This is a genomic window from Nonomuraea recticatena, assembly GCF_039533245.1.
In the GTDB taxonomy this organism is placed as follows: domain Bacteria; phylum Actinomycetota; class Actinomycetes; order Streptosporangiales; family Streptosporangiaceae; genus Nonomuraea; species Nonomuraea roseola.
The window spans coordinates 1-42,969 of record NZ_BAAATE010000051.1; the positions used below are offsets into that span (position 1 = coordinate 1).

Here is a 42,969-nt window from a genome sequence, read left to right on the forward strand (position 1 = left end):
CATCTGTCACATCGAAGCGCGCCACATCCGAGTTCTACCAGCCATGGCCAGGCCACCACTGGGCCTCACCTAGATCCGAACCCCAAACAGCTCCTAGCGCATCTTCGGGCCGCGCGGCATGCGGGCGCCCTTGGGCATCGGGCCCTTGGGCATCGGCAGGTTCTTCGGCAGCGAGCGCAGCCGGTCCTTGACCTGGTTGACGGCCGGCTTCTTGAGGTTGCGCGGCAGCTTCATCAGGTGGCGCTGCAGCTTGCCGAGCGGCACCTGGCCCTCGCCGTCGCCGCACTGGATGTCGTAGACGGGCACGTCCATGACCACGCGCTGCAGCCGCTTCTTCTCGCCGACCAGCATCTTCTGCACGCGGTTGCCCGGCCCCTCGGAGACCAGCACGATGCCGGGGAAGCCCACCACCAGGTGCACGAGGTCCTGGTCGCGGTTGGCGGCGATCGCGGGGGTCACCTCCCAGTTGCCCCGCATGCCCTGCAGCACCGCGGCGGCAGCGCCGGTCTGGCCGTCGAGCATGGAGTACTGGGCGCGCTGGGCCAGCTGGCCGAACACGATCAGGCCCACGGTGAACGCGAGCATGATGCCGATGAAGATCGAATACCAGATCCAGCCCGTGACCAGGCCGATCACGATGACCACCGCCAGCGTGGCGACCGCCGAGAGAAAGACGATCGGCATCCCCTTGGGGTTGGCCTGCTGGATGATCTTCGCGATCATGCGGAGCTGCTTGATGCGCCCCGGCTTCTCTGGGTCTACGGGCTTAGCCATGTTGTGAAGGATACAAACACCACCCGCCGGAGATGAAAACGTGACCCGTCCTTGCGCGGCTCGTCGCGGGCGGCCCTCTCAGGGGATCGGCTTCACCTCGGGGAAGCGGCTGCTCAGGCCGTCGAACAGCGTGGTCTGCCTGCCCTTCAGATGCAGGTCGAAGAAGGCGCTGACGTAGGCGCGCTGGGCGGTCACGGCGCGGCGGGGATCCATCGTCCCGATGATGTCGCCGGCCGGCACGCCGAGCTCTCCCGCGAGCTGGGGCACCACCGCCTCGGCGTCGGAGAAGCTGTAGTGCGCCGTCCCCGTGAAGCGCAGCTCGCGCTTCCAGCCCGTGGACCTGTCCCAGAACGACCTCCACGACGGATCGCTCGCCCTGGTGTGGTTCTCCGCGGCGATCTGGAGGAACGGCTTGGCGACGCCGGTGGTCGCGACCGACCCGCGGAAGCCGCCGTCGAGGTTGACGCCCGCGTCGACGCGCCGGTCGCCGTGCGTGAGCTGAGCGGCCGTGGCCCCGCCCATGGAGTGGCCGAGCGCCCCGATCCTCGTCAGGTCCAGCCCGCCGCGCAGACCGGCAGGCAGCCTGCGCCGCTCGGCGTCGGGGTTGTCGCCGCGCCCGAGCCGCGCGAGCTGGTCGAGCACGAACCTCATGTCCTCCTCGCGGACCCGCTGCGCCTTGGCCATGTCCTCCTGCGTCGGCCGCTGGGGGAAGGCGCTGCGTTCGAGTCTGCCGCCGGGGAACTCGACCTGGGCCGCCTCGTAGGTGTGGTCGACCGTGACGACGGCGTAGCCCCTGGAGGCCAGCTCCTCGACGAGTGTGGCGCCGATCGTGCGCGGCGCGCCCGCGCCCGCGGAGAACAGCACGACGGGGACGCGCCCTGCCCGCCTGTCGACGGGGGCGTCCGCCCTGGCGTGCGTCGTCGTGGCGGCCCAGTCCACCGTGCCGGGCCTGGTGCCGAAGAGCGCGGGCGCGAGGGTGTCGTCGAAGTCCGCCGCCGCCAGCGGCGCCATCTGCGAGGCCAGAGGAAGGCGCGGCGAGCCGCCCGCCGGATACCAGACGCTCACCATGAGCTCCCTGTACGGCCTGGCCGCCACCCACGGGTCAGGACGCGACTTGTCCACCAGGTGCAGGTCGGTCACGCCGATCGGGCTCCCGCATGTCGGCGCGGGCAGTCTCAGCCTGACAGCCGAGGGCTCGGCGGCGGCGGGCGCGGCGGTCAGCGTCGCGACGGCGGCAAGGGCCAGCCCCATGGCCTTCATCCCGGTACGGCGCGCGCGAAGGCCCGGTGTGGAAGTCGGCATCGGTCATCTCCTCGTAGGCGGTTGACGTCCTGCAAGGAGCCTCGCAGCGGCCGGCGGCGTCGCTTTCCTCCTGCCGGACGAACTGATCGTCATACCGCGGGGGCACGGCGAGGAGCTCGTCATCCTGAGGATGACCAGGGGCTCACGACGAGCGCCCCCGCGAGCGGCCTGGCTCGAGGGGGGCGCTCGTGATGACGGCTCAGATCTTGGTGGTCGCGCCGAGTCTCCTGTCGGCGACGCTGCGGCCGGCCTCGACCGTGTACTCGCCTGGCACGGTCGTCCAGCCCTCGTCCGTCCAGATTTGGAAGGCGCGCTCGGGCAGGAACACCGTCGTCAGCACCGTCTCGCCCGGAGCGGCCTCCACGACGTCGAAGCCGGCCAGCCACCTGGCGGGCCTGCCGTCGGGCGTCGGGGCCGAGAGGTAGACCTGCACGACCTCCCGTCCCTCGCGCGGGCCCGTGTTCGTGACCGCGACCGTCACGGTCGAGCCCTCGGCGGCGATCGAGTCGTAGGACCAGCTCGTGTAGCCCAGGCCGTGCCCGAACCAGAAGGCGGGCGTGCGCTCCAGCTTCTCCCAGCCCCTGTAGCCGATGAAGACGCCCTCCTCGTAGGGGACCCGCCCCTCCACGGGCGTGACGTCGACGACGGGGCTGTCGGCCAGCCGTACCGGCCAGGTGGTGGGCAGGCGGCCGCCTGGCTCGGCGTCGCCGTACAGGACGTCGGCGAGGGCCGACCCCGCCTCCTGCCCAGGGAACCAGGTGAGCAGCACCGCGGCCACGTCGGCGATCCACGGCATCTCGACGGGAGAGCCCGCGTTGACGACCACGATCGTGCGGGGGTTGGCGGCGGCGACGGCGGCGATGAGCTCGTTCTGACGGCCGGGCAGGCGCAGGTTCTCGCGGTCGAAGCCCTCGCTCTCCACCTCGAGCGTCGTGGCGGCCACCACCACGGCCACCTCGCACGACCGTGCCGCCTCCACCGCCTGGGCGATGAGGACGTCGTCGCCGGGGGAGGGGTTGGCGTGGCCGAGGGTGTAGGCGACGAACGCCATGCCGCCGAAGGCGCCCGCCGGGTGGGTCACCTCCAGCTCGTAGGCCGTGCCCTCGGTCAGCTCGACGGCGACGCGCCGCTCGGGCGGCGACAGGAACGCCGCTGCGGGGTCGTCGCCCTCCAGCTCGATGGTCGCGTCGAAGACCGTCTCGCCGTCGACGCGCACGGTGAAGGGGCCCACGCCCGCGACGGACAGCTCGTGCGCGCCGGTGAGGTCGGGGGTGTAGGCGGCGCGCAGCCGTACCGCGCTGAGCCGCTCGCCGTCCACGTCGGGCGGCAGCTGGCCGACCCACCTGGCCTCCGTCGTCGCCAGCGGGTGCTCGGCGAGCACCTGCCCCTCGGCGTCGAGGAACTGCGCGGTCGTCGGTACGGCCAGCGGCGACAGCCGCACCCTCGGGTCGGTGCCGAGGGCGTAGCGCACCTCGCCGCGGGCGCGCAGCCCTTCCAGCGGGGAGACCGTGCGGTCGGGGAAGACCTGCGCGCTTCCCCCTCCCATGATCCGCGCCTCGTCGGCGGCCGAGCCGATGAGCGCCAGGCTCGTCACGCCTTCGAGAGGAAGCAGGTCGCCGTCGTTCTTGAGCAGCGTGAACGAGCGCGCCGCCACCTCCCGCGCGAGCGCCACCCCGTCGATCGCGGCGTGCTCGGCCCGCTCGGCCGGGGCGCCGGACGGCGGCCGCAGCGCGCCGACCCTGTGGGCCAGGCGGAGGATGCGGCGGACCTTGTCGTCGACGACCGACTCGGGTACCCGGCCCTCGCGCACGGCCTCCTCGAGCTTGTCGCCCCACGGCCCGAACGGCCCCGGCATCGCCACGTCCGTGCCGCCCAGCGCCGCCGCCTCGGTGGAGCGCACGGCGGTCCAGTCGGACACCACGTAGCCGTCGAAGCCCCACTCCTGCTTCAGCACGCCGTTGACCAGCTCGGAGTGCTCGGTCATCGTGGTGCCGTTGACGGAGTTGTAGGCGGTCATCAGGCCCCAGGCGCCCGCCCGCACCACCCGCTCGAACGGTGCCAGGTACGCCTCGCGCAGCACCTTGTCGCTCACCTTGACGTCCACGGTGAAGCGGTCGGTCTCGAAGTCGTTGGCCACGAAGTGCTTGGGCGTGGTGGCGACACCGCCCTCCTGCACGCCTTCGACGTAGGCGGCGCCCAGCTCGCCGGTGAGGTAGGGGTCCTCGGAGAAGCACTCGAAGTGCCGTCCGCCGAGGGGGGAGCGGTGCAGGTTGATCGTCGGCGCCAGCAGCACGTGCACGCCCTTGCGCCTGGCCTCCTGGGCCAGCAGGCGGCCCACCTGGCGGACCAGGCCGGTGTCCCAGGTGGCGGCCAGCGCCGTGGGGCTCGGCAGGGCGATCGAGGGGTCGGCGGAGGTCCACTGCTCGCCGCGCACGCCGATGGGGCCGTCGCTCATCACGAGCCGGTCGAGGCCGATCTCGGGGACGGCGGGCAGCGACCACATGTCCGTGCCGGTGAGGAGGCGGATCTTGGTGGAGAGGTCCAGCTGGTTGATCAGTTCGTCGAAGTCCACGCAGTCAGTGTTAACCAGAAAACCTACTGATCGATAGGTTTGTGACCATTGCGTTACATTGGGAATGCGAGAAGGACCGCGCCCCTGGTGGGACGCGGTCCTTTCACGTGATCGGTCAGACGATCTGGCGAGCCTCGATGGCCTGCTGGTAGAGGCGCCCCGCCCGGTAGGAGGAGCGGACCAGCGGCCCGGACAGCACCCCGGCGAAGCCGATCGCCTCGGCCTCGGCCTGCAGCTCGACGAACTCCTCCGGCTTCACCCACCGCTCCACCGGGTGGTGGCGCGGCGTGGGACGCAGGTACTGGGTGACCGTCAGCAGGTCGCAGCCCGCCTCGTGCAGGTCGCGCATGGCCTGGACGACCTCCTCGCGCTCCTCGCCCATGCCCAGGATCAGGTTGGACTTGGTGACCAGCCCCGCCTCGCGGGCCTTGGTGATCACACCGAGCGAGCGCTCGTAGCGGAAGGCGGGACGGATGCGCTTGAAGATCCGCGGCACGGTCTCGATGTTGTGCGCGAAGACCTCGGGCTTGCTGGAGAAGACCTCCTCCAGCTGGGCCTGGTCGCCGTTGAAGTCGGGGACAAGCAGCTCGACGCCGCAGCCCGGCAGCAGCGTGTGGATCTGGCGGGCGGTCTCGGCGTAGAGCCAGGCGCCGCCGTCGGGCAGGTCGTCACGGGCCACGCCGGTCACGGTGGCGTACCTCAGGCCCATCTGCTGCACGGACTCGGCGACCCTGCGCGGCTCGTCCTTGTCGTACTCCTTGGGCTTGCCCGTGTCGATCTGGCAGAAGTCGCAGCGGCGGGTGCACTGGTCGCCGCCGATGAGGAAGGTCGCCTCGCGGTCTTCCCAGCACTCGTAGATGTTCGGACAGCCGGCCTCTTCGCAGACCGTGTGCAGGCCCTCCCTGCGCACCAGCGATTTCAGCTCGGTGTACTCGGGACCGGTCTTGAGCTTGGTCTTGATCCACGGGGGCTTGCGCTCAATAGGGGTTTCGGCGTTTCGCACCTCCAGGCGGAGGAGCTTACGGCCTTCAGGAGCAACGGTCACCGTTCAAGCTTACGTCTCTCAGGTAATGAGGCCGAACCCGCGTGCCGCCCTGGTGTAGTGCCTGCTCAGCTCGGTGTCGATGACCGCCGAGGCGGCCGCGTCGAGCAGCGGGGAGCCGGGGGCCGAGGTGAGCACGCCGTCGGGGGCGAGCCTTGCCCTCGTCAGCGCCGACTCCCTGATCGCCTCGACGCTCTCGCCGCGCAGCACGGCCGCCTGCATCGGCGCCAGGTAGCTGCCGTGGGCGATCAGTTCCTCCAGGTCGGCGAGGTCCTCCTCCGTCGTCGCCCGCAGCGTGAGCGCCCGCCACCGCCCTGCCGCCTGCGCGCCGCCCGCCGCGGCCAGCCTGGTCAGGATGTGCTCGACGATCAGCACGGGCCAGCCGAAGGCCCTGCCGACGAGCCTGCCGAGCAGGCCGACGGCGTTGTAGGAGGAGCTCGGCGCCCAGGCGCCGAGCGACATCGCCATGGCGACGTCGGCCTCCCTGCGGGCGCTCAGCGGTTCGGCGCCCAGGAGCGAGTGCCGCCACTCGCCGAGCGTGGACAGCGCGCCCTCCACGAGGAAGCCGTCGTCGGTGACGGCCGTGGCGTAGGCGCCCGCCAGCAGCGCCACCCGCTGCCTCGGCGAGACGGCCAGCCACAGCGGAAGCCCCACCAGCAGGACGGGGACCCTGCGCACGCCGAGCCTCAGGTAGACCGCGGCGGTGGACAGGTCGAGCACGGCGACCTGCGCGGGGCGCGGCACGCCCACCTCGTCCGCCACGCGCGCGGCCAGGCCGTACAGCTCGGGGGCGGCGGAGGGGGCGAGCACCTCGGCGTCGTCGGGCAGTCGGCCGAGGCGCGGACGCAGCAGCACCCCGATCGCGACGAGGAGGGCGCCGAGCATCCAGGACAGGAACAGGGAGGGGGAGCCGACGACGATGAGCACACCGAGCACGACGAAGGCGAGTGTCAGCGCGTGGACGGCGAGGGACACGGCGAGCGCGGCGATCCTGCGCATGCCGCCGATCCTAAAGGCGGCTCAGCCCGATGTCAGCGCTGTCTGGCCACCGCCTGGAGAAGATCCTCCTCGTGCATCTCGTACGGCTCGGCCTCCAGCGCCTCGGCCAGCCGCTTCTCCGCGTACGGCATGACCTCGTCGACCACGATGCGCCGCCCCGCCTCCTGCGACAGCGAGGTGACGGCCGCGTCGGCAAGGCCGCAGGGCACGATCCTGTTGAACCACCTGAGGTCGTTGGCGCAGTTGAGCGCGAAGCCGTGCATCGTGACGCCGCCCGCGATCCTGATGCCGATCGCGCCCAGCGCCCGGTCGGGGCCGCCCTCGCCGGGCACCCAGACACCGCTGCGCCCCTCGATCCTGCGCACGGCCACGCCGAAGTCGGCGCAGATCTGGATCATGGCGTCCTCGAGCGCGTGGACGTAGGCTCCGATGTCGCCGACCCGCATGATCGGATAGCCGACGAGCTGGCCCGGCCCGTGCCAGGTGACGCGCCCGCCCCTGTCGACGTCGACGACGGGGGTGTCGTCAGCCGGCCGTTCGTGCGCCGCGGTGCGCTTGCCCGCGGTGTAGACCGGGGCGTGCTCCAGCAGCAGCGCGGTGTCGCCGAGCGATCCTGCGACCCTGTGGGAGTGAACGCGTCTTTGGAGAGCCCAGGCCTGCTCGTAGGGCACGTCCACGCCAAGACGGACAATCGTCAGCTTCGCCACAGAACAAGGTTACTCACAAGAAACGCGCCCGTGGGACTTCCTTTGCCCCAGCTCAGCCGTCATGCCGTAAGAAGCCTTGGCTCGATCCTGAACTCCTTGACGCCGCCTGCGCCGTCGTGCTCGACCTTGTAGGCGTAGCCCGCGGGGTCGACGGTGACCGCCTGGATGAACTCGGTGCCCACGTAGTGCAGGCCGACGCCCTCGTCGGCGGCGTAGCCGTCGGGCAGCTCACCCGAGGCGACCGACGCCTGCAGCAGTTGGCGGCGCTGGGGGTCGGAGTTGTAGTGGACGCCGCAGGAGTAGGGGAGCATGGCCAGGCCGTCGGCCCAGGTCCGCAGCGTGGGTCCGAAGGAGTCGGTGTTGCCGCCGACGTGCCAGCACAGCGCGCCCGCGCTCTGCCCCGCCAGCACCACGCCGGACTTCCAGGCCTCCTCGAAGGCCTCGTCGAGGCCGTGCAGCCGCCACAGCGCCGCCAGGTTGGCCACGCTGCCGCCGCTGACGTAGATCATGTCCTGTTCGAGCATCCACGCCCTGGGGTCCTCGACGTTGGGCATCGGGAAGACCGTCAGGTGGCTCACCTCGACGTCCCAGCCCGCGAAGGCGCCGTACATCTTCAGCAGCCAGTCGGAGTCGTCACCCGTCGCGGTGGCCAGCAGGCCGAGCTTCGGCCGGTCCTGGCCGGTGAGGTCAAGGGCGTAGCGCAGCAGGGGGCTGGCCTCGATGAAACCGTATCGGGCGGTCTGCCTGAAGGAGCCGCCGCCGATGGCGAGGATGTGCGACTGTCCTGACCTGCTCATTGTGTAACCCCCACGGGTGAGTCGGACGAATGGCTCACTAGAGTACGGCGGTCAGCGCGTCGTCGAGGGTCGGATGCAGGAACCTGAAGCCTGTGTCAAGCAGTTTCGCCGGGACGGCTCGCTGTCCGATCAGCAAGCCTTCGTCCGCGAAGCCGCCGAGCGCGGTGTGCAGCGCGAAGCCCGGCACGGCGACCGGCATCGTCGCTCTCTTCACCGCCCTGCCCAGGGCTTTCGTGAATTCCTTGTTGGTCACCGGCTCGGGGGAGGTCAGGTTGACCGGCCCCACCACATCACGATTTTTCAGGACATGGAGGGCTGCGCGGACCCAGTCGTCCAGCGAGATCCAGGCCCACCACTGCCGCCCCGACCCCAGCGGCGCTCCGAGTCCCATTTTGAACACCGGCAGCATCTGCTTGAGCGCCCCGCCCCTGCCGCTCAGCGTGATGGCCGTGCGCAGCCGTACGGTCCTGACGCCGGCCTGCTCGGCGGCGGCCGCCTCCTCCTCCCAGCACTCGCAGAGCTCGGCGAGGAAGCCTTCACCGCGCGGCCCGCTCTCGTCGGTCACCCGGTCGCCCGTATCGCCGTAGAAGCCCGCTCCAGAGGCCGACAGCAGCACCTCAGGCGGCCGCTCCAGCCCTCTCAGCGCGGTGACCAGTGTCCTGGTGCTCTCGACGCGGCTGGCGACGATCTCCCTCTTGTACGCCTCGCTCCAGCGGTGCTCACCGAGCCCCGCGCCCGCCAGGTGCACCACGGCGTGGGCGCCTTCGAGCGACGACCTGTCCACGAGGCCCCGCTCGGGGTCCCATCGCGACTCCTCGGTGCCGCGCGGCGCCCTGCGCACCAGCCGTACGACCTGGTGGCCCTCGGCCTTCAGCGCGGCGACCAGCGCGGTCCCCAGCAGCCCCGACGCGCCCGTCACGATGATCGCCATTCACCCACCCTACGCCCGGGGTCGCCGCGTCAGCCGTACGGGCGGTGGAAAGGGGCCGGGCGCCCGCGGAGAGCTCCGCGGGCGCCCGGTGTGATCACCTCGGGTGTTACGCCAGACCCAGCTGGGCCTCGAAGCGGCCCTCCTCCAGGCGGCGCTTGATCGTGGTGAGGAAGCGCGCCGCGTCGGCGCCGTCGACCAGGCGGTGGTCGTAGGTCAGCGCGAGGTAGACCATCGAGCGGACCGCGATGACCTCGCCCTCGGGGGTGTCGAGCACGACAGGGCGCTTGACGACCGCACCGGTGCCGAGCATGCCGACCTGCGGCTGGTTCAGGATCGGCGTGTCGAACAGCGCGCCGCGGCTGCCGGTGTTGGTCAGCGTGAACGTGCCGCCGGTGAGCTCGTCGGGCGTCACCTTGTTGTCGCGGGTGCGCTCGGCCACGTCGGTGATCTTCCTGGCCAGGCCGGCCAGGTTGAGGTCACCGGCGTTCTTGACGACCGCCGCGAGCAGGCCGCGCTCGGTGTCGACCGCGACGCCGAGGTTCTCGACGTCGAAGTAGGTCACCTCGTTGGTCTCGTTGTTGATCGTGGCGTTCAGCTTCGGGTGCTGCTTGAGCGCCTCGACGGCGGCCATCGCGAAGAACGGCGTGAAGGTCAGCTTGACGCCCTCACGGCGGAAGAACTCGTCCTTGGCGCTGTTGCGCAGCCGGGCGATCTTCGTGACGTCCACCTCGACGACCGAGGTGAGCTGGGCGGCGGTCTGCAGGGACTCGACCATGCGCTTGGCGATGGTCTGACGCAGCCGCGTCATCTTCTCGGTACGGCCACGCAGCGTGGTGTCGACCTGGACAGGCTCGGGCGCGGCCGCGGGAGCCTGGGCGGCTGCCGCGGGAGCGGCGGGCGCCTGGGCGGCGGGAGCGGCGGGCGCTGCGGCCGGAGCGGCGGCCTGAGCCGGAGCGGCCTGGTCGCGCTGGGACTTGGCGGCCTCGAGCACGTCCTGCTTGCGGATGCGGCCACCGACGCCGGTGCCGTTCAGCGAGTCGAGGTCGACGCCGTGCTCGTTGGCCAGCTTGCGCACCAGCGGCGTGACGTAGGGGCTGTCGCCACCCGACGGCAGCGGGGTGGCGGCCTGGGCCTGGGCGGGCGCCTGAGCCTGGGCCTGTGCCTGGGCGGGCTCGGGAGCGGGCGCCTGCGGGGCCTGGGCCTGCGGGGCCTGGGCCTGGGCGGGCTCGGGAGCAGGAGCGGGCGCGGGGGCCTGCTGGGCGGGCGCGGCCTGCGGCGCGGCGGGCGCGGGCTGCGGGATCGAGGAGGCGGGCGCGGGGGCCGGCTCGGGCTCAGGCTCGGGCGCGGCCTCAGGAGCCGGGGCGGCGGCGCCCTCGGTGCCGTTCTCGTCAATGATCGCAAGCTCGGCGCCGACCTCGACGGTCTCGTCCTCGGCGACGACAATCTTGGTAAGGACGCCCGCCGAAGGCGACGGGATCTCGGTGTCGACCTTGTCGGTCGACACCTCGAGGAGCGGCTCGTCGGCCTCGACGCGCTCGCCCTCCTTCTTCAGCCAACGGGTTACCGTGCCCTCGGTCACGCTCTCGCCGAGCTGGGGCATCTGTACGGAGACCGGCATGGGTATGACTTCCTCGAGTTCTTAGTTGTGGACGTGCAGGGGCTTGCCGGCCAGCGCCAGCATGGCCTCGCCCATGGCTTCGGACTGGGTCGGGTGAGCGTGGATCAGCTGGGCGACCTCCGTGGGGAGCGCCTCCCAGTTGTAGATCAGCTGGCCCTCGGTGACGAGCTCGCCGATGCGGCGGCCGACCATGTGGACGCCGACGACGGGACCGTCCTTCTGGGCGAGGACCTTGACGGCCCCCGAGGTGCCGAGAATCTGGCTCTTGGGGTTGCCGGCCAGGTCGTAGACCTGCTCGACGATCTCGATGCCCCGCTCGGCCGCCTGCTTGGAGGTGATGCCCACCGAGGCGACCTCAGGGTCGGAGTAGGTGATGCGCGGCACGCCGTCGTAGTCGATGGGCGGCGGGTTGAGGCCCGCGATGTGCTCGGCCACCATGATGCCCTCGGCGAAGCCGGCGTGCGCCAGCTGCAGGGTGGGGATCAGGTCGCCGATCGCGTAGACGCCTGGCACGCTGGTCTGGCAGTGCTCGTCGACGACCACGGCGCCACGCTCGATCGTGACGCCCTGCTCCTCGAAGCCCATGCCCGCGCTGACCGCGCCGCGGCCCACGGCCACCAGCAGCAGCTCGGCGTCGAGGGTCTTGCCGTTGGCCAGCGTGACGACCACACCGGTGTCGGTGGTCTTGACGCTGTCGAAGAAGACGCCCAGCTCGTACTTGATGCCCCTGCGGCGGAAGGCCCGCTCCAGCAGCTTGGAGCTCGACTCCTCCTCCAGCGGCAGCAGGTGGGGCAGCGCCTCGACGATCGTGACCTCGGCTCCGAAGGAGCGGTAGACGCTGGCCAGCTCCACGCCGATGACGCCGCCGCCCAGCACGATGACCGAGGTGGGGACGCGATCCATCTTCAGCGTGTGCTCGCTGGTGATGACGCGCTCGCCGTCGATCTCGAGGCCGGGCAGCGACTTGGGGGCGCTGCCGGTGGCCAGCACGATGCTGCCGCCCTCGTAGACCTCCGCGCCCACCTGGACGCGGTTGGGGCCGACGAGTCTGCCCTCGCCCTCGACGATCGTGACGCCCGCGGACTTCAGCAGGCCCTGAACGCCCTTCCACGCCCGAGTGACGATCTTGTCCTTGAAGGCGTGGACGCCGGGCACGTCGATGCCGTCGAAACGGGCCTTGACGCCGTAGGCCTCGCTCTCGCGGGTCTCGTCGGCGATCTCTGCCGAGTGCAGCAGGGCCTTGGTGGGGATGCAGCCGCGGTGCAGGCAGGTGCCGCCGATCTTGTCCTTCTCGATCAGCGCGACCGTCTTGCCCAGCTCTGCCGCCCGCAGTGCGCAGGCGTAGCCGCCGCTACCGCCACCTAGGACGACGATGTCGTAGGCCACAGGAAAGCTCCTTGTCGGATGGTGATGCCGTCATCTTTTCACTTGTTAAGGCCCGTTGCGGCCCTCTCGGCCAGTCCGATGAGGGTGCGGGTGATGGCGCCCGTGCCGCCCTTCGGGGTGTAGCCGTGCGGCTCGCCCTTGTTGAAGGCGGGACCGGCCATGTCGATGTGCGCCCAGCGCCTGCCCTCGGGGACGAACTCCTTCAGGAAGATGCCGGCGGCCAGCATGCTGCCCCAGCGCTCGGGCTGGAGGTTGGCGATGTCGGCGATGGGGGAGTCGAGGCCCTTGCGCAGCTCCTCGGGCAGCGGCATGCCCCACGCGCCCTCGCCCACGGAGTTGGCGACCTCGACGACGTGCTCGCGTACGGCGTCGTCGTTGGACATCACGCCCGCCGTACGCCAGCCGAGGGCGACGATCTGCGCGCCGGTCAGGGTGGCGACGTCGACGATCAGGTCGGGGTCGTCCTCCGCCGCGCGGGCGATGCCGTCCATGAGGACCAGGCGGCCCTCGGCGTCGGTGTCGAGCACCTCGACGGTCTTGCCGCTGTAACTGGTCAGCACGTCGGAGGGGCGCGTGGCGGTGCCGCTGGGCAGGTTCTCCGCCAGGCAGAGGTAGCCGACGGTGTTCACCTTGAGCCCGAGGCGGGCGATGGCGACCAGGGCGCCGAAGACCGCGCCGGCTCCGCCCATGTCGGACTTCATCCAGTCCATGGCGGAGGACGGCTTGAGCGAGAGGCCGCCCGAGTCGAAGGTGATGCCCTTGCCGACGAAGGCCAGCGTCTTGGCCGCCTCGGGGTGGGTGTAGGACAGGCGGACCAGGCGCGGCGGGTTGGCCGAGCCCTGGCCGACGCCGACGATGCCGCCGTAGCCGCCCTCCTTGAGCTGCTTCTCGTCGAGCACCTCGACGCTGAGACCGGCCTTGCCGCCCTCCTGCTCGGCGATCTCGGCGAACTTGGCGGGCCACAGGTCGGAGGGCGGGGTGTTGACCAGGTCGCGGACCAGTGCGACGGAGTCGGCGACGATCGAGGCGCGCTCGGCGGAGCCTCCGGCCGAGGTCAGCACGTCGAGTTCGGCGACGGGAGCCTTGCGCTCGCCGTTGGTGCGGTACCGGCTGTAGTCGTAGGCGCCGAGCAGGCCGCCCAGCGTGACCGCCTCGGCCTCCTCGGCCGAGGTCGCCGGCAGCGCCAGCGCGGCGCGCGCGGTGCCCGCCAGCGAGCGGACGGCAGCGCCCGCGGCGCGGCGCAGGCCCTCCTGGTCGGCGGAGTCGCCGAGACCGACGGCGACCAGCAGCGGCGCGGTGATGGCGCCGAACGTGGGGATCTTGGCCAGTTCACCGGCCTTGCCGGTGAAGGCGACGGTGGCGAGCGCCGTCTCGAAGGCGCTGTCGACCGCCTCGATCGAGGAGCGGGGCCCCTGCGGGCCTGACACGAATCCGACGACCAACGCGTCGGTGTCGAACGAGACGGGATCTGCTGAGTTCAGCCGCACAGTGGTCACGTAGACCGATGCTATCCACGGTTGGCGGCTTATTCATAAACAGGGGTTCATCCTACCAATACTGTGCCAAGAAATGGTGCTAGTGTTGATAGCACCATGTTGCTCACGCTCGATCTCAACGACCCCCGCCCCCTGCACGAGCAGGTCGCCGGGGCGATCAGGCGCGCCATCGGCGACGGCTCCTATGCGGCGGGGGATCGCCTCCCCCCTGCGAGGGACCTGGCCGACGCGCTCGGCATCAACGCCAACACCGTTCTCCGCGCCCTGCGCGAACTGCGCGACGAAGGGCTCCTGGAATTCAGGAGAGGGCGGGGGGTGAGCGTGGCCGGCGTCCCGACCGGACGCGCGCTCATCGTCCAGCGGGCGCGTGACCTGCTGGAAGAGGCGAAGAAGTACGGCTACAGCCGCGACGACCTCATCGACGTACTGAAGGAGCTGCCATGAACAGGGCATTGACAGCGGCGGGGATCTGGGGGCTGATCGTCACCGCCGTCCTCGTAGGCGTCCCCCTGGCCCTCCGTGACAGGCTTCCCGACCCTCTGGCCACTCACTGGAGCGGCGCGGGTCCCGACAACCACATGTCCTTCACCCAGAACCTGCTGTTCACCGTCGCCATGGCGCTCGTCGCACTCGCGATCATGGTCGGTGTCGCCCTGCACGGGAAGGCCTTCGAGCGGCGGCTGAGCCGCGCCTACTGGTGGGGCTTCCTGGTCGGCTGGGGCCTGTTCGTGATCGGCATGGAGCTGTCGATCCTCTACTCCAACCTCGACGTCTCCGACTGGACGCGGGCCAGGCCCCTCGGCTGGGGCGTCGCCGTCACCATGGCGGTGGCCGCCGCAGGCGGTGTCCTGGCGGGCTACCTCCTCAGGGGCGCTCCCGACCAGGCCCCCGAGCCGGGAGAGGCCCCGCCCAGGCTGCGGCTGAAGGCGGGACAGCGCTCGGTGTGGGTCAGCCGCGTCTCCAACGCCTGGCTGGCCGCGCTCGCGGTGGTCTCGGGCGTCGGGGCGCTGGCGCTGGGCGTGTCCACGGCGCTGGGGTTGATGGAGGGCGCGGCCTCCGGCCTGCTCGGTGTCTCGGTGATCCTGCTGGTGGCAGGGCTGCTCACCTCCTCCGCCACCGTGCGGATCACCCAGGACGGCGTGGCCATCGGCTTCGGCCCCCTCGGCTGGCCGGTGCGCAGGATCGGGCTCTCCAAGATCGAGAGCGCGTGGTCCGAGGTGCGCCACCCGAGCCAGGTGGGCGGCTGGGGGCTGCGCGGCGTGCCGGGCATGGCGGCGATCATGCTGCGCGGCGGCGACTGCCTGGTGCTGCGCTACCACTCGGGCGGCCAGCTGGTCGTCAGCATCGACGACGCCGCGCGCGGCGCCGCCCTGCTCAACGCCCTGCTCGCCGAGCGCGTCGGACGATGACCCGCCGCCACGAGCCCTTCCTGCCCGCCGACCCCCACCGCCCCCGGCAGTGAGCCTCCCCCCGTTCCCCTCTGCCAGGAGACGCTCGTGATCCTGCTCTTCCTGCTCGTGGCGTACGGCCTGGCCTGGCTGTCCGCGCTCCCGCTCTGGCTCGGCGGCGGCCTGGCCGACCCCTCCTTCGGCCCGCTCGTCGGTCTCATGATGTTCACCCCGGCGCTCGGCGTGCTGGCCGTGTGGGCGGTCAGGCGCACCCCGTTCCGCGTGTGGGCGCGCGAGACGGGCCTGACCCTCGGTGAACGAAGAGGCCGCACCATCGGGCTGTTCTTCGCGACCTGGGCGGCCGTCCCGCTGGTCGTGTACGGCACGCTCGCCATGACCGCGGCGCTCGGGCTCGTCTCGCTCGACCTCGGACGCCTCAGCCTGTTCACCGCCACGATGCGCGCCACGGGCGTGCCCCTGCCCGGCGACCCGCACGCCGCGCTGCTCGTCCAGCTGGCGGTCTCGACCCTGCTCCTGCCCGTGCTCAACCTCGTGCCCATGCTGGGCGAGGAGTGGGGCTGGCGCGGCTGGCTGCTGCCCAAGCTGGTGGCCTCACGAGGGGTGTTCGCGGGGCTGGTGCTGTCCGGGGTCATCTGGGGCCTGTGGCACGCTCCGGCCACCGCCCTCGGCTACAACTACCCGAGCCTCGGACCGTGGGCGGCGCTGCTGTTCGTCGGGTTCTGCGTGCCGGCCGGCATGCTGTTCGGCTGGCTGCGGCTGAGGACGGGCAGCGTGTGGCCCGCCGTGATCGGCCACGCGGCGCTCAACCCCGCCGCCTCGCTCGCGCTCATGCTCGGCGACGCGGCGGCCCCGCCGAACACCGTGGTCGCGGGCGTCACTGGCCTGGCCGGCTGGGCGGTGCTGGCCGTCCTCGCCGCGCTGCTGTTCAGGCGCTGGCCCGTACGGCAGGAGCAGCCGGCCGGCTGACCAGGCTGGGCCGACCGCATCGGCCGGCTGACCAGAGCTCGGCAGGCCAGAGCTCGGCCGATCAGGGCTCGGCCGATCAGGGCTCGGCCGATCAGGGCTCGGCCGATCAGGGCTCGGCTCATCACATCGGCTGACCGCATCGGCTGACCGCATCGGCCGGCTTGACGCGGCCGGTTGCGCATGGGGTCAGCCGATCACGGCGCACACCACGAGCACGGCGGTGGTCGCGGTCTCGACGAGCGCTCCGAGCACGTCACCCGTGACCCCGCCGAGCCTGCGCCTGGCGTGGTGGAGCAGCGCCATGGCGGCCCCCAGCCCCGCCACGACCGCGATAGGGAGCGCCACCCGGGACAGCACCACGCCCGCGACCCCCGCGACCGCCACCACGGCGAGGGTGACCAGCAGGGCGGTTCGGCGGCGTACGGTGCCCGCCACCATGTCGCCCAGACCACCCGGCCTGGCGGAGGGGACGCCGTCGGCGCAGGCCCAGGTGAGCGCCAGCCGTCCTGTCACGCACGCCGTCACCAGCGCCGCGGGGCCCGCCTGCGCGAGCGCCGCGCACTGCACGAGCAGCGTGAACACCAGCGTGATGACCCCGAACGGCCCGATGTCCGACTTTTTCATGATGTCGAGCGCCTGGGCGGCGGGCTTCCCGCTGCCCAGGCCGTCGGCGAGGTCGGCCAGGCCGTCCAGGTGCAGCCCCCTGGTCAGCACCGCGAGGAGTCCGAGCGCCAGCGCCGCTTCGAGCAGTCCCGAGCCAGGCAGCAGAAGCGGGAGGCAGCTCACCACCCCGAGCGCGAGGCCGACCACCGGCGCCAGGACCATCGCGTGACCGGCCACCTCGCGATCCACCCGGTCCACCCTGACGGGGAAGACGCTCAGCGTCCCCACCGCGAACCGCAGCCCCGCCGACCCGACCATGACCGCCGATCCTAAGCTCCCACCCACCCACCACCCGCCCCGCCCCTCGCACATCCCGCGCCTCCCCGCAACCCCCTCCTCGCGACCCCGTCCTCGGCCCCTCGAACACCTCGGCCCCTCGGGCTGCCTCGAACCCTTGGGCTGCTTCGAACACCCCAGGCTGCCCTCGGACACGGCCGGTTGTCTCGGATCCCCGGGCTGCCTCGGACCCCGGATATCTCTTGGAAGCGGTCCATGGATCCCGAACCCCGCGGGCCGATCGGCGGGGCGGTGGTGGCTAGGGTGTCCGGATGCATGCCGTGGAACTCGAAGGTGTCAGTGTTCAGGTGGTCGGCAGGGCGCTGCTGGCGGGGATCGACTGGCGGGTCGCCTACGGCCAGCACTGGGTGATCCTCGGTCCCAACGGTGCGGGGAAGACCACGCTGCTGTCGCTGGCGGCGGCCGTACGGCATCCGACCGAAGGGGTGGCCACCGTCCTCGGCCGCCGTCTGGGCAGGGTGGACCTCAGGGAGCTGCGCAGGGACATCGGTCTCGTCGCCGCCAGCCAGCGTCTGGTGGACGAGAGCCTGCTGGAGGAGGAGGGCGCCACCGCGCACACCGTCGTGCTCACCGGGCACACCGGCACCAGCGCCCCGCTCTGGGACCGCTACGGGCAGGCCGAGCACGACAGGGCGCACGCGCTGCTGGCCGACATGGGCTGCAAGGACCTGGCCGACCGGCTGTTCAGGGTGTGCTCGCAGGGGGAGAGGGCCAGGATCAGGGTGGCGAGGGCGCTCATGGCCGAGCCCGCGATCCTGCTGCTCGACGAGCCCTTCGCCGGCCTCGACTTTCCCGCGCGCGAGGACCTCATCACCGCCATCGAGGACCTGGCGGAGCGCGAAGGGCTGACCACGGTGACGGTGACGCACCACCTGGAGGAGGTGCCGGCCACGACCACGCACGCGCTGCTCATGCGCGACACCCGCATCCTGGCGGCCGGTCCCGTGGAGGAGACGCTGACCGCGCCGGCGCTTTCGGAGTGCTTCGGCCGCGAGCTGCGCGTGGACCGCCTGGAAGGGCGCTGGTCGGCCCGCGCGGTCCGCACCCCCCGCCCCTGAAGGGGCGCGCCCACCACGGCGGGAGGAACCCCGCACCGTCCGCCGCTCCGCGGGAAGCGGCGTGTCTACAAGGGCAGGAGACGGCCGGCGACGGCGAGTGCGACATCCTCGGACTCGGCCGCCATGCGCTGGTTGAGCCGGCCGAGCGCGTCGCGGAAGGCGCGCCCGCTGGAGGTGGAGGGGACGACGCCGAGTCCGACCTCGTCCGACACCGCCACGACGCGCTGAGGGGTCGAGCGCCACGCCTCGACGAGCTCGTCGCAGCGCCGTACGACCTCGTCGCGGCGGGAGGGCTCCTCCCATGCGCCCGCCTCGTCGAACATCGCCGCCAGCCACGTGCCGAGCCCGTCCACCAGCAGCGGGGTCGTGGCCCGCATGATCGCCTCGGCCAGCCCGGTCGTCTCCTCGTCGGCCCAGTGCGCGGGGCGCCTGGCCCGGTGGACGGCCACCCGCGCGGCCCATTCAGGATCGTCGTGACCCGAGGGGCCCGTGGCGAGGTAGGTGACGTGCGGCTCGCCGGCCAGCCGCAGCTCGGCCTCCGCGGACTTGCCCGAGCGCGAGCCGCCGAGCAGCAGCGTGCGCCGCGCGGGAGGCGGCATGGGAGAGGGAGCGTGGGAGGTGTCCAGGACGGCGCCGTCGGGTACGGCTCTCGCCCCCCACAGGGCCAGCCGCCTGGCCAGCTCCTCGGGCCTGACGCGGTGGTCGAGCCCGACGGCGACCACGTGGGTCGAGGGGGTGACGACGCCGCGCCCGCGCAGGTCGCCTAGGACGAAGGGGTCGCCGATCAGATCGAGCAGCACGACGTCGCAGGCCGCCTCCCGAGGGGAGGCCCAGGCGGATGGTGCGGGGAAGGGCGGGAAGAGGAGCCTGGAGCCGTCAGGGGCGACGAGGACGGGACCGTCGAGGCGGTAGCCGGGCGCCAGCCCCTCACCGGGCAGCCTGAGCGCCTCGTCGACCACCACCTCCAGCGGTGAGCGCGATCTCGGTGGGAGCGACGCGCACGAGACGCACGAGCAGCCGGGTGAGGGCCAGCCTTCGCGCCCCGCCGTACCGATGAACCTGACAAGCACGTCTCACAGCGTGGCACGCCCGCGGGAGCGTCGCGCCACGAGGACCCCTCCCGCCAGGAGGACGGCGGCGCCCGCGCCTCCCGCGATCCACAGGACGGGAAGGCCGCCCTCGGCAGGCTCCGAGGGCGCGGCGGCGACCTCGGAGCCGCCCTTCGCCCTCGCGGGGTAGTCGTTGACCGCGAGGACCGCGCCCGGGCCCTCGGCACGCACCCTGCCGGCCAGCGCGAGCAGGTCCACGCCCGTGGCCCCCTCGGCCCCGCTGACGCACCTGGTGAGCGCGGCGGGCGGCTGCTCGCCGGGGTAGGCGTCGGTCTCGGCGTCGCCGAAGTCGACCACGACCACGACCCGCTGGTGTCCTGAGGCGGCGGGCTCCTTGCCGCAGACCTGGTCGAAGGCGGGCAGGTCACCGCGGGGAGACTCGGCCGCCGAGCCGTCCGGTGTGGCCGCGAAGCGCCAGCCGATCACCGAGCCGTCGCGGGCGGCCGTGCCCGCCTGACCTGACAGCCACGCGGTGCCGTCGCTCTGCCAGTAGCTCCACATGCGGGCGGCGTCCGGATCGGGTCCCGTGGGAGCGGGCTCTGCGAGGGCGGGGGCGGCGAAGAAAAAGGCCGCCGCGCAGGCGAGCCCGAATGCGCGCAGCATCGGATCGACCTCCATGCTCCAGGGGTATGGTGCGGGGTGCCGATTAAAGCTCGGGCGATCCCGCGGAAAAGGAGCGTATGGCATGACATGGCGTTGGCGTTATGAAAACGCGAATGGTGGTGAGGTGACCGACCGCCCCTTGCCGCGCGAGGTTTTCCCGAGCCAGGCCGATGCCGAGTCGTGGCTCGGTGAAAACTACCGTGACCTGCTGGAATCGGGGGTCGAGCAGGTGGCTCTGCTCGACGAGGACCGGGTTGAATATTCGGGAATGTCGCTGCGGGCGGAGTGAAAAGAAAAACCCCTTGGGACCCAAGGGGTTTTTCTTTTATGCGTAATCGCTATGGCCGGGTGGCGGGGCTGACCGTCTTGGCGGGGTCGCGCTCGACGATCGGGCCGAGCACGTCGTCGATCTTCGACAGCACCTCGGCGTCGAGCTTGACGCCCGCCGCCTTGACGTTGTCGCGCACCTGCTCGGGCCTGGTGGCGCCGACGATGGCGCTGGCCACGTTCGGGTTCTGCAGCACCCAGGCGACCGCGAGCTGGGCCATGGTGAGGCCCAGGTCGGCGGCGATGGGCTTGAGGTTCTGGACGCGGGTCAGCACGTCGTCGTCCATGAACCTGTCGATCATCTTCGCGCCGGTGGCGTCGGTGGCGCGCGAACCGGCGGGGGCGGCCTGGCCGGGCAGGTACTTGCCGGTGAGCACGCCCTGCGCGATGGGCGACCAGACGATCTGGCTGATGCCCTCCTTCTCGCTCAGCGGCACGATCTCCGACTCGATGACGCGCCACAGGGCGGAGTACTGCGGCTGGTTCGACACGATGCGGTCGAAGCCCATCTCGTCGGCGATCTTCAGCGCCTGGGCGATCTGGTCGGCGGTCCACTCGCTGACGCCGACGTAGAGGACCTTGCCCTGCCGTACGAGGTCGTCGAAGGTCTTGAGCGTCTCCTCGAGAGGCGTCGCGTAGTCGAAGCGGTGGGCCTGGTAGAGGTCGACGTAGTCGGTCTGCAGGCGGCGCAGCGAGCCGTTGATCGACTCGGTGATGTGCTTGCGCGACAGGCCGCGGTCGTTGGGGCCGGGGCCCGTCGGCCAGTACACCTTGGTGAAGATCTCGAGCGATTCGCGCCTGACTCCGTGCAGCGCCCTGCCCAGGACCTCCTCTGCCCTGGTGCCCGCGTACACGTCCGCGGTGTCGAACGTCGTGATCCCCTCGTCGAGGGCCGCCTTCACGCACTCCTTGGCGGCGTCCTCCTCGACCTGGGAGCCGTGGGTGATCCAGTTGCCGTAGCTGATCTCGCTGACGAGGAGGCCGCTGCGGCCGAGGTGACGGAATTCCATGCACTCGACTGTATCGGTTCGGGATAGTGTGCCCCGCGTGGTGAAGCTTGTACGGCTCGCGCTGACCGCCGCCATCCTGGCCGCCATCGCGGTACGGCTGCGCCGCCGTCGCAACGGCGTCACGCGGGAGGGACAGGCCGGAGAGCTCCTCGGACGCAGGCGGTGGCCTCGTGGACGGCCGTCGGCCGCGGGTGATCTCCGGTGAGCTGGTCTGGGAGTACGTCGGGTAGGGTGCCGCGGGTGCTCAAGCTCCTGCGGATGGCGCTGACCGCCGCCGTCCTCGCCGCGATCGCGATCAGGATCGACAGAAGGGCTCCTCAGGACGAGGAGGAGGTCCTGGAGCCGGTGCTGGGCCGCCCCGCCCCTGAGGACCTCGAACGCTACCGTCCCCGCGAGAAGAACAGGTTCTTCAGGGGGCTGCTGGCCGGAGTGGTCGCGGGCGTGCTCGTCGGCGCCCTGGGCCTGGTCGTGGCCACGAACATCACCGGCGAGCCCAGCGCCGCGGCCGAGGACGACCGGCTCGTCCCACAGTCGGAGGCGACTGTGGCGCTCGTGCCCGAGCCGACGCCCACCCCGGCGCCGACGCGTGATCCCGCCTGCTCCCCGCAGAAGCGCCGGGCGGTGATCCGCCCCCTCGACCCCGCGGTGAAGCGCGAGGTGGACGCGGAGTGGCTGCGCGTCGAGCGATGGCTCAGGGAGCACGCGCCCGTCACCCACGCCGCGCTGCGCGGCCCCGCGAGAGCGCGGACCATCGCGGTGGCCGAAGCGCAGACTGGCCTGCGCTTCCCCGACGACCTGCGCGCCTCACTGCTGCGCCACGACGGCTCGATGACCTTCGGACCGGGGAACGCCTCGGGCCTCGGTGTCAGGGGGATTCGCGATACGTGGCGGTTCCTGTGTCACCACTTCCCCACCGTGGAGGGCCCCGAACCGCGCCTGGAGCACTGGAACGGCCGCATGATCCCCTTCCTGCACTTCCCCGACAGGGACGGCGAGCATCAGGAGTACGCCCTGATCGACTCCCAGGAGGGCGACGTCGGCTGGGACGACACGATCGGAGGGGTCGGCTTCGGCCGCGCGCCGTCCTATCTGGCCCTGCTGCGTGCCCACGCCGACGCGCTGCGCGACGGAGGTGAGGTCCACGGCTGGCGGCCACGGGTGGTCCGCGGAGCTCTCCACTGGGAGCTCGCCGACGGTTGACGCGCTGACACGCGTACGGCCCGCGTCCACGACAGGACGCGGGCCGTACCCGAGAAGAGGCCTCAGGCCTTCGGCGGCGCGGGCTTGCCGCCGGGAAGGAACTGAGGCGGAGGGAAGCGGAGCCTGCGGATCTGCAGCGCCCGCATGGAGGCGTAGAAGCCGATGCCCTTGAGGTTCTCGCCGGGGAACTTCTCCGCGGCGAGCTTCTTCACCTTCCACGACACCCACACGGAGGTGGCGAGCACGCCGACCATCATGATCGGCCAGCCGATCGTGATGACTCCGAAGTAGACCCAGTTGCGGATCTCGGGAGGGAAGGGGATCCACGTCAGCAGCAGGATCACCAGGGAGAAGGGCAGGAAGTACTGGCTGATCACCCGGCGCGAGTCGACCCAGTCACGGGCGAACTTGCGCACGGGGCCCTTGTCGCGGGCGGGGAGGTACCGCTCCTCGCCGCGCATCATGCCCTGACGGGCCTTGTCCCTGTCGGCCGCCTGCCTGGCCCGCATCTGCTTGTAGGCGTCTTTGCGGTTGGCTGGAGCGGTCACAGGCTGGCGCCGACGCCCCTCGGCGTCACGGCGCTTCGGGGTGGGACGTCCTTTGCCCTGGGGCTTAGGATCGTCAGTGGGGACGGGGGACTCGTCCACTGAGGTCTGGGAACGGCGACGCAACACAGCGTCAACCCTACCTGGCGTGCAACTTAGTGACGCCCCCGTGCGTTATGCGTAGGGTAATCCCAAGGCGGCTGCGCTGCACTGGGTGACCACAGCACGACCTAAGAAGGGGACGGCCGACGCGCATGAGCGTGATGAAGAGACTTTCGATGATCTTCAAGTCCAAGGCCAACAAGGCCCTGGACAAAATGGAGGATCCGCGCGAGACCCTTGACTACTCATACCAGCGGCAACTCGAGCTGCTGCAGAAGGTGCGCAGGGGAGTGGCGGACGTCGCCACGTCGCGCAAGCGGGTGGAGCTGCAGATCAACCAGATCGAGCAGCAGGCCACCCGCCTTGAGGACCAGGGCCGCAAGGCGCTGTCTGTCGGTCGTGAGGACCTGGCGCGTGAGGCGTTGAGCCGTCGTTCCAGCCTGCAGACCCAGATCGCCGACCTGCGCGTCCAGCACGACAACCTGCAGGCCGAGGAGGAGAAGCTCACCACGGCCTCCCAGCGGCTCCAGGCCAAGGTCGACTCCTTCCGCCACAAGAAGGAGACCATCAAGGCCACCTACACCGCCGCCGAGGCGCAGACCCGCATCAACGAGGCCTTCTCCGGCATCTCCGAGGAGATGGGCGACGTCGGTCTGGCCATCCAGCGGGCCGAGGACAAGACCGCGCAGATGCAGGCCCGCGCCGGAGCCATCGACGAGCTGCTGGCCAGCGGCGCGCTCGACGACTTCAGCGGCAGCCGCAACGACGACATCCAGGCCGAGCTCGACCGCATGGGCGGCGGCAGGGACGTCGAGCTCGAGCTCGCCAGGATGAAGGCCGAGCTCGGTCAGGGCTCCGCTCCCCAGCCCTCCATCGAGCAGGGGCAGCCGCAGGCCCAGCCCCAGCCGCAGTCGCAGACCCAGCAGCTGCGCCAGCCAGGGGAGCCCGCATGATCGTCAGAATCATGGGTGAGGGGCAGGTCCAGATCGCCGACGGCGATCTCGGCGTGCTCAACGAGCTCGACAGCGAGCTCGAGGCGGCCATCGAGGCCGACAACGAACCCGAGTTCCGTGACAAGCTTCACGCTCTGCTCGACAAGGTGCGCCACGTGGGCAAGGCGCTGCCCGACGACAGCCTGGAGCCGTCCGAGCTGATCCTTCCCCCCGCGGACGCCTCGATCGAGGAAGTCCGGGAGATGCTGGGCGACTCGGGGCTCATCCCGGGTTAGCCCGTGAGCACCCGGTTCGCGTCGGACCGCGGCCTCACCAGCCGCATGGTCGTGACGATGTTCCTGCTCGGGTTGCTCTACGTCGTCTTCGTCGGCGCCCTCATCGCCCTGGGCGTGCGGGCGCTGAGCGTGCTGCTGATCGCCGGTGTCATGCTTCTGGCGCAGTACTTCCTGTCCGACCGCATCGCCCTGTTCGCGATGGGCGGGCGGGAGGTCTCGCCCCAGGAGGCTCCCGAACTGCACGGCCTGATCGACAGGCTCTGCGCGATGGCCGACATGCCCAAGCCGAGAGTGGCCGTCGCCGACTCGGACGTGCCCAACGCCTTCGCCACGGGACGCAACCAGAAGAAGGCCGTCGTCTGCGTGACGACAGGCATCCTGCGACGGCTGGAGCCGGAGGAGCTGGAAGGCGTCCTGGCCCACGAGCTGTCCCATGTGGCGCACCGCGACGTCGCGGTCATGACGATCGCCTCCTTCCTCGGCATCGTGGCCGGGCTCATGACGCGGTTCGCTCTCTACTCAGGGCTCGGCAGCCGCCGCGACGGCAACCAGGGCGGGCTGCCCATCGGCCTGATCGTCATGCTGGCCTCGATCCTGGTCTACGCCGTCAGCTTCCTGCTGACGCGCGCTCTGTCGCGCTACAGGGAGCTGGCCGCCGACAGGGCGGGGGCGCTGCTGACGCAGCAGCCGTCCGCGCTGGCCAGCGCGCTGACCAAGGTGAGCGGCGAGATGGCGCGGATCCCGACGCGCGACCTGCGCGAGGCGGAGCCGTTCAACGCCTTCTACTTCGCCCCCGCGCTCAAGCAGGGGCATACGCTGGCGGGTCTGTTCTCCACGCACCCGCCGCTCCAGCGCAGACTGGAGAACCTGGCGAAGATCTCCGCGCAACTCGGGAGGGGCTGACCATGAGCTGGCTCGATGTGATCCTCGGCAGGACCAAGCCGGTCCAGCCTGACCTCGACGCGCTGTTCGCGCTGCCGTCCGCGGCCGTCACCCTGCAGGCCGCCACCGGGCTGGCGCCGACGGGGGTGGGCTCGGTCAGCTACAGGGCGGCCGAGGGAGGGGCGTTCGCCACGCTTCACGGCGACGTCAAGGCGCTGCTCGGCGAGCGGGTGGAGGAGTCGGAGGACGTCTACGGCTACTCCTGGCTGGTGGTCAGGCGCGCGCCCGACGCGCTCTCCGACCTGGTCACCGAGTTGCACGCGGTCAACTCCTCGCTCGAGGACGCGGGCTTCGGCCCTTCGTTGCTGTGCTCGCTGGTGTCCTTCACCGACGCGCAGGGCCGCAGGCTGGCCATCGTCTACCTCTACAAGCGCGGCACGTTCTACCCCTTCGCGCCTCTGGCCGGGCAGCTCAGGGACAACGCGCTCGAACTGCAGGCCCGCGGCGCGCTCACCGGCGAGCTGAAGATCGAGGAGGATCTGTCGCGCTGGTTCCCCGTGTGGGGTGCGCCCGGTCTGTAACCAGGACCCCGGGATGGGGCGTTTGTACGCTTGGTGATGTAATGATCACATGGAGCGACGACTCAGCCTGGCGGCCGCCTGCCTGTTCGCCGTCGTGGCCGTCCTCGTCAGCGCGTGGATGCCGGGCCAGTTCACCAGCCAGGCCCTGGACCTGCACCGCCTGGTCGGTCAGCTGACAGTCGCCGACCAGGAGTGGTCGGCCCTGTTCAGGGCGTGCGACACGGTGGCGGGCCTGGCCTGCATGGCGGGGGTCGCCCTCGTCATCAGGGTGCGCGAGGAGTGGCAGGGCTGGCTGGCGATGGCGGTGTTCGGGCTCTGCACCGCCGTCGGAGGGCTGTTCCCGTTCGACTGCGCCGGCTGCGGAGGGCCGCTCTCCTTCGCCCATCGGGCGCACGTGGCTGCGGGCGTGGCCGCCAACGCCGCCGTGCTGGTGGCCATGGTGGTGCTGAGCGCGCGATGGCGCAGCACGTTCACCTGGCTGCTCACCATGGCCACGTGCGCGGCCACCATGGCCACGCTCGTCGCCGACGCGGTGGGCAGGTATGCGGGACTCGCCCAGCGCGTGCAGGTCACGCTCGTCGCCGTCTGGCTGCTCTACCTGGCCGCGAGGCTGCTGGTCGAGGCCACGCCCTCCCCGGACAGCGGCCCCGTCCATGTCGTCGACGAGGGGTCGGGCCATGTCGTGCTGCTCAGCTCGGGGCCGGCGGGCGCGTGGTACCAGTGGGAGGCCGTCGCCGAGGGACTTCGCGAGGGGCACCGCGTCCTCCGCTTCGACCGGCCAGGTCTCGGGCTCAGCCCCGCCGTGCCCACCCCGCCCACCCTGTACGGCGAAGCCGCCCGCCTGGCCGCGCTCGTGCCCGGCTCCGAACGGGCGACCGTCGTGGCGCGCTCGGTCGCCGCCTGGCACGCCGAGGCCTTCGCCAGGCTGCATCCGCTGCGCGTGGCCCGTCTCGTCCTCGTCGATCCCGCGTGCGGGCGGGGTCCGAACATCGCGTGGGCGGGCGGCCTGCGCGCGTGGGCGCCCGCCCTCGGCGCCACGTGGGGGGTCACCGCCCTGGCCAGGACGCTGGGCTGGCTGGCGCACACCTTCCGCACCGGGCTCGCCGACCCCTACGGCGTCTACCGCACGGGCAGGGTGGTCGCTGCCGCGGCGGGGGAGTGGCTGGCGAAGGGCGAGATGGCGGCGGACCTGGAGGAGGTCAGGCGGGAGCATCCGTTCCCCTCCGTGCCTGTCACGGTGATCAGCACGGGGGGCCAGTGCGCGGCGCGGCTGGCGGAGGACCTGGGAGCGCGCCTGGTCGTGGTGGCGGGCGAGGCGGAGCGGCGCGCCGCGGTGGTGGAGGCCTGCCAGGAGCCGCGCGTGCCGGGCTAGCCGCGTCTGCCCCGAGATGGCACGATCGGCGTGAAGTCGGGCAGGCACAGGGAGGCGGGCATGGTGGACTGGACCCACGAGCGGTACGCGGCGGCTGCGGTCACGCAGATCGAGCGGATGGCGGGGACCGTCGAGGGCGCCGACTTCACGACGCAGGTGCCGACCTGCCCAGGATGGGACCTGCGGCAGCTGGTGACGCACACCGGCGGGGTCCACCGGTGGGCCGCGCTCATGGTGGGCGAGCTGGCGGCCGAACGGTTCGACAGGGCGGCGCTCGAGGCAGGCTTCGCCGGGCTCGCGGACGAGGAGTTCCCCGGATGGCTCCGCGAGGGGGCGGGGCTGCTGGACGAGGCGCTGACCGCGCACCCTGGCGACGCGCCGATGTGGGCGTGGGGCGGCGACAGGCACGTGCGGTTCTGGTCGCGCAGGCAGCTCCACGAGACCGTGGTGCACCACGCGGACGCCGCGCTGGCCCTGGGCGTGACACCCGACATCCCCGAGGACGTGGCGGTCGACGGGGTGGAGGAGTTCCTCGACATCCTGCCGTACGCCAGATGGCGCCCCGAGGTGCGCGAGCTCACAGGCGACGGAGAGACGATCTCGTGGAGGACGGGCTCGGGCGCGGCGTGGCTGATCACGCTCGGGCCCGAGGGGTTCGCCTACGAGCGCTCGGCGGCGCGGGCGAGCGCCACGCTGCACGCCGACACCGCCGCCGAGCTGCTGCTGCTGATCTGGCGCAGAGGCGAGCTCGAGCGGCAGCGCATGGACGGCGAGACCAAACTGTTGCGATGGTGGGCAGACCATTCCATGATCTAGTCAAGCGGCCGGGTCGATCCATCAGCCCGCCGGGGCGTGATGGTGACATGTCTCACATGATCAGACTGACACACGCGCTCGCGGCCTCGGCCGTCGTGTTCGCGGGAATGGGCATGCTCGGCGGGCTCGCCAGGGCGGCGACCGCGGAACCTGCGAGGGTGGTTGTGGACGAGACGAGCAAACGGATCTCGGTGGTCGGAGAGGGCGTCATCTCCGCCACTCCCGACGTCATGCGCCTGTCGGCGGGCGTCGAGGTGCGCGCGGCCAGCGCGGGCGAGGCGTTCAAGGCCGTCAGGGCGGCCGCGGCCAAGCTCACGAAGGCCCTGCTCGAGGCGGGGGTGGCCGCCAAGGACCTGCGGACGAGCGAGCTCTCCCTCGGCCCCGAGTACGAGACCTATCCGAAGGTGTCGGGCTACCGGGCCTCCCAGGGGGTCGAGGCGGTCGTGCGCGACCTGAACAAGGCCGACCGGATCATCGACGCCGCCGTCGCGGTCGGTGAGGAGGTCAGGCTCAACGGGGTCTCCTTCGAGGTGTCCGATCCCGCCGCGCTGCTCAGGAAGGCCCGAGCCGCCGCCTTCAACGACGCCCAGACCAAGGCGAGGCAGTTCGCCGAGCTGGCGGGGCGAAGGCTCGGCGAGGTCGTCCTCATCAGCGACGAGGTCGTGGGAGGGCCGCAGCCCATGGCCTTCGCGGGAGCGGCCGCCGAGGACAGGTCCTCGGTGAGCCCCGGACAGCAGAACCTCTCGGTCCACGTCCGGGTCGTCTACTCACTCGTCTAGGGCGCCAGGAGCCCGGCCCTCGCTCGTCGGGGGCCGGGCGGCGACGGGTGCTACGGCAGGGCCAGCATGCGGTCCAGGGCGACCTTGGCCCAGTGGGTGGTGTCGGCGTCGACCGTGATCTGGTTGACGACCTCGCCGAGCACCAGCGACTCCAGCGCCCACACCAGGTGCGGCAGGTCGATGCGGTTCATGGTCGAGCAGTAGCAGACCGTCTTGTCGAGGAACGAGACGCTCTTGTCGGGGAACATCTGCCCGAGGCGCTTGACCAGGTTCAGTTCGGTGCCGACCGCCCACTTCGAGCCCGCGGGGGCCTCGGCGAGCTTCTTGATGATGTACTCCGTCGAGCCCACGTGGTCGGCTTTGAGCACCACCTCGTGCTTGCACTCGGGGTGGACCAGGACGTTGACGCCGGGGATGCGGCGCCGTACGTCGTCGACCGAGTCGGCGGTGAAGCGGCCGTGCACCGAGCAGTGGCCCTTCCACAGGATGATCTTCGCCCTGCGCAGCTCCTCGGCGGACGGCGGCCTGTGCGGGTTGTAGACCAGGCAGTCCTCGAGCGACAGGCCCATCTCCAGCACGGCGGTGTTGCGGCCCAGGTGCTGGTCGGGCAGGAAGAGCACCTTCTCGCCCTGCTCGAAGGCCCACTCCAGCGCCCGCTTGGCGTTGGAGGAGGTGCACACCGTGCCGCCGTGCCTGCCGCAGAAGGCCTTGATGTCGGCGCTGGAGTTCATGTACGTGACAGGCACCACGGTGTCGGCGACGCCGGCGTCCTCGAGGATCTCCCACGCCTCCTCGACCTGGTCGAAGGTGGCCATGTCGGCCATCGAGCACCCCGCGGCCAGGTCGGGCAGGATCACCTGCTGCGCGTCGCCGGTGAGGATGTCGGCCGACTCGGCCATGAAGTGCACGCCGCAGAAGACGATGTACTCCGCCCCGGGACGGGCGGCGGCCTGCTGCGCCAGCTTGAAGGAGTCGCCGGTCACGTCGGCGAACTGGATGACCTCGTCACGCTGGTAGTGGTGGCCGAGGACGAACAGCCTGTCGCCCAGCGCCTCCTTGGCCTTGCGCGCACGCTCCACCAGTCCGGGGTCGGAGGCGGCGGGAAGCTCGCCAGGACAGTCGACCCCCTTCTCGCTGTGCGGATCGGTGTCCTGCCCGAGGACGAAGAGCGGCAGCCCAGTCTGGGTGGCCATGGCCGTACCCCCTTATCGTCGAAGTGACGACTAATGATGACACACGCCTTGGGGGGATTTATTCCGGGTCCTTGGCCACAACCTCACGTCAGCGGAATGCATAGCGGTCGCCGGGTGTTGATAGCGTCTAAGTAGGACGTCAGAAACAGACAGCCGTGACACTGCGGCTGATCCAGACGCGGGAGTCAGCACATGACGGTTGAGAGCAGCGAGACCACGACGCAGGGCCTGGTCCTGACCGACGCGGCCGCGGCCAAGGTCAAGAGCCTGCTGGAGCAGCAGGGTGAAGAGGGCCTGCAGCTGCGCGTTGCCGTGCAGCCGGGTGGCTGTTCCGGCCTGCGCTACCAGCTCTTCTTCGACGACCGTTCGATGGACGGCGACATCGTCTCGGACTTCGACGGTGTGGGTGTCGTGACCGACAGGATGAGCGCGCCCTACCTGATCGGCGCCACCATCGACTTCGTCGACACGATCGAGAAGCAGGGCTTCACCATCGACAACCCCAACGCCACGGGCTCCTGCGCCTGCGGCGACTCGTTCAACTAGCCGAACGCCGCAGGGTCCCGTCCGTCTTTGTGCGGGCGGGACCTTCGCGTATTCTCTTGGGGCTCATTGGCTTGCTGACAACGAGGAAGAAGAATCCCGTGCGCATCGCCGTCACCGGCTCCATCGCGACAGACCATCTGATGACCTTCCCCGGCAGCTTCGGGGACCAGCTCATCGCCGATCAGCTCGACCGGGTATCCCTGTCGTTCCTCGTCGACGACCTGCAGGTCAGGCGTGGTGGTTGCGCGGCCAATATCACCTTCGGCATGGGCTGTCTCGGCCTCGGCCCGATCCTCGTGGGCGCGGTCGGCGCCGACTTCGCCGACTACCGCTCGTGGCTCGAGCGGCACGGGGTCGACTGCGAGTCGGTGCACGTCTCCGAGACCCACCACACCGCGCGCTTCCTGTGCACGACCGACGAGCACCACAACCAGATCGCCTCCTTCTACACCGGCGCGATGGCCGAGGCGCGGTTGATCGAGCTGAAGCCCATCGCCGACCGCGTCGGCGGGATCGACCTGGTGCTGATCAGCCCCAACGACCCCGACGCGATGCTGCGCCACACCGACGAGTGCCGCCAGCGCGGCATCCCGTTCGCCGCAGACCCCTCCCAGCAGCTGGCCCGCATGTCGGGCGAGCAGATCCGCCAGCTGGTCGACGGCGCCGCCTACCTGTTCTCCAACGACTACGAGAAGGGCCTCATCGAGCAGAAGACCGGCTGGTCCGACGCCGAGGTCCTCGACAGGGTCGGCGTGCGCGTCACCACCCTCGGGCCCAAGGGCGCGGTGATCGACCGCAAGGGCGAGCCGTCCGTTCACGTGACCCCCGCGCCGGAGCTGGGCAAGGCCGACCCCACGGGCGTGGGCGACGCGTTCAGGGCCGGGTTCCTGTCCGGCGTGGCCTGGGGCCTGACGCTGGAGCGGGCGGGGCAGGTCGGCAACCTCACCGCCACGCACGTGCTGGAGCGCGTGGGCTGCCAGGAGTACGAGCTGAGCCAGAAGGTCTTCCTCGACCGCTTCGCCGCCGCCTACGGGCAGCAGGCCGCCGACGAGGTGGCCGCGCACATCCGCTGCCACCACGCCTGATCCTTCTCCTGCCTTACGGCACGCGAAACAACGGCCACCGGGGTCACCGGTGGCCGTCCGTCCCTCACGCGTGCTCCAGCGGGACCGCGCTGCCCGCCGTCACGCCGGGCCGCGAAGGCGTTCAGGGCGCGTAGATGCGGTGCATGAACTCGGCGAGCTGGTCGTCCGGCAGGTGCTTGGCCAGGTCGGCCTCGCTGATCATGCCGATGATCCGGTGGTTGTCGATCACGGGCAGGCGCCTGATCTGGTTCTCCTCCATGCGCGTCAGGGCCTCCTCGACCGTGGCGTCCGCCGCCACCCAGACCAGCCCTGTGGCCATCTGAGCGGCCGTCACCGTGGAGGGGTCGTGCCCCTCGGCGACGCACTTCACGACGATGTCGCGGTCGGTGATGATGCCCTTCAGCCTGTCGTCCTCGCCGCAGATGGGCAGCGCGCCGACCTTCATGTCGCGCATCATCTGCGCGGCCCTGTCCAGGGTCTCGTGGGCGGCGATGCACTCCACGCCCGGGTTCATGAGGTCGCGCGCGGTCTCGTGCGGATGTCCGCTGGTCATCTGAATCCCCCCGAAGTCGATGACTTTCCGTCGGGGATGTACCCATCTACGCGCGGCTCACGACCCCTGGCCGCGTGGCCGTCCGGTCAGTAGTTGCGGCGCACGTGGATCGCCCAGCCGCCGCCGGGCAGCTCGTAGGTTCCCACGTGCGGATGCGACTTGAGCCTGCACCAGGCGGGCACGTCGGTGAAGGCGGCAGGATCGTCGGCCAGGACGGCGACGACGGCGTTCAGCGGCACGAAGTTGATCTGCTCGGCGAGCATGATGATCGGGATCGGGCACTTCTTGCCGAGCGCGTCGATGGTCAGGGCCGGCTGAGCTGCGACTGTCATGCGACTCCTGCGTCTTGACGGATCCGGCGCACCACGTCGGGAAGGACGGTCAGGAACCTGTCGACCTCGGCCGCGGAAGCGCCCCTGGGCAGCGATACCCGGACGTTTCCATGCGTAAGCACGCCCATCGCCTCCAAAACATGCGATGGACGAAGCGTACTAGCCGTGCACGAGCTGCCGGACGATACGGCGAAGCCGGCCTTGTCGAGCTCGGTCAGCAGCGCCTCGCCGTCGACGTAGAGGCAGGAGAAGGTCACGATGTGCGGCGCCCTGTCGACGGGGTCGCCGATGACCTCCACGTCGGGCACCACCTGCGGCACCCGCTCCCTGATGACGTCGACGAGGGCGGACAGGCGGGCGTTGTCCCTCTCGGCCTCCTCCTTGACCGCCACCAGCGCGGCGGCGGCCGCCACGACCGCGGGGACGTTCTCGAAGCCCGGCACCCTCCGGCGCTCGCGCTCGTCCTCGGGCAGGAAGGAGCGGAACCTGGTTCCCTTCCGCACGGCCAGCACCCCCACCCCCGCGGGCCCTCCCCACTTGTGCGCGCTGGCCGTCAGCACCGACCAGCCCTGGGGGATCGGCAGGCGGCCCGCGCTCTGGGCGGCGTCGACCAGCAGCGGCACGCCGTGCTCCCTGCAGATCGCGGCCGCCCGCTCCACCGGCTGCAGCGTGCCGACCTCGTGGTTGGCCGTCTGCAGGCAGGCCAGGGCGGTGCCCTCCATGGCGACGGCCGCGCCGAAGGCCGCCAGATCCACGCGACCTGCCAGGTCGACGCCCACGGTGCTCACCATGCCGCCCTCGCCCTCGTGGACGGCGGCGGCGTGCAGGACGCTGGAGTGCTCCACCGCGCTGGTCACGAGGTGACGCCCTGCCCTGCGCCTGCCGTGTAGGGTGCCGAGCACGCCGAGATGCACGGCCTGCGTGCCCGAGGAGGTGAAGGAGACCTCGTCGGGCCTCGCGCCCAGCGCCTCGGCCACCTCCGTGCGGGCCTGCTCCAGCAGCAGGTGAGCACGGCGGGCCTGGCCGTACAGGCGCGCCGGGTCGGCCCAGCCCGCATCCATGGCAGTTATCAGCGCTTCACGCGCTCGGGGGTGCAGCGGCTCGGTCGATGCCGCGTCGAAGTACGCCACATCGAGACATTAACGGGGGCGAGCGGGGAGCCGACCACCCCCCACGCTAATGTGTCTGCAATCAGCTGTGCATATGGAAATACGAGCGCCCAGGAGAGACTCCTGGGCTTCATCTGTGGGGTAGGCGATCCGTGAGTCCGACCCGCCGTACTGAGCGGCGTCCGTTGGGCCGGCGCAGAGTGTCCAGCGCCGCCGGTTTGGCGTTGCTGCTGGCCTCCGCGACGGCTTGTGCAAATGACGTGCCCGAGGCCAACTGGTCGCGTGGCCTCCTGCCGGAGAGCGTCACCAAGCAGGGCGAGACCGTCACGAACCTGTGGAACGGGGCGTGGATCGCGGCTCTGGCCACGGGACTCGTCGTCATCGTCCTGATCATCTGGGCGTGTGTCTTCCACCGCAGGCGCAAGAACTCGGCCGAGCTCCCTCCGCAGGTCCGCTACAACCTGCCGATCGAGATCCTCTACACGCTCGTGCCGCTCGTCATGGTGTCGGTGTTCTTCTTCTTCACCGCCCGTGACGAGACCGAGATCCTCAAGACCTCGGCCGCGCCCGCCGTGACAGTCCACGTGGAAGGTTTCCAGTGGAGCTGGCGCTTCACCACCGACGCCGGCGGCAAGACCGCCAAGGTCGTCGGCATGCCGGTGAGCGACTACCAGGCGGCCCAGGCGCCGGAGCTGGTGCTCCCGGTGAACACCCAGGTCCAGTTCAAGCTCGACGCCGACGACGTGATCCACTCGTTCTGGGTCCCCGCGTTCATGTTCAAGCGTGACGTGATCCCCGGCATCTCCGGCGAGAAGAACAAGTTCGAGATCACCACGCTGAACAAGCCCGGCACCTACGCGGGCCGCTGCGCCGAGCTGTGCGGCGTCGACCACAGCCGCATGCTCTTCAGGGTGAAGCTCGTCTCGCAGGCTGAGTTCGACCAGTACATGACGACCCAGGCTGGGAGCCCCCAGTGACCGCCATTCAAGCACCACCCGTCACGGCGCCGCCGACCCGCAAGGGCCTGGTGATCGCCAAGTGGATGTCCTCCACCGATCACAAGATCATCGGGCATCTCTATCTGATCACGTCGTTCATCTTCTTCCTGATCGGCGGCGTGATGGCGCTGATCATGCGGGCCGAGCTGGCGCAGCCTGGGCTGCAGCTCACCACCAACGAGCAGTTCAACCAGCTGTTCACCATGCACGGCACGATCATGCTGCTGATGTTCGCGACGCCGCTGTTCGCCGGCTTCGCCAACGAGCTGATGCCGCTGCAGATCGGCGCGCCCGACGTGGCCTTCCCCCGCCTGAACATGGTCAGCTACTGGCTCTACCTGTTCGGCAGCATCATCGCGGTCAGCGGCTTCCTGACCCCGAACGGCGCGGCCAGCTTCGGCTGGTTCGCCTACACCCCGCTGTCGAACGCGATCAGCTCGCCCGGCATCGGCGGCGACCTGTGGATCATGGGTCTGGCCCTGTCCGGTCTCGGCACCATCCTCGGCTCGGTGAACTTCATCACCACGATCATCTGCATGCGCGCGCCCGGCATGACGATGTTCCGTATGCCGATGTTCACCTGGAACATCCTGCTGACCAGCATGCTCGTGCTGATGGCCTTCCCCGTGCTGGCCGCCGCGCTGCTCGCGCTGGAGGCCGACCGCAAGCTCGGCACCCACATCTTCGCCCCCGAGACCGGTGGCGCGATGCTGTGGCAGCACCTGTTCTGGTTCTTCGGACACCCCGAGGTCTACATCATCGCGCTGCCGTTCTTCGGCATCGTGACGGAGATCCTCCCCGTCTTCAGCCGCAAGCCGCTGTTCGGCTACATCGGCCTGGTCGCCGCCACCATCGCGATCGCCGGTCTGTCGATCACCGTGTGGGCCCACCACATGTTCGCCACGGGCCAGGTCCTGCTGCCGTTCTTCTCGTTCATGACGTTCCTCATCGCGGTGCCGACGGGCGTGAAGTTCTTCAACTGGATCGGCACGATGTGGCGAGGCCATCTGAGCTTCGAGTCGCCGATGCTGTTCTCGATCGGCTTCCTGATCACCTTCCTGCTCGGTGGCCTGACCGGCGTCATCCTGGCCTCGCCGCCGCTCGACTTCCAGATCAGCGACAGCTACTTCGTCGTGGCCCACTTCCACTACGTGGTCTTCGGCACGGTCGTGTTCGCGATGTTCGCGGGCTTCTACTTCTGGTGGCCGAAGTTCACCGGCAAGATGCTCAACGACAGGATGGGCAAGGTCCACTTCTGGCTGCTGTTCATCGGCTTCCACACGACCTTCCTGGTGCAGCACTGGCTGGGCGTGGTGGGCTTCCCCCGCCGCTACGCCGACTACGCCCCGACCGACGGCTTCACCGACCTGAACCTCATCTCGTCGGTGGGCGCCTTCATCCTCGGCGCCTCGACGCTGCCGTTCTTCTACAACGTCTGGAAGACCTGGCGCAGCGCGCCGAAGGTCACCGTGGACGACCCGTGGGGCTACGGCGGCTCGCTGGAGTGGGCCACCTCCTGCCCGCCGCCGCGGCACAACTTCACCTCGCTGCCCCGCATCAGGTCCGAGCGCCCCGCGTTCGACCTCCACTACCCGCACGTGTCGGCCAAGCCTCTGGAGGGTGAAGCCCGATGAAGGTCCAGGGTTGGCTGTTCCTGCTCTGCGGACTGTTCTTCGCCGGCGTCGACGTCGTCTACTGGTTCTGGTCCAGGGAGCCCGTCGGCACCACGGCCATGGCCATCTCGGTCGGCTTCGCGTTCATGATCGGCTACTACCTGATGTTCACGGCCCGCCGCATCGGCGCCCAGCCGGAGGACAACAAGCAGGCCGAGATCAGCGACGGCGCCGGTGAGATCGGCTTCTTCAGCCCGAGCAGCTGGTGGCCGCTGTTCGTCTGCCTCGCGGCGGCGTTCGCGTTCGTCGGCTTCGTGATCGGCATGTGGATGTTCCTGATCGGCGTCTTCATGGTGATCATGGCGATGGTCGGATTCGTCTTCCAGTACTACCGGGGTCACTTCTCCCACTGACCCATCCACGCTGAAGCGGGTGCCCTTGTCCAAGGGCGCCCGCTTTTGGCGTTTTTTACCGCGCACCGGATATGGCAAAACGGTTACGGAGGGTAGTAACGGGGCCTGAGGGATTGCGGAGAGGGGAGTTCTCGTGGGGCGGTTGACTCATGGATCGGCTGGTGTTCTTGCCCTCGCCGTACTGACCGGTTGCGCGGGGAGCGAGAAGCCCGAGGGGCAGGCCACGCCGAGCGCCGCGCCACCGGCGGCGAGCGTCCATGTGCTGCCCGCCGACAAGGCGGGCAACGTGCCGACCGACCAGACCGTGCTCGTGGCGGCCCGGGGAGGCACGCTGCGGAGCGTCACCGTCACCGGCAAGGCGGGCACCCTGACGGGCGAGCTCAGCGCGGACGGCACGCAGTGGCGCAGTGAGCGCTACGCCACCCCCGGCGCCTCGTACACCGTCACCGCGCTCGTGGCCAACCCCGTGGGCCAGACGACGCGGACCACGACCACGTTCTCCACGGTCAAGGCCGACAGCACCTTCGGCATCGAGTACATCGCCCCGCACAAGGACGACACGGGACTGACCGTCGGCGTCGGCATGCCGATCATGATCACCTTCGACAAGGACATCACCGACCGCGTCTCGGTCGAGCGCAACCTCGTCGTGAAGACCTCCAAGCCGGTCGAGGGCGCCTGGCACTGGTTCGACGACAGGCACGTCGACTTCAGGCCGAAGAAGTACTGGCCCGCGCACACCAGGGTCCGCCTCGAGGCGCGCCTGGCCGGCGTGCGCGGCGGGGAGGGCATGTACGGCAAGCGCGACCACGTCCTCGACTTCAAGATCGGCAGAGAGCAGATCACCAGCGGGAGCACGCAGAACCACGTGCTGAAGGTGAAGCGCGACGGCAGGCTCGTCAGGGAGATGCCGATGAGCGCCGGCCAGGGCGGGGCGTGGAAGTACTACACGACCTCCGGCATCCACCTGGCGATGTCCAGGGAGCCGGTCACCATCATGACCTCTCCTGGCATCGGTCCAGGCCAGTCCGGCTACTACCGCCTGACCGTCTACAACACCGTCCGCATCTCGAACTCCGGCGAGTACGTCCACAGCGCGCCGTGGTCGGTGGGCTCGCAGGGCCGCGCCAACGTGAGCCACGGCTGCGTGAACGTCAGCCCTACCAACGCGGCGTGGTTCATCAAGAACACGCTGATCGGAGATCCGATCATCATCACCGGCTCGCCGCGCAGGCTGGAGCCGACCAACGGCTGGGGCCACTGGCAGGAGGACTGGAAGCAGTGGCTGCAGTGGAGCTCGGTGAAGTCGGCGATCACCGAGTCGCTCTAGGTGCGGCCCCGCCGCCCGCCCCGCCGGGCGGGCGGCGGGTTTCCCCGGCGAAGATCAGCCGAGCGGCAGGCTGGCGTGCACGGAGCGGCCGTCCGCGGTCGTGAGGGTGCCGCCGAGCAGAGCGGCGCGTTCGCGCATGCTGAGGCCAGGCGCTCTGGAGGGGCCGTCGTCGGTCACCAGGACCTCCAGGAAGCCCGGACGCCATCGGAGGGTCACTCTGGCACAGGTGGCCGACGCGGCGCCGCTGAGGGCCTCCTGGACGATCCGGTAGGCCGACAGCTCCACGCCGGGGGCGACGGGGGCGGCGCGACCGTCCTGGACGAACTCCACCCGCAGGCCGGTACGGCGGGCGTCGTCGAGGAGGTCGGGCAGGTCGGTCAGGCGCGGCTGCGGCGTCCTGGAGGGCGGGACCCCGGTGAAGGCGCTCAGCACGCCCAGCATGCGCTGCAGCTCGCCCAGGGCCTGGCGGCCCGACTCCTCGGCCTCCTTCAGCGTGTCCGTGGCCCTCAGGGCGTTCTTCTCCATGGTCATGCGGCCCGCGCCGACCCCCAGGGTCATGACGCTGACGTGGTGGGCCACCACCTCGTGCAGCTCCTGGATGATCCTGGCCCGCTCGACGGTCTCGCGGGCGGCCAGGCGCTCGGAGGAGAGCGTGGCCGCCAGGCGGAGGCGGGAGCGCAGCAGCAGGAGCGCGACGGGACACAGGACGACCGTGGCGGCGGTGGCCAGCCAGGTCAGAAGAGGCGGCATGGCCGGGAGCGTAGGCCCCGGTCAGGAGGTTGACATCCGCTTGGCGGCGGATCTTCGCTCCACCGCCGTGCGGACCGTAGGGGCCTGGCGGCCTACGCGGGCGTCAGCGTGCGGCTGACCTCGATCCAGCGGTCGAGGGTCGCGGCGGCGCGGCCGGAGTCGACGGCCTGGACCGCGCGGGCGTAGCCGTCGATCATCGCCGAGTCGAGGTCGTCGCCGGGGCCGTCGGCGGCCACCAGGGCGGCGGCGGCGTTCAGCAGGACGGCGTCGCGGATGGGCCCCGTCTCGCCGCGCACCAGGTCGTGCACGGCCTGGGCGTTGAAGGCGACGTCTCCGCCGCGCAGCGCGCCGGCCTCGGCTCGCGCGATGCCGAGCACCGCGGGGTCGAAGACCGTCTGCGTCGCGGCGCCGTCGCGCACCACCCACACCGTGGAGGTGGTGGCGATGGTGAGCTCGTCGAGCCCGTCGTCGCCGCGGAAGACCAGGGCCGAGACGCCGCGCTCGGCGAAGACGCCGGCCAGGACGGGCAGCATGCGCGCGTCGTAGACGCCGATGGCCTGCGCGGAGGGGCGGGCGGGGTTGGTCAGCGGGCCGAGGAAGTTGAAGACCGTCGGCACGCCGAGCTCCTTGCGCGGCGGGCCAGCGAAGCGCAGCGCGGGGTGGTAGACGGGCGCGAAGCAGAACGCGATGCCCGCCTCGGCCGCCACCCTGGCGGTGGACTCGGGCGGCAGGTCGAGCCTGATGCCGAGGTACTCGAGGACGTCGGCGGCGCCGCACGAGGAGGAGGCCGCGCGGTTGCCGTGCTTGACCACCCGCACGCCCGCTGCGGCGGCCACTATGGCGGCCATGGTGGAGACGTTCACCGTATGGGCGCGGTCGCCGCCCGTGCCGACGATGTCGACGACGGGCCCTTCCACCTTCAGCGGGGTCGCCAGCTCCAGCATCGTCCGCGCCAGGCCGGTCACCTCGGCGACGGTCTCGCCCTTGGCGCGCAGCGCGATCGCGAACCCGGCGATCTGGGCGGGCGTGGCCGACCCGGACATGATCTCCCGCATCGCCCACGCCGTCTCGTCGGCGGTCAGGTGTTCCCCCGAAAGGAGGGCCGACAGCAGCGCGGGCCAGGTGGTGCGAGCGTCCATGGAGAACCTACTTCGCGTTGAGTCGGGTGGCGGAGCGCTGCCTCATGAGCCCGGCGACGGCGTCGGCCAGGGCGATCGGCTCCAGCGGCTGCGAGACGACGGCGTCGGCGCGCGACCAGTTGGCCAGCCAGCGGTCGTCCCTGCGCGCGACGAGCAGCAGGATCGGCGGGCAGTCGTAGACCTCGTCCTTGGCCTGCTTGCTGACGCCCATGCCGCCTGCGGGCTGGGTCTCGCCGTCGAGCACGGCCACGTCGACGGTGCCGGAGTCGAGCAACTGCAGGACCTTGGGCTGGGTGGCGCACTCCACGATCTCCACCAGCGGGACGTCGGCCGCGGGACGGCGCCCGATGGCCTGCCGTACCTGCTCGCGGGTTCCCGCGTCGTCGCTGTAGACGAGGACCCTCATCGTGTCGTCGGTGCTCACGGTCGCAGCTCACTATCGGTGGTAGCGGTATGGTCACCTGGGATCGTACCGGTGCCCCTGCACAGATACCCAGGCCGCCGGGCTCGGCGGGCGTTTTGCCCTAATTGTTCCAGGTTGAGGGCAGGTTCGGACCCACTAACGGGGGGTCGTGCGGCGACCCGACCACTGGAGCCGCAATAATGCTGCCCGTGGCGACAGCATCCGCAATTACAACGACGACGACAGCTCATTCGTCCCGCAGGCCCAATCTGGTCAGCGTCGGGACGATCGTGTGGCTGTCCTCTGAGCTCATGTTCTTCGCGGCGCTGTTCGCGATGTACTTCACCATCCGGTCAGTGAGTCTCGGCGAGGGCAAGCCCTGGCCCGAGGCGCATCTCAACGTTCCGTTCTCTACGGTCAACACGATCATCCTGGTCCTGTCGAGTGTGACGTGTCAGCTTGGCGTGTGGGCCGCGGAAAAGGGTCAGGTCGGCAAGCTCCGCTTCTGGTACTTCGTCAGCTTCCTCATGGGCGCCGTCTTCGTCGGCGGCCAGATCTACGAGTACATGCAGCTCGCCCACGAGGGCGCGACGCTCTCCGCGAACCCGTACACCTCGGTGTTCTACCTGACCACGGGCTTCCACGGGCTTCACGTGACCGGTGGTCTGATCGCGTTCCTGTTCATGCTGGGACGCACGTACGCCGCGAAGCGCTTCACGCATGAGCAGGCGACCAGCGCGATCGTCGTGTCGTACTACTGGCACTTCGTTGACGTCGTCTGGATCGGCCTTTTCGCGACCATCTACATCATCCAGTAAGGAAACGGGGATCTCTGTGACTAGGATCACCGCTCGGCGGCGGCATCCGCTCGCGAGATACGCCGTCCTGCTTTTCGCGTTGGCGCTGGTCGGGGGGGTGTACACCCTCCTCTCGCCGGCCAGCAGGCCGGCAGACGCCGCTCTGGCGTCCGGCAAGGCCGACGACGTCGCAGAAGGCAAGAGCCTCTTCCAGGCGCACTGCTCGAGCTGCCACGGCCTCAATGCTGAGGGCACGTCCACCGGTCCCACGCTCGTCGGCGTGGGCGCGGCGGCGGTCGACTTCCAGGTGAGCAGCGGCCGCATGCCGGCCGCCAACCCTGGCGCCCAGGCGCCGCGCAAGCCCGTCGCGCCGTGGGTCAACGAGGACACCACCCGCCAGCTGGCCGCCTACGTGCAGTCGCTCGGCGGCGGGCCCGTCGTCCCCGACAAGAACGCGGTCGACCCCGCGCAGGGCAACGTCGCCAGGGGCGGCGAGCTCTTCAGGGCCAACTGCATCCAGTGTCACAACTGGACCGGCGCGGGCGGCGCGCTCACACTGGGCAAGTACGCGCCCAACCTGAACGAGGCGACGCCCACCCAGATCTACGAGGCGATGGCCACGGGACCGCAGGCGATGCCGGTCTTCAACGACTCCACGATCACGCCCGAAGAGAAGCGGGACATGATCGCTTACATCACGGACGTGCGGGAGCAGACCGACCCCGGCGGCTTCGGCCTGGGCCGCATCGGCCCGGTCACCGAGGGCCTCGTCGCATGGCTCGTGGGTATCAGCGCCCTCGTACTGGCCGCCATCTGGATCACCGCTAAGAAGCGACAGGCGTCATGACAGACAACGAACATGAGATCGAGCAGCCGGACGAGCGCGTCCCCAAGCGCGTGATCGGCACCCCTCCGCCGGGAAGCACGATGATCCCCGCCGAGGAGAAGAAGGACGACGACGAGGTTCCCGGCGTCTACTACCCCGACGAGGCCAAGGCTCGCAAGGGCGAGAGGATCGTGGCGCTCTGCTTCACGATCACCGCCCTCGCCGGCATCGTGTTCATCGTCAACTACGTGGTCTTCCAGGTGGGCGACGTCGACAGCACGGCGGTCTCCAACCTCGCGCTGGGCGCGCCGCTGACGCTGGCGCTGCTCGGTCTCGCGGCCGGCATCGTCGTCTGGGTCCGCCAGGTCATGCCGAAGTACACGCTGATCCAGGAGCGCCACGAGATGGCGACCGACTCGGCGACCAGGTCCTACGTCTCGGAGACGTTCGTCCAGGGCGCCAAGGAGAGCGGCTTCGTCAAGCGGCCGCTGCTGCGCCGTACGCTGCTGCTGGCCTCGGCCCCGCTGGGGCTGATCCCGCTGGTCCTGCTGCGTGACCTCGACAACTCCAAGATGCCCGCCTCGGCCTTCCACAAGGAGCTGCGGCACACGGTGTGGGGTGGCAAGACCAAGGAGGGCAAGCCGCTCAAGCTGGTCGTCGAGGGCACCGGTCAGCCGATCAGGGCCGCCGACTTCAACTCGCCGGGCGGCATCCTTTCGGTGGTGCCCGAGGGCTACGAGCACGATATGAACGCCCTGGCCAAGGCCACGCTGATCCTGATCAAGTTCAGGCCCGAAGAGATCAAGTCGGGCGTGAACAAGAACTGGACCCACGACGGCATCGTGGCCTACTCCAAGATCTGCACGCACGTCGGCTGCCCCGCGGCCCTGTACGAGCAGACCACGCACCACATCCTGTGCCCCTGCCACCAGTCGACCTTCGACGCGGCAGACGGCGCCAAGGTCATCTTCGGCCCGGCCGCCAGGCCGCTGCCGCAGCTGCCCATCGGCGTCGACGAGCAGGGTTTCCTGATCGCGAAGGGTGACTTCGCCGTGCCGGTCGGCCCCAGCTTCTGGGAGCGCGGCGACGCCGAGGCCAAGGTAAGGGAAGGGGGTCAGGCATGAGCGAGATGACGGCTGTTCCCAAGGCCATCGCGGGTCCTTCGAACTACCTCGACGACCGCATCGGCGCGGGGACCTTCCTCAAGCGCAACATGCGCAAGATCTTTCCCGACCACTGGTCGTTCCTGCTGGGTGAGATCGCGCTCTACTCCTTCATCATCCTGCTGCTGAGCGGGACGTTCCTGACGTT

The 42,969-nt window shown here is 70.4% G+C and carries 46 protein-coding genes and 1 pseudogene; 24 read left to right on the forward strand and 23 right to left on the reverse strand.

Annotated elements, in window-relative coordinates:
* Positions 1–93: 93 nt before the first annotated feature.
* The 11 genes from ABFX50_RS46770 to ABFX50_RS46820 all read right to left on the reverse strand — a co-directional run bounded on the left by ABFX50_RS46770 (position 94) and on the right by ABFX50_RS46820 (position 13,624).
* Complete coding sequence (locus ABFX50_RS46770) at positions 94–774, reverse strand: DUF4191 domain-containing protein (RefSeq protein WP_183658668.1); 681 nt, start codon at positions 772–774, stop codon at positions 94–96.
* Positions 775–852: 78 nt separating this feature from the next.
* On the reverse strand, positions 853–2,076 hold the full coding sequence (locus ABFX50_RS46775) for an alpha/beta hydrolase family protein (RefSeq protein ID WP_346156826.1): 1,224 nt from the start codon (positions 2,074–2,076) through the stop codon (positions 853–855).
* Between the two features lie 199 nt (positions 2,077–2,275).
* Positions 2,276–4,648 carry a beta-glucosidase H gene (locus ABFX50_RS46780; RefSeq protein ID WP_346156832.1) on the reverse strand — a complete coding sequence of 791 codons (2,373 nt, stop codon included), beginning with the start codon at positions 4,646–4,648 and terminating at the stop codon, positions 2,276–2,278.
* Positions 4,649–4,763: 115 nt separating this feature from the next.
* A complete protein-coding gene (gene lipA, locus ABFX50_RS46785; protein WP_346156836.1) occupies positions 4,764–5,693 on the reverse strand; it encodes a lipoyl synthase in 930 nt (309 codons plus the stop codon).
* Positions 5,694–5,711: 18 nt separating this feature from the next.
* The gene (locus tag ABFX50_RS46790; protein WP_346156841.1) at positions 5,712–6,689 is read right to left on the reverse strand and encodes a M48 family metalloprotease; all 978 of its coding nucleotides are present in this window, start codon (positions 6,687–6,689) and stop codon (positions 5,712–5,714) included.
* Between the two features lie 32 nt (positions 6,690–6,721).
* Entirely contained in the window at positions 6,722–7,396 is a 675-nt protein-coding gene (gene lipB, locus ABFX50_RS46795; protein WP_183658674.1) for a lipoyl(octanoyl) transferase LipB, read from the reverse strand.
* Between the two features lie 59 nt (positions 7,397–7,455).
* Complete coding sequence (locus ABFX50_RS46800) at positions 7,456–8,193, reverse strand: Type 1 glutamine amidotransferase-like domain-containing protein (protein ID WP_183658676.1); 738 nt, start codon at positions 8,191–8,193, stop codon at positions 7,456–7,458.
* 37 nt (positions 8,194–8,230) lie between these two features.
* Positions 8,231–9,124: a TIGR01777 family oxidoreductase gene (locus ABFX50_RS46805; RefSeq protein WP_346156850.1), complete on the reverse strand. Its 894-nt coding sequence runs from the start codon at positions 9,122–9,124 to the stop codon at positions 8,231–8,233.
* A gap of 106 nt (positions 9,125–9,230) precedes the next feature.
* Complete coding sequence (gene sucB / locus ABFX50_RS46810) at positions 9,231–10,742, reverse strand: 2-oxoglutarate dehydrogenase, E2 component, dihydrolipoamide succinyltransferase (protein ID WP_346156853.1); 1,512 nt, start codon at positions 10,740–10,742, stop codon at positions 9,231–9,233.
* Between the two features lie 21 nt (positions 10,743–10,763).
* A complete protein-coding gene (lpdA, locus tag ABFX50_RS46815) occupies positions 10,764–12,128 on the reverse strand; it encodes a dihydrolipoyl dehydrogenase (protein ID WP_183658682.1) in 1,365 nt (454 codons plus the stop codon).
* A 38-nt stretch (positions 12,129–12,166) separates the two neighbouring features.
* Positions 12,167–13,624, reverse strand: coding sequence for a leucyl aminopeptidase (locus tag ABFX50_RS46820; protein WP_346156856.1), 1,458 nt, complete (start codon positions 13,622–13,624; stop codon positions 12,167–12,169).
* A gap of 96 nt (positions 13,625–13,720) precedes the next feature.
* On the opposite strand from ABFX50_RS46820, the gene ABFX50_RS46825 reads away from it, so the two are divergent.
* The 3 genes from ABFX50_RS46825 (at position 13,721) to ABFX50_RS46835 (ending at position 15,999) form a co-directional block, all read left to right on the forward strand.
* Positions 13,721–14,068, forward strand: coding sequence for a GntR family transcriptional regulator (locus tag ABFX50_RS46825; RefSeq protein WP_183658686.1), 348 nt, complete (start codon positions 13,721–13,723; stop codon positions 14,066–14,068).
* Positions 14,065–15,033 (forward strand): SdpI family protein, encoded by a 969-nt coding sequence (locus tag ABFX50_RS46830; RefSeq protein ID WP_346156860.1) that lies wholly within the window; start codon positions 14,065–14,067, stop codon positions 15,031–15,033. Before ABFX50_RS46825 ends, ABFX50_RS46830 begins: the two co-directional genes overlap by 4 nt.
* An 87-nt stretch (positions 15,034–15,120) precedes the next feature.
* Complete coding sequence (locus ABFX50_RS46835; protein ID WP_346156862.1) at positions 15,121–15,999, forward strand: CPBP family intramembrane glutamic endopeptidase; 879 nt, start codon at positions 15,121–15,123, stop codon at positions 15,997–15,999.
* A 186-nt stretch (positions 16,000–16,185) separates the two neighbouring features.
* Here the strand turns inward: ABFX50_RS46835 and ABFX50_RS46840 are convergent, their stop codons facing one another.
* Positions 16,186–16,920, reverse strand: coding sequence for an adenosylcobinamide-GDP ribazoletransferase (locus ABFX50_RS46840; RefSeq protein ID WP_346156864.1), 735 nt, complete (start codon positions 16,918–16,920; stop codon positions 16,186–16,188).
* 290 nt (positions 16,921–17,210) lie between these two features.
* On the opposite strand from ABFX50_RS46840, the gene ABFX50_RS46845 reads away from it, so the two are divergent.
* A complete protein-coding gene (locus ABFX50_RS46845; RefSeq protein WP_346156867.1) occupies positions 17,211–18,017 on the forward strand; it encodes an ABC transporter ATP-binding protein in 807 nt (268 codons plus the stop codon).
* A gap of 65 nt (positions 18,018–18,082) precedes the next feature.
* Here ABFX50_RS46845 and ABFX50_RS46850 read toward each other — a convergent pair whose 3' ends face one another.
* Complete coding sequence (locus ABFX50_RS46850; RefSeq protein WP_346156870.1) at positions 18,083–19,087, reverse strand: bifunctional adenosylcobinamide kinase/adenosylcobinamide-phosphate guanylyltransferase; 1,005 nt, start codon at positions 19,085–19,087, stop codon at positions 18,083–18,085.
* A 3-nt stretch (positions 19,088–19,090) separates the two neighbouring features.
* The gene (locus ABFX50_RS46855; RefSeq protein ID WP_346156873.1) at positions 19,091–19,744 is read right to left on the reverse strand and encodes an SCO2322 family protein; all 654 of its coding nucleotides are present in this window, start codon (positions 19,742–19,744) and stop codon (positions 19,091–19,093) included.
* Between the two features lie 67 nt (positions 19,745–19,811).
* Here ABFX50_RS46855 and ABFX50_RS46860 point away from each other — a divergent pair, with 67 nt between their 5' ends.
* Entirely contained in the window at positions 19,812–20,018 is a 207-nt protein-coding gene (locus ABFX50_RS46860; protein ID WP_183658701.1) for a hypothetical protein, read from the forward strand.
* Between the two features lie 49 nt (positions 20,019–20,067).
* On the opposite strand, the gene ABFX50_RS46865 is transcribed toward ABFX50_RS46860, so the two are convergent.
* Positions 20,068–21,066 carry an aldo/keto reductase family protein gene (locus ABFX50_RS46865; protein WP_183658703.1) on the reverse strand — a complete coding sequence of 333 codons (999 nt, stop codon included), beginning with the start codon at positions 21,064–21,066 and terminating at the stop codon, positions 20,068–20,070.
* Between the two features lie 37 nt (positions 21,067–21,103).
* Between ABFX50_RS46865 and ABFX50_RS46870 the strand changes: the two genes are divergently transcribed.
* Together ABFX50_RS46870 and ABFX50_RS46875 are read left to right on the forward strand one after the other, a co-directional pair.
* Positions 21,104–21,271: a hypothetical protein gene (locus tag ABFX50_RS46870; RefSeq protein WP_346156879.1), complete on the forward strand. Its 168-nt coding sequence runs from the start codon at positions 21,104–21,106 to the stop codon at positions 21,269–21,271.
* 35 nt (positions 21,272–21,306) lie between these two features.
* A complete protein-coding gene (locus tag ABFX50_RS46875) occupies positions 21,307–22,266 on the forward strand; it encodes an SMI1/KNR4 family protein (RefSeq protein WP_346156882.1) in 960 nt (319 codons plus the stop codon).
* Between the two features lie 62 nt (positions 22,267–22,328).
* Here the strand turns inward: ABFX50_RS46875 and ABFX50_RS46880 are convergent, their stop codons facing one another.
* Positions 22,329–22,913 (reverse strand): DUF3043 domain-containing protein, encoded by a 585-nt coding sequence (locus ABFX50_RS46880; protein WP_350655397.1) that lies wholly within the window; start codon positions 22,911–22,913, stop codon positions 22,329–22,331.
* Between the two features lie 152 nt (positions 22,914–23,065).
* Here ABFX50_RS46880 and ABFX50_RS46885 point away from each other — a divergent pair, with 152 nt between their 5' ends.
* Genes ABFX50_RS46885 through ABFX50_RS46915 form a run of 7 tightly spaced genes read left to right on the forward strand, consistent with a single transcriptional unit; the run spans position 23,066 to position 28,571 of the window.
* Positions 23,066–23,866 carry a PspA/IM30 family protein gene (locus tag ABFX50_RS46885; protein ID WP_346156886.1) on the forward strand — a complete coding sequence of 267 codons (801 nt, stop codon included), beginning with the start codon at positions 23,066–23,068 and terminating at the stop codon, positions 23,864–23,866.
* Entirely contained in the window at positions 23,863–24,141 is a 279-nt protein-coding gene (gene pspAA, locus ABFX50_RS46890) for a PspA-associated protein PspAA (RefSeq protein ID WP_183658710.1), read from the forward strand. Before ABFX50_RS46885 ends, pspAA begins: the two co-directional genes overlap by 4 nt.
* 3 nt (positions 24,142–24,144) lie before the next feature.
* The gene (gene htpX, locus ABFX50_RS46895; protein ID WP_346156889.1) at positions 24,145–25,044 is read left to right on the forward strand and encodes a zinc metalloprotease HtpX; all 900 of its coding nucleotides are present in this window, start codon (positions 24,145–24,147) and stop codon (positions 25,042–25,044) included.
* A gap of 2 nt (positions 25,045–25,046) precedes the next feature.
* Positions 25,047–25,604, forward strand: coding sequence for a PspA-associated protein PspAB (pspAB, locus tag ABFX50_RS46900; protein WP_346156890.1), 558 nt, complete (start codon positions 25,047–25,049; stop codon positions 25,602–25,604).
* Positions 25,605–25,653: 49 nt separating this feature from the next.
* Positions 25,654–26,976 (forward strand): alpha/beta fold hydrolase, encoded by a 1,323-nt coding sequence (locus tag ABFX50_RS46905; RefSeq protein ID WP_346156892.1) that lies wholly within the window; start codon positions 25,654–25,656, stop codon positions 26,974–26,976.
* A 60-nt stretch (positions 26,977–27,036) separates the two neighbouring features.
* Complete coding sequence (locus ABFX50_RS46910) at positions 27,037–27,792, forward strand: maleylpyruvate isomerase family mycothiol-dependent enzyme (protein WP_346156894.1); 756 nt, start codon at positions 27,037–27,039, stop codon at positions 27,790–27,792.
* A 56-nt stretch (positions 27,793–27,848) separates the two neighbouring features.
* Positions 27,849–28,571: an SIMPL domain-containing protein gene (locus ABFX50_RS46915; RefSeq protein ID WP_346156897.1), complete on the forward strand. Its 723-nt coding sequence runs from the start codon at positions 27,849–27,851 to the stop codon at positions 28,569–28,571.
* 50 nt (positions 28,572–28,621) lie between these two features.
* On the opposite strand, the gene nadA is transcribed toward ABFX50_RS46915, so the two are convergent.
* Positions 28,622–29,764: a quinolinate synthase NadA gene (nadA, locus tag ABFX50_RS46920; protein ID WP_346156899.1), complete on the reverse strand. Its 1,143-nt coding sequence runs from the start codon at positions 29,762–29,764 to the stop codon at positions 28,622–28,624.
* 192 nt (positions 29,765–29,956) lie between these two features.
* Between nadA and erpA the strand changes: the two genes are divergently transcribed.
* Together erpA and ABFX50_RS46930 are read left to right on the forward strand one after the other, a co-directional pair.
* Entirely contained in the window at positions 29,957–30,310 is a 354-nt protein-coding gene (gene erpA, locus ABFX50_RS46925; RefSeq protein ID WP_183658723.1) for an iron-sulfur cluster insertion protein ErpA, read from the forward strand.
* A 98-nt stretch (positions 30,311–30,408) separates the two neighbouring features.
* Positions 30,409–31,395, forward strand: a complete 987-nt coding sequence (locus ABFX50_RS46930) for a carbohydrate kinase family protein (protein WP_346156903.1) — start codon at positions 30,409–30,411, stop codon at positions 31,393–31,395.
* Between the two features lie 121 nt (positions 31,396–31,516).
* Here the strand turns inward: ABFX50_RS46930 and ABFX50_RS46935 are convergent, their stop codons facing one another.
* The 3 genes from ABFX50_RS46935 to ABFX50_RS46945 all read right to left on the reverse strand — a co-directional run bounded on the left by ABFX50_RS46935 (position 31,517) and on the right by ABFX50_RS46945 (position 33,410).
* Positions 31,517–31,948 carry a CBS domain-containing protein gene (locus ABFX50_RS46935; RefSeq protein ID WP_183658727.1) on the reverse strand — a complete coding sequence of 144 codons (432 nt, stop codon included), beginning with the start codon at positions 31,946–31,948 and terminating at the stop codon, positions 31,517–31,519.
* Positions 31,949–32,034: 86 nt separating this feature from the next.
* Positions 32,035–32,280, reverse strand: a complete 246-nt coding sequence (locus ABFX50_RS46940; protein ID WP_183658729.1) for a sulfurtransferase TusA family protein — start codon at positions 32,278–32,280, stop codon at positions 32,035–32,037.
* Positions 32,277–33,410 carry a cysteine desulfurase family protein gene (locus ABFX50_RS46945; protein ID WP_346156908.1) on the reverse strand — a complete coding sequence of 378 codons (1,134 nt, stop codon included), beginning with the start codon at positions 33,408–33,410 and terminating at the stop codon, positions 32,277–32,279. The genes ABFX50_RS46940 and ABFX50_RS46945 overlap by 4 nt, the downstream gene beginning before the upstream one ends.
* 197 nt (positions 33,411–33,607) lie before the next feature.
* Here ABFX50_RS46945 and ctaC point away from each other — a divergent pair, with 197 nt between their 5' ends.
* The 4 genes from ctaC to ABFX50_RS46965 all read left to right on the forward strand — a co-directional run bounded on the left by ctaC (position 33,608) and on the right by ABFX50_RS46965 (position 37,743).
* Positions 33,608–34,366, forward strand: coding sequence for an aa3-type cytochrome oxidase subunit II (gene ctaC / locus ABFX50_RS46950; protein WP_312895917.1), 759 nt, complete (start codon positions 33,608–33,610; stop codon positions 34,364–34,366).
* Positions 34,363–36,021 (forward strand): aa3-type cytochrome oxidase subunit I, encoded by a 1,659-nt coding sequence (gene ctaD / locus ABFX50_RS46955; protein ID WP_428834731.1) that lies wholly within the window; start codon positions 34,363–34,365, stop codon positions 36,019–36,021. Before ctaC ends, ctaD begins: the two co-directional genes overlap by 4 nt.
* Positions 36,018–36,413, forward strand: coding sequence for a cytochrome c oxidase subunit 4 (locus ABFX50_RS46960; protein ID WP_183658737.1), 396 nt, complete (start codon positions 36,018–36,020; stop codon positions 36,411–36,413). The genes ctaD and ABFX50_RS46960 overlap by 4 nt, the downstream gene beginning before the upstream one ends.
* 133 nt (positions 36,414–36,546) lie before the next feature.
* Positions 36,547–37,743 (forward strand): L,D-transpeptidase, encoded by a 1,197-nt coding sequence (locus ABFX50_RS46965; protein WP_346156913.1) that lies wholly within the window; start codon positions 36,547–36,549, stop codon positions 37,741–37,743.
* Positions 37,744–37,797: 54 nt separating this feature from the next.
* On the opposite strand, the gene ABFX50_RS46970 is transcribed toward ABFX50_RS46965, so the two are convergent.
* The 3 genes from ABFX50_RS46970 to ABFX50_RS46980 all read right to left on the reverse strand — a co-directional run bounded on the left by ABFX50_RS46970 (position 37,798) and on the right by ABFX50_RS46980 (position 40,038).
* Entirely contained in the window at positions 37,798–38,493 is a 696-nt protein-coding gene (locus ABFX50_RS46970) for a sensor histidine kinase (protein ID WP_346156916.1), read from the reverse strand.
* A 92-nt stretch (positions 38,494–38,585) separates the two neighbouring features.
* Positions 38,586–39,632: an anthranilate phosphoribosyltransferase gene (gene trpD, locus ABFX50_RS46975; RefSeq protein ID WP_346156918.1), complete on the reverse strand. Its 1,047-nt coding sequence runs from the start codon at positions 39,630–39,632 to the stop codon at positions 38,586–38,588.
* A gap of 7 nt (positions 39,633–39,639) precedes the next feature.
* Entirely contained in the window at positions 39,640–40,038 is a 399-nt protein-coding gene (locus ABFX50_RS46980; RefSeq protein WP_346156925.1) for a DNA-binding transcriptional response regulator, read from the reverse strand.
* Positions 40,039–40,235: 197 nt separating this feature from the next.
* Here ABFX50_RS46980 and ctaE point away from each other — a divergent pair, with 197 nt between their 5' ends.
* The 4 genes and pseudogenes from ctaE to ABFX50_RS47000 all read left to right on the forward strand — a co-directional run.
* Positions 40,236–40,853, forward strand: a complete 618-nt coding sequence (gene ctaE, locus ABFX50_RS46985; protein ID WP_183658745.1) for an aa3-type cytochrome oxidase subunit III — start codon at positions 40,236–40,238, stop codon at positions 40,851–40,853.
* 16 nt (positions 40,854–40,869) lie between these two features.
* Positions 40,870–41,679, forward strand: a complete 810-nt coding sequence (gene qcrC / locus ABFX50_RS46990; protein ID WP_183658748.1) for a cytochrome bc1 complex diheme cytochrome c subunit — start codon at positions 40,870–40,872, stop codon at positions 41,677–41,679.
* Positions 41,676–42,782 carry a cytochrome bc1 complex Rieske iron-sulfur subunit gene (gene qcrA / locus ABFX50_RS46995; RefSeq protein WP_183658750.1) on the forward strand — a complete coding sequence of 369 codons (1,107 nt, stop codon included), beginning with the start codon at positions 41,676–41,678 and terminating at the stop codon, positions 42,780–42,782. Before qcrC ends, qcrA begins: the two co-directional genes overlap by 4 nt.
* Positions 42,779–42,969: pseudogene (locus tag ABFX50_RS47000) on the forward strand (cytochrome bc1 complex cytochrome b subunit); the annotation flags it as partial. The gene qcrA and the pseudogene ABFX50_RS47000, both read left to right, overlap by 4 nt.

What these genes read in the sequence shown, in the direction of transcription:
- ABFX50_RS46770 (WP_183658668.1), bottom strand. Translation starts at nt 774, where the DNA reads ATGGCTAAGCCCGTAGACCCAGAGAAGCCGGGGCGCATCAAGCAGCTC.
- ABFX50_RS46775 (WP_346156826.1), bottom strand. Translation starts at nt 2,076, where the DNA reads ATGCCGACTTCCACACCGGGCCTTCGCGCGCGCCGTACCGGGATGAAG.
- ABFX50_RS46790 (WP_346156841.1), bottom strand. Translation starts at nt 6,689, where the DNA reads ATGCGCAGGATCGCCGCGCTCGCCGTGTCCCTCGCCGTCCACGCGCTG.
- ABFX50_RS46800 (WP_183658676.1), bottom strand. Translation starts at nt 8,193, where the DNA reads ATGAGCAGGTCAGGACAGTCGCACATCCTCGCCATCGGCGGCGGCTCC.
- ABFX50_RS46805 (WP_346156850.1), bottom strand. Translation starts at nt 9,124, where the DNA reads ATGGCGATCATCGTGACGGGCGCGTCGGGGCTGCTGGGGACCGCGCTG.
- sucB (WP_346156853.1), bottom strand. Translation starts at nt 10,742, where the DNA reads ATGCCGGTCTCCGTACAGATGCCCCAGCTCGGCGAGAGCGTGACCGAG.
- ABFX50_RS46825 (WP_183658686.1), top strand. Translation starts at nt 13,721, where the DNA reads ATGTTGCTCACGCTCGATCTCAACGACCCCCGCCCCCTGCACGAGCAG.
- ABFX50_RS46830 (WP_346156860.1), top strand. Translation starts at nt 14,065, where the DNA reads ATGAACAGGGCATTGACAGCGGCGGGGATCTGGGGGCTGATCGTCACC.
- ABFX50_RS46840 (WP_346156864.1), bottom strand. Translation starts at nt 16,920, where the DNA reads ATGGTCGGGTCGGCGGGGCTGCGGTTCGCGGTGGGGACGCTGAGCGTC.
- ABFX50_RS46845 (WP_346156867.1), top strand. Translation starts at nt 17,211, where the DNA reads ATGCATGCCGTGGAACTCGAAGGTGTCAGTGTTCAGGTGGTCGGCAGG.
- ABFX50_RS46855 (WP_346156873.1), bottom strand. Translation starts at nt 19,744, where the DNA reads ATGGAGGTCGATCCGATGCTGCGCGCATTCGGGCTCGCCTGCGCGGCG.
- ABFX50_RS46860 (WP_183658701.1), top strand. Translation starts at nt 19,812, where the DNA reads ATGACATGGCGTTGGCGTTATGAAAACGCGAATGGTGGTGAGGTGACC.
- ABFX50_RS46865 (WP_183658703.1), bottom strand. Translation starts at nt 21,066, where the DNA reads ATGGAATTCCGTCACCTCGGCCGCAGCGGCCTCCTCGTCAGCGAGATC.
- ABFX50_RS46885 (WP_346156886.1), top strand. Translation starts at nt 23,066, where the DNA reads ATGAGCGTGATGAAGAGACTTTCGATGATCTTCAAGTCCAAGGCCAAC.
- pspAA (WP_183658710.1), top strand. Translation starts at nt 23,863, where the DNA reads ATGATCGTCAGAATCATGGGTGAGGGGCAGGTCCAGATCGCCGACGGC.
- pspAB (WP_346156890.1), top strand. Translation starts at nt 25,047, where the DNA reads ATGAGCTGGCTCGATGTGATCCTCGGCAGGACCAAGCCGGTCCAGCCT.
- ABFX50_RS46905 (WP_346156892.1), top strand. Translation starts at nt 25,654, where the DNA reads ATGGAGCGACGACTCAGCCTGGCGGCCGCCTGCCTGTTCGCCGTCGTG.
- ABFX50_RS46910 (WP_346156894.1), top strand. Translation starts at nt 27,037, where the DNA reads ATGGTGGACTGGACCCACGAGCGGTACGCGGCGGCTGCGGTCACGCAG.
- ABFX50_RS46915 (WP_346156897.1), top strand. Translation starts at nt 27,849, where the DNA reads ATGATCAGACTGACACACGCGCTCGCGGCCTCGGCCGTCGTGTTCGCG.
- nadA (WP_346156899.1), bottom strand. Translation starts at nt 29,764, where the DNA reads ATGGCCACCCAGACTGGGCTGCCGCTCTTCGTCCTCGGGCAGGACACC.
- erpA (WP_183658723.1), top strand. Translation starts at nt 29,957, where the DNA reads ATGACGGTTGAGAGCAGCGAGACCACGACGCAGGGCCTGGTCCTGACC.
- ABFX50_RS46935 (WP_183658727.1), bottom strand. Translation starts at nt 31,948, where the DNA reads ATGACCAGCGGACATCCGCACGAGACCGCGCGCGACCTCATGAACCCG.
- ABFX50_RS46940 (WP_183658729.1), bottom strand. Translation starts at nt 32,280, where the DNA reads ATGACAGTCGCAGCTCAGCCGGCCCTGACCATCGACGCGCTCGGCAAG.
- ABFX50_RS46960 (WP_183658737.1), top strand. Translation starts at nt 36,018, where the DNA reads ATGAAGGTCCAGGGTTGGCTGTTCCTGCTCTGCGGACTGTTCTTCGCC.
- ABFX50_RS46970 (WP_346156916.1), bottom strand. Translation starts at nt 38,493, where the DNA reads ATGCCGCCTCTTCTGACCTGGCTGGCCACCGCCGCCACGGTCGTCCTG.
- trpD (WP_346156918.1), bottom strand. Translation starts at nt 39,632, where the DNA reads ATGGACGCTCGCACCACCTGGCCCGCGCTGCTGTCGGCCCTCCTTTCG.
- ABFX50_RS46980 (WP_346156925.1), bottom strand. Translation starts at nt 40,038, where the DNA reads ATGAGGGTCCTCGTCTACAGCGACGACGCGGGAACCCGCGAGCAGGTA.
- ctaE (WP_183658745.1), top strand. Translation starts at nt 40,236, where the DNA reads ATGCTGCCCGTGGCGACAGCATCCGCAATTACAACGACGACGACAGCT.
- qcrA (WP_183658750.1), top strand. Translation starts at nt 41,676, where the DNA reads ATGACAGACAACGAACATGAGATCGAGCAGCCGGACGAGCGCGTCCCC.